Annotated in this window: 49 protein-coding genes, 3 tRNA genes, 2 rRNA genes and 1 pseudogene (1 of these 55 cut by a window edge); 19 read left to right on the top strand and 36 right to left on the bottom strand. The window is 57.6% G+C overall.

What is annotated here, in order from left to right; all coding sequences use genetic code 11:
• Window positions 1-548: the start of an MFS transporter gene (locus tag HMPREF2971_RS00835; protein ID WP_070690617.1), read on the bottom strand. The gene continues 745 nt to the left of window position 1, outside the view; 548 of the gene's 1293 nt are visible here — the first part of the coding sequence; the start codon lies at window positions 546-548; its stop codon lies beyond the left edge, outside the window.
• A gap of 418 nt (window positions 549-966) precedes the next feature.
• Here HMPREF2971_RS00835 and HMPREF2971_RS00830 point away from each other — a divergent pair, with 418 nt between their 5' ends.
• The 3 genes from HMPREF2971_RS00830 (at window position 967) to HMPREF2971_RS00825 (ending at window position 3658) form a co-directional block, all read left to right on the top strand.
• The gene (locus HMPREF2971_RS00830) at window positions 967-1617 is read left to right on the top strand and encodes a peptidoglycan amidohydrolase family protein (protein WP_070542336.1); all 651 of its coding nucleotides are present in this window, start codon (window positions 967-969) and stop codon (window positions 1615-1617) included.
• A 1022-nt stretch (window positions 1618-2639) separates the two neighbouring features.
• Window positions 2640-3239 carry a DUF7340 domain-containing protein gene (locus HMPREF2971_RS09175; RefSeq protein ID WP_141755843.1) on the top strand — a complete coding sequence of 200 codons (600 nt, stop codon included), beginning with the start codon at window positions 2640-2642 and terminating at the stop codon, window positions 3237-3239.
• Between the two features lie 194 nt (window positions 3240-3433).
• Complete coding sequence (locus HMPREF2971_RS00825) at window positions 3434-3658, top strand: hypothetical protein (protein WP_005504194.1); 225 nt, start codon at window positions 3434-3436, stop codon at window positions 3656-3658.
• A gap of 310 nt (window positions 3659-3968) precedes the next feature.
• On the opposite strand, the gene HMPREF2971_RS00820 is transcribed toward HMPREF2971_RS00825, so the two are convergent.
• The 5 genes from HMPREF2971_RS00820 to HMPREF2971_RS00800 form a co-directional block, all read right to left on the bottom strand.
• On the bottom strand, window positions 3969-5177 hold the full coding sequence (locus tag HMPREF2971_RS00820) for a hypothetical protein (RefSeq protein WP_239669187.1): 1209 nt from the start codon (window positions 5175-5177) through the stop codon (window positions 3969-3971).
• 152 nt (window positions 5178-5329) lie between these two features.
• Window positions 5330-6205, bottom strand: a complete 876-nt coding sequence (locus HMPREF2971_RS00815; RefSeq protein WP_049352287.1) for a glycosyltransferase family 2 protein — start codon at window positions 6203-6205, stop codon at window positions 5330-5332.
• A 54-nt stretch (window positions 6206-6259) separates the two neighbouring features.
• Window positions 6260-6643 (bottom strand): DUF2304 domain-containing protein, encoded by a 384-nt coding sequence (locus tag HMPREF2971_RS00810; RefSeq protein ID WP_049345954.1) that lies wholly within the window; start codon window positions 6641-6643, stop codon window positions 6260-6262.
• A gap of 2 nt (window positions 6644-6645) precedes the next feature.
• Window positions 6646-7389 (bottom strand): glycosyltransferase family 2 protein, encoded by a 744-nt coding sequence (locus tag HMPREF2971_RS00805; RefSeq protein ID WP_049345957.1) that lies wholly within the window; start codon window positions 7387-7389, stop codon window positions 6646-6648.
• A 196-nt stretch (window positions 7390-7585) separates the two neighbouring features.
• Complete coding sequence (locus HMPREF2971_RS00800; protein ID WP_049345958.1) at window positions 7586-9586, bottom strand: DUF6541 family protein; 2001 nt, start codon at window positions 9584-9586, stop codon at window positions 7586-7588.
• A gap of 395 nt (window positions 9587-9981) precedes the next feature.
• Between HMPREF2971_RS00800 and HMPREF2971_RS00795 the strand changes: the two genes are divergently transcribed.
• The 3 genes from HMPREF2971_RS00795 to HMPREF2971_RS00785 all read left to right on the top strand — a co-directional run bounded on the left by HMPREF2971_RS00795 (window position 9982) and on the right by HMPREF2971_RS00785 (window position 13368).
• Window positions 9982-10524 carry a flavin reductase family protein gene (locus HMPREF2971_RS00795; protein ID WP_070507457.1) on the top strand — a complete coding sequence of 181 codons (543 nt, stop codon included), beginning with the start codon at window positions 9982-9984 and terminating at the stop codon, window positions 10522-10524.
• Between the two features lie 112 nt (window positions 10525-10636).
• Window positions 10637-11866 carry an acetylornithine deacetylase gene (argE, locus tag HMPREF2971_RS00790; protein ID WP_070690615.1) on the top strand — a complete coding sequence of 410 codons (1230 nt, stop codon included), beginning with the start codon at window positions 10637-10639 and terminating at the stop codon, window positions 11864-11866.
• A 494-nt stretch (window positions 11867-12360) separates the two neighbouring features.
• Complete coding sequence (locus tag HMPREF2971_RS00785) at window positions 12361-13368, top strand: MIP/aquaporin family protein (protein WP_012902667.1); 1008 nt, start codon at window positions 12361-12363, stop codon at window positions 13366-13368.
• A gap of 174 nt (window positions 13369-13542) precedes the next feature.
• Here HMPREF2971_RS00785 and HMPREF2971_RS09170 read toward each other — a convergent pair whose 3' ends face one another.
• The 8 genes from HMPREF2971_RS09170 to HMPREF2971_RS00745 all read right to left on the bottom strand — a co-directional run bounded on the left by HMPREF2971_RS09170 (window position 13543) and on the right by HMPREF2971_RS00745 (window position 22521).
• Window positions 13543-14088: an ArsR family transcriptional regulator gene (locus HMPREF2971_RS09170; RefSeq protein WP_161800089.1), complete on the bottom strand. Its 546-nt coding sequence runs from the start codon at window positions 14086-14088 to the stop codon at window positions 13543-13545.
• 113 nt (window positions 14089-14201) lie between these two features.
• Window positions 14202-14843 carry a VanZ family protein gene (locus tag HMPREF2971_RS00775; RefSeq protein ID WP_070690613.1) on the bottom strand — a complete coding sequence of 214 codons (642 nt, stop codon included), beginning with the start codon at window positions 14841-14843 and terminating at the stop codon, window positions 14202-14204.
• Window positions 14844-15068: 225 nt separating this feature from the next.
• Window positions 15069-15521, bottom strand: coding sequence for a fluoride efflux transporter FluC (locus HMPREF2971_RS00770; protein ID WP_070690611.1), 453 nt, complete (start codon window positions 15519-15521; stop codon window positions 15069-15071).
• Entirely contained in the window at window positions 15521-15925 is a 405-nt protein-coding gene (locus HMPREF2971_RS00765; protein ID WP_231840273.1) for a fluoride efflux transporter FluC, read from the bottom strand. The genes HMPREF2971_RS00770 and HMPREF2971_RS00765 overlap by 1 nt, the downstream gene beginning before the upstream one ends.
• A gap of 124 nt (window positions 15926-16049) precedes the next feature.
• A complete protein-coding gene (locus tag HMPREF2971_RS00760; protein ID WP_070690609.1) occupies window positions 16050-18863 on the bottom strand; it encodes an MMPL family transporter in 2814 nt (937 codons plus the stop codon).
• 197 nt (window positions 18864-19060) lie between these two features.
• Window positions 19061-19762 carry a TetR/AcrR family transcriptional regulator gene (locus HMPREF2971_RS00755; RefSeq protein WP_070593524.1) on the bottom strand — a complete coding sequence of 234 codons (702 nt, stop codon included), beginning with the start codon at window positions 19760-19762 and terminating at the stop codon, window positions 19061-19063.
• Between the two features lie 266 nt (window positions 19763-20028).
• Window positions 20029-21684 (bottom strand): sensor histidine kinase, encoded by a 1656-nt coding sequence (locus tag HMPREF2971_RS00750; protein WP_246825007.1) that lies wholly within the window; start codon window positions 21682-21684, stop codon window positions 20029-20031.
• Window positions 21685-21777: 93 nt separating this feature from the next.
• Window positions 21778-22521, bottom strand: coding sequence for a response regulator transcription factor (locus HMPREF2971_RS00745; protein ID WP_049345979.1), 744 nt, complete (start codon window positions 22519-22521; stop codon window positions 21778-21780).
• Window positions 22522-22773: 252 nt separating this feature from the next.
• Here HMPREF2971_RS00745 and HMPREF2971_RS00740 point away from each other — a divergent pair, with 252 nt between their 5' ends.
• From HMPREF2971_RS00740 to HMPREF2971_RS00715, 6 genes and pseudogenes are all read left to right on the top strand, one after another.
• Window positions 22774-23643, top strand: a complete 870-nt coding sequence (locus HMPREF2971_RS00740) for a PRD domain-containing protein (RefSeq protein WP_070690607.1) — start codon at window positions 22774-22776, stop codon at window positions 23641-23643.
• Window positions 23644-24419: 776 nt separating this feature from the next.
• Window positions 24420-25400, top strand: coding sequence for a mannose/fructose/sorbose PTS transporter subunit IIA (locus HMPREF2971_RS00735; protein WP_049326832.1), 981 nt, complete (start codon window positions 24420-24422; stop codon window positions 25398-25400).
• Window positions 25397-26262 (top strand): annotated as a pseudogene (locus HMPREF2971_RS00730) (PTS mannose/fructose/sorbose transporter subunit IIC). Before HMPREF2971_RS00735 ends, HMPREF2971_RS00730 begins: the two are co-directional and overlap by 4 nt.
• An 11-nt stretch (window positions 26263-26273) precedes the next feature.
• On the top strand, window positions 26274-27128 hold the full coding sequence (locus HMPREF2971_RS00725) for a PTS system mannose/fructose/sorbose family transporter subunit IID (protein WP_012902656.1): 855 nt from the start codon (window positions 26274-26276) through the stop codon (window positions 27126-27128).
• Window positions 27129-27300: 172 nt separating this feature from the next.
• Complete coding sequence (locus HMPREF2971_RS00720; RefSeq protein ID WP_049352261.1) at window positions 27301-28074, top strand: HAD-IIB family hydrolase; 774 nt, start codon at window positions 27301-27303, stop codon at window positions 28072-28074.
• 135 nt (window positions 28075-28209) lie between these two features.
• The gene (locus tag HMPREF2971_RS00715) at window positions 28210-28734 is read left to right on the top strand and encodes a hypothetical protein (protein ID WP_172855766.1); all 525 of its coding nucleotides are present in this window, start codon (window positions 28210-28212) and stop codon (window positions 28732-28734) included.
• 174 nt (window positions 28735-28908) lie between these two features.
• Here the strand turns inward: HMPREF2971_RS00715 and HMPREF2971_RS00710 are convergent, their stop codons facing one another.
• From HMPREF2971_RS00710 to HMPREF2971_RS00695, 4 genes are all read right to left on the bottom strand, one after another.
• The gene (locus tag HMPREF2971_RS00710) at window positions 28909-29256 is read right to left on the bottom strand and encodes a hypothetical protein (RefSeq protein ID WP_049360190.1); all 348 of its coding nucleotides are present in this window, start codon (window positions 29254-29256) and stop codon (window positions 28909-28911) included.
• Between the two features lie 11 nt (window positions 29257-29267).
• A complete protein-coding gene (locus HMPREF2971_RS00705) occupies window positions 29268-29795 on the bottom strand; it encodes a hypothetical protein (RefSeq protein WP_044149980.1) in 528 nt (175 codons plus the stop codon).
• 193 nt (window positions 29796-29988) lie between these two features.
• Entirely contained in the window at window positions 29989-31731 is a 1743-nt protein-coding gene (locus HMPREF2971_RS00700) for a cation:proton antiporter (RefSeq protein ID WP_070690604.1), read from the bottom strand.
• A 248-nt stretch (window positions 31732-31979) separates the two neighbouring features.
• Window positions 31980-32930: a biotin synthase gene (locus HMPREF2971_RS00695; protein ID WP_070690601.1), complete on the bottom strand. Its 951-nt coding sequence runs from the start codon at window positions 32928-32930 to the stop codon at window positions 31980-31982.
• A 292-nt stretch (window positions 32931-33222) separates the two neighbouring features.
• On the opposite strand from HMPREF2971_RS00695, the gene HMPREF2971_RS00690 reads away from it, so the two are divergent.
• The 5 genes from HMPREF2971_RS00690 (at window position 33223) to HMPREF2971_RS00670 (ending at window position 37805) form a co-directional block, all read left to right on the top strand.
• A complete protein-coding gene (locus HMPREF2971_RS00690) occupies window positions 33223-33825 on the top strand; it encodes a TetR/AcrR family transcriptional regulator (RefSeq protein WP_012902649.1) in 603 nt (200 codons plus the stop codon).
• A 308-nt stretch (window positions 33826-34133) separates the two neighbouring features.
• Complete coding sequence (locus HMPREF2971_RS00685; protein WP_070690598.1) at window positions 34134-35531, top strand: galactokinase; 1398 nt, start codon at window positions 34134-34136, stop codon at window positions 35529-35531.
• A gap of 435 nt (window positions 35532-35966) precedes the next feature.
• Window positions 35967-36131, top strand: coding sequence for a hypothetical protein (locus HMPREF2971_RS00680; RefSeq protein ID WP_005504128.1), 165 nt, complete (start codon window positions 35967-35969; stop codon window positions 36129-36131).
• Window positions 36132-36664: 533 nt separating this feature from the next.
• A complete protein-coding gene (locus HMPREF2971_RS00675; protein WP_060824126.1) occupies window positions 36665-36985 on the top strand; it encodes a glutaredoxin domain-containing protein in 321 nt (106 codons plus the stop codon).
• A 1-nt stretch (window position 36986) separates the two neighbouring features.
• Complete coding sequence (locus HMPREF2971_RS00670) at window positions 36987-37805, top strand: shikimate 5-dehydrogenase (protein WP_049326840.1); 819 nt, start codon at window positions 36987-36989, stop codon at window positions 37803-37805.
• Between the two features lie 336 nt (window positions 37806-38141).
• Here HMPREF2971_RS00670 and HMPREF2971_RS00665 read toward each other — a convergent pair whose 3' ends face one another.
• Both HMPREF2971_RS00665 and HMPREF2971_RS00660 read right to left on the bottom strand, forming a co-directional pair.
• Window positions 38142-38978 carry a rhomboid family intramembrane serine protease gene (locus tag HMPREF2971_RS00665; RefSeq protein ID WP_070690595.1) on the bottom strand — a complete coding sequence of 279 codons (837 nt, stop codon included), beginning with the start codon at window positions 38976-38978 and terminating at the stop codon, window positions 38142-38144.
• 171 nt (window positions 38979-39149) lie between these two features.
• Window positions 39150-39677 (bottom strand): peptidylprolyl isomerase, encoded by a 528-nt coding sequence (locus tag HMPREF2971_RS00660; RefSeq protein WP_005508008.1) that lies wholly within the window; start codon window positions 39675-39677, stop codon window positions 39150-39152.
• Between the two features lie 173 nt (window positions 39678-39850).
• On the opposite strand from HMPREF2971_RS00660, the gene HMPREF2971_RS00655 reads away from it, so the two are divergent.
• Window positions 39851-40186 carry a hypothetical protein gene (locus HMPREF2971_RS00655; protein ID WP_049345994.1) on the top strand — a complete coding sequence of 112 codons (336 nt, stop codon included), beginning with the start codon at window positions 39851-39853 and terminating at the stop codon, window positions 40184-40186.
• A gap of 251 nt (window positions 40187-40437) precedes the next feature.
• Here HMPREF2971_RS00655 and rrf (HMPREF2971_RS00650) read toward each other — a convergent pair.
• The 16 genes from rrf (HMPREF2971_RS00650) to dnaA all read right to left on the bottom strand — a co-directional run bounded on the left by rrf (HMPREF2971_RS00650) (window position 40438) and on the right by dnaA (window position 56920).
• Window positions 40438-40554: ribosomal RNA gene (rrf, locus tag HMPREF2971_RS00650) — 5S ribosomal RNA — on the bottom strand.
• Between the two features lie 3 nt (window positions 40555-40557).
• Window positions 40558-40630 (bottom strand) — tRNA-Ala (locus HMPREF2971_RS00645).
• A gap of 91 nt (window positions 40631-40721) precedes the next feature.
• Complete coding sequence (locus tag HMPREF2971_RS00640) at window positions 40722-41921, bottom strand: acetamidase (protein ID WP_246825006.1); 1200 nt, start codon at window positions 41919-41921, stop codon at window positions 40722-40724.
• Window positions 41922-42128: 207 nt separating this feature from the next.
• Window positions 42129-42581, bottom strand: coding sequence for a DUF3349 domain-containing protein (locus HMPREF2971_RS00635; protein WP_049345093.1), 453 nt, complete (start codon window positions 42579-42581; stop codon window positions 42129-42131).
• 50 nt (window positions 42582-42631) lie between these two features.
• Window positions 42632-42925 (bottom strand): hypothetical protein, encoded by a 294-nt coding sequence (locus tag HMPREF2971_RS00630; protein ID WP_044149971.1) that lies wholly within the window; start codon window positions 42923-42925, stop codon window positions 42632-42634.
• A 14-nt stretch (window positions 42926-42939) separates the two neighbouring features.
• Window positions 42940-44166 (bottom strand): inorganic phosphate transporter, encoded by a 1227-nt coding sequence (locus tag HMPREF2971_RS00625; RefSeq protein ID WP_049354138.1) that lies wholly within the window; start codon window positions 44164-44166, stop codon window positions 42940-42942.
• A 590-nt stretch (window positions 44167-44756) separates the two neighbouring features.
• Window positions 44757-44873, bottom strand: a 5S ribosomal RNA gene (rrf, locus tag HMPREF2971_RS00620).
• 3 nt (window positions 44874-44876) lie between these two features.
• Window positions 44877-44949, bottom strand: a tRNA-Ala gene (locus HMPREF2971_RS00615).
• 144 nt (window positions 44950-45093) lie between these two features.
• Window positions 45094-45167 (bottom strand) — tRNA-Ile (locus HMPREF2971_RS00610).
• A 198-nt stretch (window positions 45168-45365) separates the two neighbouring features.
• Window positions 45366-45962: a DUF3566 domain-containing protein gene (locus tag HMPREF2971_RS00605; protein WP_012902635.1), complete on the bottom strand. Its 597-nt coding sequence runs from the start codon at window positions 45960-45962 to the stop codon at window positions 45366-45368.
• Window positions 45962-48592, bottom strand: a complete 2631-nt coding sequence (gene gyrA, locus HMPREF2971_RS00600) for a DNA gyrase subunit A (RefSeq protein ID WP_070690591.1) — start codon at window positions 48590-48592, stop codon at window positions 45962-45964. The genes HMPREF2971_RS00605 and gyrA overlap by 1 nt, the downstream gene beginning before the upstream one ends.
• 79 nt (window positions 48593-48671) lie before the next feature.
• Entirely contained in the window at window positions 48672-50708 is a 2037-nt protein-coding gene (gene gyrB, locus HMPREF2971_RS00595) for a DNA topoisomerase (ATP-hydrolyzing) subunit B (RefSeq protein ID WP_070690584.1), read from the bottom strand.
• Between the two features lie 414 nt (window positions 50709-51122).
• Window positions 51123-51818: a DciA family protein gene (locus HMPREF2971_RS00590; RefSeq protein WP_005504102.1), complete on the bottom strand. Its 696-nt coding sequence runs from the start codon at window positions 51816-51818 to the stop codon at window positions 51123-51125.
• Window positions 51811-53052 (bottom strand): DNA replication/repair protein RecF, encoded by a 1242-nt coding sequence (gene recF, locus HMPREF2971_RS00585; protein WP_070690582.1) that lies wholly within the window; start codon window positions 53050-53052, stop codon window positions 51811-51813. Before recF ends, HMPREF2971_RS00590 begins: the two co-directional genes overlap by 8 nt.
• Window positions 53053-53293: 241 nt before the next feature.
• A complete protein-coding gene (gene dnaN / locus HMPREF2971_RS00580) occupies window positions 53294-54418 on the bottom strand; it encodes a DNA polymerase III subunit beta (RefSeq protein ID WP_070542277.1) in 1125 nt (374 codons plus the stop codon).
• Window positions 54419-55219: 801 nt separating this feature from the next.
• Window positions 55220-56920, bottom strand: coding sequence for a chromosomal replication initiator protein DnaA (gene dnaA / locus HMPREF2971_RS00575; RefSeq protein ID WP_049341944.1), 1701 nt, complete (start codon window positions 56918-56920; stop codon window positions 55220-55222).
• A 569-nt stretch (window positions 56921-57489) separates the two neighbouring features.
• On the opposite strand from dnaA, the gene rpmH reads away from it, so the two are divergent.
• A complete protein-coding gene (gene rpmH, locus HMPREF2971_RS00570; protein WP_005504094.1) occupies window positions 57490-57627 on the top strand; it encodes a 50S ribosomal protein L34 in 138 nt (45 codons plus the stop codon).
• Window positions 57628-57671: the final 44 nt, after the last annotated feature.

The raw sequence follows: 57671 nt of genomic DNA, 5'->3' as shown, positions 1-57671 counted from the left end.
TGCTCGTCCGGCAGGGCGGCGAAGGGAATGAACACGGCGGTTGCCAGCAGTGAGCCGAACTGGGTGCCCTGCAGGGTCCAGCTGGTGGTGAAGGCGCGCTGGTGTTCGTTGGCGTGCTCCAGGGAGATGGAGATGGAGCTTGCCTGCTCGCCGGCGGCGGAGAGGCCCTGAAGCATACGGCAGGCTACTAGCAGGGTGGGGGCGAGGATACCCGCCTCGCTGTAGGTTGGCAGGCAGCCAATGGCGAAGGTGGCAAAGCCCATCAGGAAGAGCGTGAGCATGAGGACGAATCGGCGGCCGTAGCGGTCGCCGAGGGGTCCAACGATCATGGCGCCGAAGGGTCGCACAACGTAGGCGACGCCCACAACCACCATGGACTTGAGGATGCCGATGGCGGGGGTGTCTTCGGGGAAGAAAATGCGGTTGAGCACGATTGCGGCGGCGGTGCCGTAGACGGCGAAGTCGTAGTATTCGAGGGCGGAGCCTATCCAGCTGGCGAGGGCGGCTCGTCGTGGTGATCGGGCGGGCGCGTCGGTGCGTCGGCTCATAGGTGGCTCCTTCGGTGGTGTACCCGTTGGGAGGGGCGGGGCCGCGGTGTGGGTGGCCCGCGCGGTCTGTCAATGTGCCCTTCCAGTGTAGGGAGCGCACCGCCTGTTTTCCATAGGGTTACCTAAGTTCCCAAGGTTTGAAGTAGTAATAGCGGACGGACACCTCCAGCACCAACCCCAGTCAGTTCATAAGCGATAAAGAAATTTGTAATTTCAAAAATGCGCGACAGGACTTTCGCACCCAACCCACGTAAAGTGAATATCACCTCGGCAGGAGTGTGCCTACCGAGCAGTCACGCCGACCAAGATAAAGCTGGTCGGCGTTTTTAGTGTCCAATTCATTTGCGGTAGCCCCGCACTATGGACTTCCCGGGAGGTTCATAGTGCGGGGCTACTGCCTTTCCGAAAGGATTTTATTATGTCCAAGATTGATCAGGCGATTGCATGGATGGAGCAGCGTAAGGGCAAGGTGACCTATTCGATGAATTATCGAACTGGCCCGCATTCTTATGACTGCTCATCTGCGGTTTACTTTGCACTGCGAGATGCTGGCCTGCTCCCGCAGAATATTGCTATTGGTAATACCGAAACGCTCTTCCACGATTTGGAGAGTAACGGCTGGACTCAGGTTCGACCGGATGCATCGGGTAATTACCCGGCACGACGTGGTGACGTGTTTATCTGGGGTCGCCGTGGATACACCAACGGTGCAGCTGGTCACACCGGCATTTTCTATGATGACCACGACACGATTATCCATTGCAACGCTGGCCATAATGGTATTTCTATTAATCCGCACGACACCATTTGGTCGTACAACGGTGGTCCGGCAATTACGATTTATCGTCCCCCGGCAGAAGTGAACGAAGAAGAGGTTATCTACCGCGCGGCTAAGAATGCGATGAATGCAATTTTTGATGAGCCTTTTGTTCGCCAGGGCGACCTCGCTAAGGCTCGCTATGGCAATGCCACTGTCGGCTTGCGCGGTGTCATCCATTGGTTTGATACTTCTATGATCCGCCTGGAGACCAGTCTGAAGGAGCTGGAGAGTGCAATCCGAGCTCTCTAATGCATAGAGCCTCATAGATATATAACTATCAAAACTTGTTTTGGGTAGGGTCTATGGGCCCTACCCAAAACAAGTTAAATTATCATATATAACACACTCAAGTATCAGCATATTTTCACTTAGTGAATCATTTGAGTAAAAATAAACTTCTATGAGTTGAATTTCAATTAAATACAAAAAATATTTATTAAATGTTACCCCCCCCCGATGAATATTAAAGGCTGATTTACGTCTTTTATAAACATCGGATTAATCTTCTGCTAGGTTTTGATTCCAAGGAGGACTCATGAAGTACCCATCCCGGCTATGCAAAGGATGCCACGAGCCGACAGACACATATCGCACTGGTTGCCGCACATGCCAAGCGCGGCATAGGGCGATACGCCTCCACAAGAATCCCCGCATATCATCAGGGCAACCTATTTGTCCTAGATGTTGGAGAACCGCTGGCATCTCTCTTCCAGCCTGTAGTATCCACCCTGAAAATTACGGACAACGCATCGCAATAGAGAATCAGTGGAATCCCATCTATTCCATCTGCCGTGCATGTATCCACGCGCCAGAAGGTACCGTTCCTCTTGATTCACCGCGGGTCTATCTTCCTGTCAACCCTCGAGCTCGACGAACTTCAAAGCAGCGAATTTACCCTTCGCGAGCAAATCCGGTTCTTTTTCTTCCGCTTTCTCATTGCACGCGTTGCGAGAAACCAATAGATCAGGATTCTCGACATTCCGGGCACCCCTTATGCCGCAAGCACTACCGGCAAATGAAGCGACAGAATGCGCACCAGGATACTGAAGCTCCAATCGGCAAGAAGAACGGACAGGATGAATGGGCCGTTCATGATACTGGTTTAGCATCATTCCTACACGCACGGAGAAAGCGTCTGTCCCGTGCTTCAACTTCGCTGCCAAGAAGCAGAAGCAGGGCAACTCTTTGTAGAGCCAACACTATGGTTCACACACCTTCCGCACTGTAGCGGATATCAATAATTCACTCATTTAGCAGAGAGGCTACATCATATGGCTACCATTTCGTCTGGCGAGCAACTGCAGCAGCATCTAATCGCTCTAACTGTGGGCACGCCAGTGAAGGATGCAGACCGTCAATGTCTGCACCGCGCAAAGTTCCGTATTCCACGCCACCAGGCGTTATTGGACGAGTTGGCAGATTATGTCGCCGGTGGTTCACGTACCGGAGGAGCATCTAGCGCCAGCCGCTTTGGATGTCGCATACCTATTTCTGCTAATGCGTTAGAAGTTCAAGAGTCTATTCGTTCCGTTGTTATGCCCTCATTCCCAGGTGCGCCGCTGAAAAATCAGGTTTCTGCGTGGATTCGCAATCACCTACATCAGGAGCTTCATGATGAGGCGTTAGCAACGACGACCAGTTGGATTCGGGCCATTGTTGCGTTGCGCCATCCCAGTCATGATTTGCAGGGATTTTGTCCTAACTGCGGGGAGCAGGAAGTCATGAAAACAAGCTGCGACGGCTCAACATCAATACGCCGATCTGCACTGTATTACACCGCTGAAAGGGCGTCTTGTCGTTCTTGCTCTGCTGTGTGGGAAGGGTTGGAAGGTATGAAGGCCTTAGCCCTATTACTTCATAGCCAGGACTGATACCGTCCGTATTAAACTTCTGCCTGTGAAAATAGGTAACCGTTCCAGTAGGATTACATCATTTTCCCAGGCAGATAAAGCTACCGCAGGAAGCTGTTATTTCACTGCTGTAGTTCACCCCGTCAGGTTTATCCTGGCGGGGTTTTCTGATAAACCGCAGCTATCATAGCTGCCCAACCGCCAAGGAGATTATCATGGCACCTATTTCTGAAAACACTGCATACCAGGCAGCTCATCGAGCTCTGACTGATGTGTATGATGCGCCTTTTGTGCGTGAAGGCGACCCTGCCGTACAGCGCTTCGGTCAGGCAAAAGTCAGCACTCGAGCTATCGTGGAATGGTTCGATGAGAATATGCTACGTCTTCACAAGCAAATTGCGGATTTGGAGAACCTCGTGAAGTCGAAGCGTCGTGCTTAGGCATCGTCCGGGGTGGCGTAAGCAACTCTATGCAGTGATTCCAGCAGCCACTGCTGTTCTACAAACCTACGGCATTCTATCGCAGGAGCAGGCTAGTGTGTGGGCTGGTCTCGCGATAGCCCTTTGGGGGTTGTGGATGGCATGGGTGAATACTGACCACAGTAGATGCCCTCCTACGCGACGGATGAAGCATCCAGCCGATTCACCACAGCATAAGGTTACTTTGTATAACCCGGAGACCTAGAGGTTCTTCACTCTACTAGAAATGAGGGGTTGAGCATAACTATTTGTTTGCTCAACCCCTCATCATTTATTTATCAATATTCTCCATCTCAGCGTTGCCGCTACTCGACACAGAACGCGCACGCCACACCATCGCAACCACATGTACTAGCAGGCCAAGCGTCGGCCCCGCATACAGGGCAAGAAGAGTGCGAGTCAGAAGAGGCAACGGCGACACCGCCACCACACAAGCAACCGCAGCCGCCAGCACCCAACCGGCCACATACGAACGGTGCATATTCAATGCAATCACCAGCGACCCTGACAGCACCAGAAGCGCCAGGAAAGCAGAAGCAAACACCAGAAGTGCAAGCACCGGAGAAGTCACCACCTGAGCGTATGCTTCAACCTCTGAAGGCTTCGGCGGATAAAGCAGACCAAACAGCCACGGCCCCAGCACGTAAGCCGCCGCAGCGCCCACAAGACCCACACCCAACAGTGCACCAGCAGGCTTCGCAAAAGCACGCAACGGATGATTCTGTTGCTTCAAGAAAGCAGACACCGCCACGCCCTGAAAAGCCTGCAAAGGAATCATAATCGGCGAGCGCGTAATCGAAATCGCCAGAATCAGAACCGCCAAAATAACCTGTTGTAGCGGGTCGTTTGAATCGATGCTAACGTTCAGCAGAAGCGGCAAGCCCATCATAAGAACCGCATTAGCAGTCGACGACCCCATCGACAGCGTGTAGTTATACAGCAGACGGCCCGAGGAAACATCCGCACGAGAGCTAAAAACTCGCCGAGCTTCTGGAAGCAGAAGCACCATCAGCAGCCACAGAAGTACCGGAGAAACCGCTGCGGCTTCAAGACCGATGAGATGTGCAGAGACCAGACCGACCGCACAGATAGCTACGATACGCCAAATAGCGTCGAACCCCGACACACTCGCGAAGAGGTACCAGCTTTCCTGGCCAGCAGACGCACCATAGAGAGTCATGTGCATGGCGTAGAGGGCCACACCGGCACTCAGGAGCAGCACACCGCTAAACCCACTCAAAGGAATCTGGGCAGGAGCCCACAGAGGGCTCGTCGCTAAGGTCAACCCGCCCACAACAAGACCCACTAGAGCACCCACGGGTGCAATACGTGCACCAGTTTTACCGTCGCGGCGTGCAGTACCCACAGCGCGGGTAGCTTCCTGCTGGATACCTACCACCACACCGTAGAGGGCAAAAAGAAGCGACCAGAAGAGAAGGAACTCCGTCAGGCTTTCGCCCTCCAGAAACCGTTTCACCACAACGGTAATTCCTAGAGAAGATAGTGCAGCTAAACCGGACGATCCCAAAATTGCCATCGAATGACCACGAGTCATTTTCTTCGGCTGGGACTCTGCCGATGATTCCACGCTATCTCCGTTCTCTACTGGTCGCACCTATAGAATTGAAGTCTTTACTTTACGACGTGCTCGGCAAGGTTCTTAACACCCTGCCACTTCTTCGCCAGAGCCGCCTTCGGTAGCAGAGTCAGCGCGTGAGCACGCGAAGAGAAGCGAATACGAGCCACGCGGGCAGCCTTCGTCCAACCCAGGGCAGTCATCTCTTCAACCATGGTGTTGTAGTAGCGGCGCTCCTCCTCAAAGCGGGTACCCTCAAGGGCGCGCCAAGACGAGTCAGAACCACCGTGACGGCGGTACATGAACGCAATCTGCGGGTCGTAGTACAGGGAGCCGCCGCGCATCGTAATGTCGAGAATCAGCGCCATGTCCTGGATAACGTTCAGGCCCTCACGGAAGCCGGTGCCCACAATAGCGTCCTTACGCCAGCCCAAGGACGGGAAGTAGAACCACGCGCCGCGCAGCAGGGAGGTAGCCAGCTCCTCACCCTGCAGAACAGCCTCACCCTTGGGGCGGTAGAACGCCTTAGTCTGCTCCACCAGAGTGTTCGACAGGCCGTTGTTCTCATCAATCACGACCACGCCGGGCTGGAAAATGGACGCCTCGGGGTGCTTAGCCGCTGCATCCACGAGCCACTGCACGTAGTTGGGGAGCATGACGTCGTCAGCACCCATGACGGTGACCAGTTCGTTCTCCACGAAGGTCAGGCACTTGCGGTAGTTCGCGTTCGCACCCAGGTTGGTTTCATTACGCATGTAGGTGATGCGCTCGTCCTTCAGCGACTCGAACCAGCCAGGAATCGAGTCGTCCGGGTAGCCATCATCGACAACAATCAGGCGCCAGTCCGGGTTGGTCTGACCGACCACAGACAGTACAGCCTGCTTCATCATGGCGACGTCGCCGTAGTAGGGGAACAGAATATCAACGGTCATAAGGTATTACTCCAGGTCAAAGGGGTAAAAAATACTAAAAGAAAATTATGGTTCCTACTGCTCGCCCCGTGCAGAGGATTTACGGCCTAAGCCAGATGCACCCTCCGGCTGCTCCTGAAGCGCCTTCAAAATGGCGACTTCCTCAGCCAGGATACGGGTCTTCTCCGACAGGCGCGACAGCTCCAGGGTCAGGTGAATACTGACGCCCATGAGCAAAAGAATCGACAGCAGGAACAACAGGTTCACCGGCAGGGCAACACCCACAAAGTCCGCCACACCGTTTAGCAGACTCGGGAAAGCGCCCAGCACGATAATGACCGCGCCGATAATCAGCCACAGGGCGGCGTACCGCTCCTTCATGCGCTGGTGACGCACCTGCACAATCACAAAGGCACACACCAGTACGGACAGAATGAGGAAAAAAACACTCGCGCTCATGATTACTTCTCCTCGGGGCGGCGGCTCACCGAAATGCCGTAGGCAAACAGTGAACGAACCAGATAGACAGCAGACTTCAGCGGACCGGAGGAGGGGGTACCTCCCTGACGTTCACGCATATTCACCGGCACCTGACGCACCTTCAAGCCATTGTTAATAGCCATGGCGGTGATGTCGATTGTGTCGCCCAAATATTCGGCGGGCAGGTTGCGGCAGTAGAAGTCGATGCCGCGGCGGTTAGCAATCTTAAAGCCGCTGGTCACGTCCGTGAACGGGGTGCCCGCCGAGCGGGTGAACAGGAACGATAGCAGGCCCATCGCCCACTTGCGTGGACCTGACACCTCATAGTCGGCAGCCCCCTCCGCAAAGCGGGAACCAATTACAATATCGTAGTCCTTGATTGCCTCAATCAGCGTGGGGATACTTTCGGGGTGGTGCTGACCATCCGAATCCACCTGCATGGCGTAGTCGTAACCCATGCGCTGCGCGTACTTGTAGCCGGTGCGCATGGCGGCACCCACGCCCATGTTGTAGGGCAGGTCAATCACAAAAGCACCCGCCTCACGAGCCACAGCGGAGGTGTTGTCGGTGGAGCCGTCATTGACCACCACCAGGTCCACGAAGGGCACCGTCTCCTGCAGCTCAGTAATAGTGCCGGGCAGTGCTTCTTCCTCGTTCCAGGCGGGCATAATCACCAGCGTACGAGGATACGTGTGGGGGGTAAGAGGCGATGTGGGAGAACCCATAGGGCAGCTACCCCTCCTAACGAATGTGTCTTACCGTGCGTGTGAAAGCCGGCATGCCCTAGTAGACATACCGACTTTCATCATATCAGTGGTTCCGCAGTATCTCAGATTTAGCGCCAGAATGCAGACCACTGCACGAATTTCTGCAGATGCGTGCACCCCCGTAGGAGCGCTGAGGCACCGTTTAGTTATCGCATTAGTTATCGCACGCGCTAATACGGTACAGAGTCATCGGACCCGAGGAGTACACCGGAGTCAGAACATCCGTATCGATAGCAGCCACGAGGCCGTCGTAGTTTTTCTGGGCGTCCGGGCCGAAGTTCAGCTGGTTCTCCAGGTGAACGTACCAGTGGGCCTTGTACTCGTTCACTTCGCGGCACACCTCCGGGTTTGTACGAGCGTCCTTGAGGTTGTGCATAATCGCCGAGTACTTGGGTGAGGTCTCAAACTCGAAGTGGTATCCCGTCAGGTGACGATCCGCCAGCGCGTAAATATAGGCGCTACCGTCCCAGGGGTTATTCACGATCACATCGTCCTTCGGTACGATCTTCGGGATTTCATTAATGACGTTCATCTCGTCCTGATTCAACACCACAGAGGTCGGGGTCAGGCGGTATTCACGAGAGACCGCCTGGGTCGTCTCCTGCACCGAAGGAACACGCGAAGAAAGACCAGCAACTACCAGTACCAGGATCATCGCGACACCCATGCCGATGGTCGCAACCTTCAAGCGTGCCGGGCGTGGTGCTCGGCGCGCAACCCAGGTAAGCAGACCTTCTACGAAGCCACCCAAGCCGATACCAGCTAGGATCACTGAGGGGAATACCACCAGAGCCGCCAGGCGGAAGTGGTCGGTGTACCAGGGGCCCACCATCAGCAGGCGGAACTCACCGCGCGGCACCGAGGCGGATACAATCCACAGGTAACCAATCAGCCCCCAGCTGGCAATCAGCCACAGGTTACGGCGCTTGTACAGCAGGTACCCCACACCCCACAGAACCAGGAAACCCGCCAAGTAGGAGGGATTAAACTTATCACCCAGCTGATTACCATTCTCCAGGCCCAGGAAGAGGAACTGATAGAGGGCCTCACCCTCGGTCAGAATCGGCGACCAAGTATTACTTGCAAACTCAGCGGGACGTAATACACGCCAGGCCCCTACACAACCAGCCAGGAAAGCCAGTAGCAGGATGGAACCCACCCATTTCTGTCGAGCAATCAACTCATGCGAACGCAGGACCTGCGCCACACCAGCCAGTAGCAGGGGTACAGCAAAGGCTGCGGCAGAAACCACCGCATTCGGATGCACCAGCGCCAGACCCGCAAGACCCACCAGGGAGGCTAAACCCAGCGATAGGGATGCCGAATACTCGCGGCGTACCATCACCTGTACCAGGTACACCATGAGTGCCACAAATGAAGGTAGCAGGGCATAGCCCAGCAGGTTCGGGAAAAGCACACCCCAGCGCAGTAGCAGGCCCGGGAAAGCCGCAAAACCGCAAATCATCGCCGGAATAGCTAGGGCCTGCAGGCGGCGCAGCTTCGGGATGCTCAGGCTCAGCGCCACCAGCGAGCAGGGCCACAAAATGCCGGAAGCCAGTAGCACGGTCACAATGGTGGCGGTCGCAATACTCGTACCCGTGGTGCTATAAATCAGGGACACAAAATCGTGCCAACCCGCCGGGTAAAACGTCGGCTCCTGGTTCGCAGCAGCGACTGCTCCAAGGGTCAGGCTGGAGGCATCGCCGTGCTCCTGAATCCAGCGAATCGCATTCATATGGAAGGAATTATCCAGGCTCTGCGAGAACGCCTCCGGACCATACACCATGTCCTCGGTCATATGCGTCACCAGGAACCCGCCCAGCACCGCACCCATCACGGGCCAGGTCACCGGAACATCGTTACCCGGCCAAGCCGCAGAGGTCAGGGCAGGCCAGCGGCGGCCCACCAGCCACATGAGACCAGCAGCCACAGCCACCATCACGGCAGCGACCGGCACAAAAGAAATCAGGCTCCACGGAATGCCGGTCTTACCCAGCACAATCGCAGAGACAGCCACCAGGGCAAAAGTCAGCAGCGGCGCATAAAAAACACGCAGACGCACAGGAACACGCAACGCCCAGCCCATCGCATAGCCGGGACCAAAAGCCAACACGACCGCAAAAAGTAGCAGCGGAATAGTTGCCAACCAGCTCATTAACCCTCTTCTCCCCACAGTTCACGCACCGAAAAACCCCTCAAATACGGGGCGCGGTGCGCTTTCGCGTACCAAGCAAGGATACCCTAGAGCCCTCTTCACCCCCGCAAAACCCCCAGAAGAGAGAGGGATAGCACCCAAAACCAAGCGTTCCGAGCCTTTCACGGGGTGCCCCGCAGAACACCTCCGGGACGCTCCCAACCGGCGAAGAATATGACGTAATATTTCACGCTCAATGTCACGAAAGGTTCACCTAAGAAACATAGGGCAATAAATAAGGTGTTCACCACCCTTTAGCTTTACCCTGAAACATATCTCCCCTTAACTAAAGGGTCGCCCCGAGCAAACACCACAGGACGAACCCTCAAACGCAGCCGCAGAAGAAAGGGTCGATCATGACCGAAACCATTGCAGCACAGGCACCCCTCGCCGACACCTCCGAGCAGTTCAAGCTCGCCTTCGGCCACCAGCCCGCAGGCGTCGCCATCATCACCGCAACCGACGAAAACGGCGCACCCGCAGGTTTCACCGCCTCCTCGCTGACCTCCGTCGCCGCAGAACCGCCCATCATCGCCTTCTCCCTCAAGGCCAACAGCGGCTCCGCAGCAAAGATCGCGGCGGCGTCCTCCTTCCTCGTGCACATGCTCGACGCTGAGAATGTCACCCTCGCGAAGAACTTCGCAACCCACGACTACCCCCGCTTCGACGACCCCAGCACCTGGGAATTCGTCCACACCGGCGAGCCCCTCGTCCACGGCGTGCGCCGCGTACTGCGCGCAACCCCGCTCAGCCGTGTTGAGGCTGGCCCCGCACTCGTCTTCACCGCGCAGGTTGAAGAGTTCATCCGCAACGACTGCGAAGGCACCCCGCTGGTTTACCACTCGCGTAACTTCCACGCGCTGGGCGACCACTCGAACGTGAACAACTACAGCATCTAACCCCGCGCAGGGGTCACGGGGCGGTATTCGACGACCATGAGGCGACGAATGCCGCCCCGCGGCGTACCCTGAACATGACAGCGCACAGCACCACAACGCAGAAGGAATAGTTATGACGGCTCAGACCACCCAGCCCGCATCCCTCCCCTGGCTCGAAAAGCTCATCGCGATTCCCACCATCTCCGGCCGCTCCAACCTCGAGCTCATCGAACTGCTCGAAACCGAGTTCGCCCGCTACGGCTACAGCGGCGTGCGCACCTACAACGAGGACGGCACCCGCGCCAACCTGTTGGTCACCGTCCCCGCCGCTGACGGCACCACCCGCGGCGGCGTTATCCTCTCCGGTCACACGGACGTTGTACCCGTCGCCGGTCAGGCGTGGGACGCCGCCCCCTTCACCCTGCGCGTGGAGGGTACCCGCGCCTACGGTCGCGGCGTGTGCGACATGAAGGGCTTCCTCGCCGTGGCGCTTTGGCTGTTGCCGCGCGTTGCGGAGGCGAAGCTGCGCACTCCCCTACACTTCGCGTTCTCCTACGATGAGGAAATCGGTTGCATTGGTGCACCCTCCCTTATCGAGGAGTTCGTGGCGCGCGACCTCGCCCCCGACTACGCGATTGTTGGTGAGCCCTCCAGCATGCGCATTATCGACGCGCACAAGGGCGCACACCGCGGCCGCGTCACCTTCACCGGCGTGGCCAAGCACGGTTCCCTTGCCACCCACGGCGTGAATGCGGTTGCCGCAGCCGGCGAGTTCATCACCTTCTTCACCGATATGGCGGACCAGTGGGAGGAAGAAGGCCCGTTCGACGAGTCGTTCATCATTCCCCACTCCACCGGCAGCGTGAACCTGGCAACCGGCGGCCTGCAGTACAACATCGTCGCTGAGCAGGCGGTCGTAGAGTACGATGTGCGTACCCTACCGCAGGTGACCACCGAATCCTTCGTGGAGCGCATTGACCGCGAGCTTTCCGAGGTCATCCTGCCCGACCTGCAGGCGCGCGCCGCACGTGCCGAAAAGCTGACCGGCGCGGAGCCCGGTAGCCTCACCTCCCGCGTGGGTGTGAAGCACGAACTGCTCGCAGCCGTGCCGGGCCTGGGTACCGAGGACGACGCACCCATCGTGCACCTCGCCCACGAGTGGCTGGGCACCAATGACGCACCACAGAAGGTCACCTACGGCACCGAGGCGGGCCAGTTCCAGCGCGCCGGCGTGCAGAGCATCATTTGCGGTCCCGGCGATATTGCCCAGGCGCACTCCCCGAACGAGTGGATTGAGCTGGAGCAGCTGAGCGAATGCGAGCGCTTCTTCGAGGCGATTCTCGACTGGGCGAGCGCCAAGTAGTAGCCGTGTAGCGGCGTAACAGCCAGTCCACCGCGGTTCGCAAGAGCCGCCGTTAGAGCCGCATAAAAATTACAGAAACTGCCCGGGTACCCCGTGAGGTGCCCGGGCATTCTGTGCTGATGACAGGTGGTGCAGGCGGGTGCTGATGGCGGGGGTGAGTGTTGGTTTGATCGCGGGTTTATTCGTGAGTTTCTCCATGGGTTCAACCGCGAGTTTATGGAATGAGTCCAAGGTGTGGACTATGACCGATTTTCCCCTCATTCGCCACATTTATTTTTAAACGAAAAACCCGAAAAACCGCTTATGTCTAAGGGTGAAATAACACAAAAGTATTGCCCTTCTAGGGCATTCAGGGTTCCATAGATGCCAAAGGTTTAAACACGCCACTCGGGCGGCATAACCCCACACAGAACCACACCTCCCTCACGCTCGGCACTGCGCACCTGACCGAATCCAGGTTTACCACCCGCAGTTCACTACCTGAAGGACACCCCGTGTACACCATCAGCCCCTACCTCGCCGAATTCCTCGGCACGCTCATCATGTGCACCATCGGCTGCGGCGTCATCGCCAACGTCGAACTTCGCCGATCCAAAGGCCACGGCGACAACTTCTTCACCATCGCCTTCGGCTGGGGTTTCGCCGTCACCTTCGGCGTCTACGCCTCCCACGCCTATTCCGGCGGCCACCTCAACCCCGCCGTGTCCATTGGCCTGGCAGCGTTCGGCGAGTTCTCCTGGGAGAAGGTCCCCGGCTACATCATCGCCCAGGTACTCGGCGCAATGGTCGGCGCCGGACTGGTCTACCTCAACTACCTGCCGCACTGGAAAGCAACCGCCGACAAGAAGATTAAGCTCGGCGTTTTCGGCACCGTCCCCGCTATTCACAACTATTTCACCAACGCCCTCTCCGAAATGATCGGCACGTTCATGCTGGTCTTCTCGGCACTGTACACCGGTGTGAACTTCAAGCCGTCCATCAGCGGCGGTGTGGAACTCTCTCTCAACCTCAACGACGTGCTCAAGCCCCTCGCCTTCGGCTTCATGGTCACCGTACTCGTGATCGGTCTGGGCGGTCAGACCGGCTACGCTCTGAACCCCGCCCGTGACTTCGGTCCGCGCCTCATGCACGCCCTGCTGCCCATCCACGATAAGGGCTCCTCGCGCTGGTTCTACGCGTGGGTTCCGATCTGCGGCCCGATTGCCGGCGGTTTCATGGGTGGCGCATTCTTCAAGCTCTACTACGAGGGTCAGGTCAGCCCGTGGCTGTTCGTCTCTAGCGCCCTGGCGATTGTGGTTCTGCTCTTCGCGTGGTGGGCTAATAGCCACCTGTACCGTGCACCCAGCTCCGAGGTTATCCCCGAGTTTGAGGATACCCACGCTACCGCGGCGGCACGCGCGGCAACCTACACGCCGACCGGCTCCATGCCGATTCTGCTCCCCGAAGAGGTGAAGGGCAACCGTAGCACCCGCGTCGTGAACCGGCTGACCGAGGACGAGTAGTCTTCCCACCCGAGAACTTCCCTGTCTAGGGTTTCATCTAAAAACGGCGAACCCCTCATTTTCATAACCTGCACAATATCGGTCAGGTTATGAAAATGAGGGGTTCGTTGCGTCTACCTCACGGAAGAAGCTTCGGAGGTGATGATGAGAAGTGCACCTTAAAAAGGTCCCAGCTTAGGCTTCAGCGTGGACATCATTCACCTCCAGCTGCCCAAAGAGAACCTCCATAGGACGCGACCGCACAGTCTGCACGAAGCCATCCTGCGAATTCCAAGCCTCAGGAGATAGCCGCTTCACGTTTACCTCATAGCCAAGCTTCTGCTCAGCATCATCGATAGCCTCATACAGCTTCTGCCGTGAAGGGGAGCCCACAACCAGCACATCAATATCATTCGGCACGTGCCCCGCCACCCCAGAACGACGGCTAGCCCACGAACCATAAATAGCGGCACCCTCAATATTGGAAACGCCCTGCAATGTATCCCGGAGCACCGGAACGGGGCCATACGTTACCAGAATCAACTGACGCATCGCCTGGCCCACCGGATTATCAACCTTGGCTTGCACCATACGGGTCCTACCAACATTCTGGACAGTCACCAAACCGGACTGTTCTAGACGATTCACCTCTCGGGAAACAGTCGGCAACGATGCACGTGTCGCATCAGCAATCTGTGACACCGTGTATTGCTGCTCAGGGTGAGAGAACAGCAATGCCATCACTTCACCCTGCAGGTCGCTACGCAAGATGGGAAGGAGGCTAGGAGCAGACGTTTTCATAACATGAATTATATCAATCATGTTATGAAAACGTCTGCTAATTTGGAGGGGTACTAGGCCGCGGCGGTAGCCATTGCCAGCGCCCGGTCATGCTTAGCCGCACGGCGCTTCTGAATCGCGCGCATCACCCAGATACAGACCGCACCGAGAACCGCACCGGCAGTGTTATTCACAATGTCATCCACATCGAAAGTGCGGTAGGTGAAGCCCGCCAGACCCCAGTTACCGGTCAACTGGCTCAACTCAATGAAGCTCGACAGCGCGAAGCCACTCAGCGCCGTGGCGCGCAGACCCCAGCGCAGGCAGCCCGCAGTAAAGAAGCCCAGGGGGATGAACATGGCGACGTTGAAAAAGAGCTGCGCATACACGGTGGTGAAGAAGCGGCGCAGACCCATGCCGGCAGTCAGATCCCACGCCTGCTGCCAGCTCCAGCCCACATAGAAGCGCGGGTAGTAGAGTTCGGGGTTCGTGACGCTATTGGAAGAGCCAATCGGGGTCAGCGTCAGAGAAAGAATAGAAGCAAGGAACAGCGCAAAGGATGCGGTCAGCAGGTACTGGCGGATGCTGTGCGCTCGACCGGTCTTCTTGGCGCGCAGGCGCATACCAATGAAGCCAATGATGGAGAGTGCGACTGTGAGTGCCGCAATCTCGATGACGAAGGTGCCAATCATGTGTTTATTGAGCAGTTCCTGCATGCCGTGTGTTCCTTGGGTCGTGAGAGTGAGTTATATGAACCCCACCTGCATATATGCCTGTTCTAACATATATTCTTGGTGGTATATAGCGGGTTACAGTTCATGCCCGCCGCATATCGTTCACCACCAGTGTAAAAGACCGCTCTATGGCTCACCCTAGGCGAAACTGTGAAAAAGCTGTACATGCACCCAAACACGCCATGAGAACCACCACAGCCGGTGCCGTCAGTACAGAACATCCGGCGGGAACACCGGCGCAATATACCGACCAAATAGCAACACAAACAGCAACGCACCCGCCAGAGCTGCCACCATCGCACCCACAACCTGCCCCAGCCACAGCATCAGAAACTTCACCATCTTGCCCTCAGAACGGGCGGTCAGCGCCTCCACCATGGCGGTCGAAAACGTCGTAAACCCACCCAGCAGACCGGTCGTAATCACTGTGCACCAGAACGCCACCTGATCCGTGGCGTTATAGTGCACCCCCAGCGCGCGAGGATTAGACACCGGCATAATCAGCAGGCCGTACAGGAACGAGCCCACCAGGTTAATCACGAACACCGGGCTAATAATCGACGACTCCGTACGCAGGCGAGGCGACATCGCCTTATCCAAGAAGAAACGGGTCATCGCACCCAAACCGCCGCACAGGAAAACCATCAGAGCAAAAAACATTAGCGGCCCTCCTCAACATCACGGGCGGGCACCAAGCGAGACGCCACAAAACGACCCGTCAGCATGCCCGCCGCGGCGGCAACCAAACCACCCACCAGCAGCACCGCCACAGCCAGCATCATGTACGTGTAGTTGATGGTGTACGGCAGAAAAATCGTCTGCGCCAAAACCGCCGCAATCGACGAATATGTCGTATAGCCACCCATCATGCCGGCACCAAAGAGCAGACGGAACGAATGAATCCGCTCCTCACCGTCACGGCGCGCGTAGGCGTTCCACACCATCGTTAGCAGGCCCAGCGTAAACGAACCCAGCAGGTTCGCCACCAGCACGCCACCGGGAGTGTACACGCGGCACAGCGCCCCCGTGCCGCCGCCCAAAAAGACAAGAAAAGGGGCAGGCACACGGTTCAGAACGGCTCCTATCCGCTGTCGGATACTCGCGCGGTTCCTCATCACCGTGCACCTGCCCTTTCGTCTCGTATTAGTCTTCAGAGTGCGCCGTAGCGCACAAACGCACACTAATACTTTACTCTGACCCGAGCTTGCTACCCGAGTCGGTAGCGGCAGACTCGCGCTCATGCTGAATCTTCTCGCTCATCTTCTCACTCAGCGCGGCGCCCTCAACATCCATATTCGGAGTGAGGCGATCCAGCCACTTCGGCATCCACCACGCCCTATCCCCCAGCAGAGCCATAATCGCCGGGGTCAGCGTCATGCGCACAATGAACGCATCCACGAGCACACCGAACGCCAAACCAAAGCCCATCGGGCGGATCATCGTCGAATCAGCAAAGATGAAGCCACCAAACACCGAAATCATGATGATCGCGGCAGCCACCACCACACGCACCGCATGGTTGTAACCGCTCACAATGGCGGTCGCTGCATCCTTGCCGTGCACGTACGCTTCACGCATGCCAGTCACCAGGAACATCTGGTAATCCATGGCAAGACCAAAAAGAATACCGATGAGCAGGGTCGGCAAGAACGACAACACCGGACCCGGGTGATCAACGCCAAAGAGGGAACTCATGAAGCCCAACTGGTAAATCGACACCACGGCACCGAAGCTCGCCAGCACCGAGAAGAGGAAGCCCACTGAGGCAACCAGCGGAACCATAATCGAACGGAACACCAGGATCAGCACCAGGAAGGACAGACCCATCACCACGCCCAGGTACAGGGGCAGCTTCTGCGCGAGCACCTCGGAGACGTCAATATTGCCGCTGGTCTGACCCGCAATACCGAGAGACACCTCAGAGCCCTGAACCGGAACGGTCACGGCTCGCAGCTCGTGGACAAGCTCTTCAGTCTCCACGGAGCTTGCACTGTGGGCAGGAATCACCTGGAAAATCATGAGGGTACGATCATCAGTCATACCGCCGGGAACCACAGCCTGCACGTTCGCGCCGCCGCGTTCCTTGACTGCAGAGGCGATATCAATCTGCGCCTGCTGAGCCTGCTCCTCACTCATGTTCGCGGGGGTGTGCGCGACCGCGACCAGCGGGGCGCTCATACCCTCACCGAACTTGTCCTTGACCAGCGCGTACGACTTGTACGCGGCGCTATCGGAGGGGTAGTTCGAGGCGTCCGGCAGGCCCAGGCGCATCTGAGACATGGGGGCGGCAACCGCCAGCAGCGCCAGCGTACCGGCCACCAGAGTCAGTAGCGGACGCGCCAACACGAGGCGCAACCAACCGTTCGGCTTCTCGGTGCGTTCGGCATCCTGCACGCGGCGTTCCGCAATCTTCTGCGGGGTATCGATGGAAGCCCACAGCTTCTTAGACATAATCTTGGTACCCGCCAGGGACAGCACCGCCGGGGTAAGAGTCACCGCGATCAGGGCGGCAACAACCACGCAGAACGCGGCGGCATTACCCATCACACCCAGGAAGGGAATACCGGTCACGTTCAGCGCCACAAGCGCAATAATCACGGTGCTCGCCGCAAAAATCACGGCGTTACCGCTCGTGCCATTCGCCAGAGCAATCGCCTGGACCTTCGGCATGCCGTCCAGCAGGTTCGTTCGGTAGCGGTTCAGAATGAACAGCGAATAGTCGATACCGACTGCCAGGCCGAGCATCAGGCCCAGGGTGTAGGCGGTGGAGCTCATCTCCACGACGGAGGACAGGGAGAGCGTACCGAGCACACCCACCACCACGCCCACCAGAGACATCAGAATCGGCAGGCCGGCAGCCACGAGGGTGCCGAGCATGACCATGAGCACGATGAAGGCGATGACCATACCCGCAACCTCACCGGTGTGCGAGCCACCACCAATCGCGGATTCACTCAGGTTCGCGTCGAACTGTACGGTCGCCCCGTGCAAGTTCGCCGACTCAATGTCGGACATGACCTTCTGCAATTCGGCGGACGGCACCTCGTAAATCTTCTTCTTAAACGAGACAGTCGCAATCGCCGTGGACTGATCCTCAGAGACCATACGGTAGCCGGAGGTGAAGTCGTAGAGCTTCTGCTGACGCTCCAGCTGCTCACGCTGTGCCGGCAGGTCACTCTCGGTCTTCTGCAGCTGGTTGCGCTGCTCGTCCAGCTTCTTCTTGCCCTCAGCGAGCTCGTCCTTCTTGGAGGCAATTTCTGCGCGACCCGCGTCAACCTGCTTCTGGCTCTCGGTCAGGGTATCGCGCTGCTGATTGAGCGCGTTCTGCTGTTCGGTCAGCTGCGTCTGCTGGGCGTTGAGCTGCTTCATCATGGCGGCGGGTGAGCCTGCCGCCTCCGCCTGGGCGTAGCCGTCCTTCAGCTGTGCCTGCGCGTCGTCCAGCTGCTTCTGCGCGTCGTCCAGCTGCTTTCGACCTGCGGTAATCTGTTCCTGCGAGTCGTCGAGCTTCTTCTCATTGTCGGCAATCTGCTTCATGCCGTCCTCAAGCTGCGAGGTGGCGGCATTCAGCTGCTTTTTGCCGCCCTCGATCTGGGAGGGGGCGGCGTCAATCTTGGCGTGCGCCTCGTCGAGCTGGGTTTTCGCTTCTGCAAGCTTGGAGGTGGTGGTGAACGGGTCGGTGACCGCATCCACGGAGGGCACCTCGCTGGGCAGTGCGCTCAGTGCGGCGGAGAATGCCTGCTTCTGCTCTTCGGTGAGGGCGGTGCCGTCACCGGTGGTGAGAATGATCTGGCCGGAGCCGCGGTTGGCGCTGGGGAAGCGCTGTGCGAGCTCGTCGGAGAGCTGCTGGGTCTGCGTTCCGGGCATGGTGAAGGTGTTACTGAGCTTGCCGTGGAACGCGGTGTAGGCACCCGCTACACCGGCGACGATGAGTACCCAGGTGAGGATGACAGCCCATGCGCGGCGGGCGGCGGCTTCACCGATGCGGTAGAGCCATGTAGCCATGATTCAGTCCTTTGAAGTTGAGTGAGTGAAGAGTTTGGGTGTTGGGTGCGCGTGGTGTTTGCCCTGCCGTTTTACCCAATAGTTTTGCCCTACACTACGAACGCTACTGCCTGTTTTTGGGCAAAAAACACCCCGCCCCGGGCACCTGCAGATGAGGTGCCCGAAGCGAGAGTGTTTGAGCGTTAACGCTATGGGGCTTAGCTTGCGAATTCGCCCTGGACCAGACGACCCAGGTAGTCGAGTGCTTCGAGTACGCACTGGCGCATTGCTTCAATGGCGAGTGCTTCGGGGTGGGTGCCTTCAGGGGCTTCCGCTGCGACCTTGGCGGTCATTTCTTCAGCGCGGGTGAGGTAGTAGTAGACGCCTTCACCGATGGTTTCGGAGAGGTTGGAGGCGAAGACTGCCACGCGCAGGTAGGGCAGGTCGGGGTACGCCTCGAGGTACTGCTCAAGGAAGATGTCGTAGGTGCGCTCGAGGATGACGTGCGAATATTCTTCGAACTTCGCGGGGCTGTCCATTTCGAGGGCGTAGAGCAGGTGTGCGAAGGGTGCGATGTACTCTTCGAGGGTGTTGCTCATGAAGACCTTGCGGGCGATGGAAAGCATTTCGGCTTCCATGCTTGCGTTTTCACCGGAGATGGTGAAGTCACATTCTTCGAAGATGCGGTTGAAGTACTGGTTCATGCGGGTGACCAGTACGTCGTCTACGGAGGCGAAGTGGTTGAAGATGGTGCGGCGGGAGACGCCTGCGCGTTCTGCGAGTGCTTCTGCGTTGAGGGCGCCGTAGCCGCCCTCGAGGATGAGGGATTCTGCTGCCTCAACGATTGCGATGCGGTTCTCTGCCTTGCGGGCGGAACGCTTGTCCGTGATGTTTGCGGGGGATTCAACAAGATTAGCCATGCTTTTTACAATACGCGCAATGTTTCACCGGGAGTAACTATTTGGGGGGTTAGATTCACCACATATTTGCACTCAGGGTAATAAACTTGAAGTGCAGATTTAATGTTTACTCAACAAGCAATTTAGCGTTTTAGCACGTCAGGGCGCTATAACACCCCCAAAACGCACACCAAAGGGACGGGGAGTGCACAACACACCCCACTCCCTCGAGCACTCACCCGACTACCCGCTCAGCGAGCCGCTCAGCAAGCCACCGAGCAGGCGCATTAGGCGCGCGCCGCCTCCAAAGGCAGACGCACCGTAAAGACCGTATGCCCCGGCTGGCTCTGCACCTGAATCGAACCTCCGTGCGCCTGCACAATCGCCTGCACAATCGCCAGACCCAGACCAGTGGTTCCATCCGAACCGGAACGTGCCTTATCCGCGCGGGTGAAGCGGTCAAAAATCTTCGGCAAGAACTCGGGTGCAATACCCGGACCGTTATCGGTCACGGTCACCACGGCTTCACGGCGTGCAGCATCCACGGCCAGACCCGCAGTCACGCGCGTACCTTCATCGGTGTGCTTGCGGGCATTCGAGAGCAGGTTCAAGATCACGCGCTGAATCTGGGAGCGGTCGGCAACAACCTCAACCGGCTCGTCGGGCAGGTTCAGGTGCCATTCGTGGGTGCGCGCGGCAGCCTGCATGTCGGAGGTACATTCAAGCACCAGTTCGGTCAGATCGACGAGCTCAAATTTGGGTTCACGGCCTTCATCCAGGCGAGCGAGGGTCAGCAGATCCTCCACGAGGCGGGACATACGTTCGGTCTGCGAATCGATACGCGCCAGGGAGGACTGGCCGGATTCACTGAGCGGCTCGGTCCAGCGGAGCATGTCGGAGTACCCCTTAATGGCGGCAAGGGGCGTGCGTAGCTCGTGGGAGGCGTCCGCAATAAAGGCGCGAATCTGATGTTCGGTGCGTTCGCGCACCTCGAGGGCTGAGTTCACGTTATCGAGCAGCTGATTGAGGGCGTAGCCTACGGCACCGACTTCAGTGCGCGGGTCGGAATCTTTCGGATCCACGCGCACCGCCGAGGAGATGGTGTGCTCTTCCAGGTCCAGGTGCGCCACATCGGTTGCCACCGCGGAGACTCGCTCCAGGGGCTTCATGGTGCCACGAATAATGTAGGAGCCCGCCACGCCGGCGCCGACCATCACGGCAATGGAACCGAGGGCTACCACAATCACGAAGATGGTGAGGGTCTGCTGTACATTGGCGAGCGGAATACCAACCACCTGGGCGTCAGCGCTGCTATTAGCCTTCGGGGTGATTTTGATGAGGTACAGGCCGGATTCCAGTTTGACCTCTCGGACTTCTTCTTTGGTGGCGTTCAGCGCCATGGTTCCGAGGGTTACCTGGTCGTTGGCGGAGAGGGTTTGTACGGTGCCGTCCTTACCGAGCTTGCTGGCGACTTCCACAGCACCTTCGGACTCGACACAGGTAATGATGGTTCCGGACGCCTGACCGGGTGCGAAAAGGGAGCTACTCTTCTGCAGGTCGCTGCAGTCCACTTCTTCTCGCTTGCCGTCTCGAGAAGTTGGCTGCACTACACGGTGGCTGGTTTCTTTGAGGTCGCTTTGTGCCTGCTGGTAGAGGGAGTTCTGCAGGGTCACGTAGGTGGACAGGCCAATAATGAGGCAGGCGATGCCGAGGGCTGCCACGAGGATTGCGATAAGACGTGAACGAAGGTGGGGTACGTACCCGAGTTCTTCCGGGGATGCTTCGGGATTCCTCATGCTCTTCCAGGCGGCGCGTAGGCGCACGAAGAAGTTCCCCGGCGAGCGCGTGGCGCCGTCTCGTGCGGGGGTACCTGCACGCAGGGGGCGGGTTGCTTCGTTATCCGGGGAGGCGGTTTCACCTGGTGAGTAGGAGCCCACGAGCATCCTTTCTTTCTATATTCGAAATACGGAATATAACTGATATGGCGCGGTATAACCGGGTGTTATACCGCGCCATATGAAGAGCAGAGAATAAAACTATACGGCGGGACGCAGCACGTAACCGGCACCGCGCACGGTGTGAATCATCGGTTCGCGACCCACGTCAATCTTCTTACGCAGATAGGAGATGTACAGCTCCACAATATTTGCCTGACCGCCAAAATCGTAGTTCCAGACGTTATCAAGAATCTGACTCTTGGAGACCACGCGCTTCGCGTTCTCCATGAGGTAGCGCAGCAGGTCGAACTGGGTTGCGGTGAGGTTGATCTGCTCGCCGCCGCGGGTCACCTCGCGGGTGTCCTGGTTCAGTACCAGGTCGCCAACGACCAACTCAGCATCGTCAATGGCGGCAACACCGGAGCGCTGCACCAGGCGGTGCAAACGAATCATGACCTCTTCCATAGAGAAGGGCTTAGTCACGTAGTCATCAGCGCCTGCGGCAAGGCCCTCGATACGGTTATCAACCGAATCCTTAGCGGTCAGAAAGAGGCAGGGAACCTCGGGGTAGAACTTACGGATACGGGAGAGCAGCTCCAGGCCGTCAAAGCCGGGCATCATAATATCCAGCACGAGCACGTCGGGGCGCCAATCGCGGGCAATCGCGAGTGCGGAGGGACCGTCACCTGCGGACTGCACATCCCAGCCGATCATTTTCAGACCCATGCTGACGAGTTCCTTGAGCATCTCCTCATCGTCAACGACGAGGGCGCGGATGGGGCTACCGTCCGGGTGTTCGAGGGCGGGAAGGTTCTTTGCGATTTCGGTTGCTTTGCTGCTCATGTGATTAAGAGTATCGCGATTTAGGGTTCACGGCGGGGCGGGGGCCGGGTTTCAGCCGCAAACTTATGGAATGCTTGCCCGCGTCACAGCTGGGGCACAGCTTTACCCCGCATTTGCGCGTCAACCCTTCATGACAGCTTCAAACTTTCGGTAGAATTTGTACTAGCTTAGGTAACGCTCAATCACCTTTGCGTATCTTTTGAATTTGCCGTTTCTGTTCCGGCGACCAACACCCGTGAAGGAGGAGGACACATGCGCATTAGCCGTATTTATAACAATAATGTTGTCCTCACGGTGGATCATTACGGCAAGGAGTCCGTGATGATTGGTCGCGGCATTGCTTTTGGTAAGCGTAAGGGTCAGCTGATTGACCCGTCTGCGGTGGAGCAGACGTTTGTGCCGGAGCAGGGCATGTCGGGTGAGCGTTTGAGTATGACTCTGTCTGAGATTCCGGCGGAGATTCTGTCGATTGCCACGCTTTTGGAGTCGAAGGTGCGCGCCGAGGGTGCGCTGGAGCTGTCGAACTCGTTTATTCTTCCGCTGGCTGATCACCTGCACTATGCGGTGGTTCGTGCGCGTGACGGGGTGCGGGTGCAGTATCCGCTCGCCCCGGAGGTGACTGTTCTCTACCCACGCGAGGTGGAGTACGGCCGCGCAGTGTTGGCGATGGTTCGCGAGCGCCTGCAGGTTGAGCTGGACCCAAACGAGGCTATCCCCCTCGCGTTGCACCTGGTCAATGCACAATTTGCGACGGCAGACATGTCTCAGGCATTCCGCATGACTGAGGTTTTCGCGCAGGTTTTTGAAATTATTGAGGCAAGCTACGAGCGCAAGCTCGACCCGGATTCCATGAGTGCGGCACGTTTTGTGACGCACCTGCGGTACCTGTTTGTGCGGGCGAGCCGCGCCTCCGCAAATCGTGCGGAGGATGTTGATGAGGTGTCGCAGCCGAGTTTGTTGGCTGCTCTTCGTGCGGATGCACCGCGCGCCTACGCGTGTGCACAGAAGGTTTTGTTGGTGCTGCAGATGCAGTTGAAGCAGACCCTGACTCGTGATGAGTTGACGTATTTGACGATTCATATTGCGCGCCTGGCGCGGGATATGTGGGGCATTAACGCGTAGCGCATGTTCGATAGAAAGCGACCGGGAGGGTTCTCGGTCGCTTTTTCTATGCCCCCGGATTTTCTATGCCCTGAAATATATACCCCGGAATCTATGCCCTGGAACCTATATCTCGAATTCTATACTTCGGAATCCCGGCGAGGGGTTCGGGTGGGGAATCTGGGACTGAGGGTTTTAGAGAGGTGCTACCGGGCGGAACGTGGCCGTTAAAGGTGGGTTGCTATTTATATATACAACCTGTCACTAAAATGTCGTTTTCCCGGGTGTTCTTTCGCGCGTTAGCGCGTCGATTTAAATTTTGAAATGACGGTTTATAGCGGCGTATTCCAGAAATACCATTCTGTGGACAAACCTCAGACAAATGTGGGTTTTTCATAAATCCCACATCTTTTGATCAATGCATTCATTTTTTGCTCGGTATTTTCTTTGTAAATCATTTTCTCGCACTCGTGCGCTCCACATATTCCACGTCAAACACCTCGCCAGTCCATCAGCAAGACGCCAATACTCCCGAATTTTCGCGAGAGTAACGCTAACCCCTTCGCGCAGACAAGCATTTTTCGGTGTTCTGTTTAAATTTTTTACACCCTGGCAATAAATACGTGTTTTGACATCAAAAACCCATATTCCAACACTTGAAAAAATGTCACAAGAACCTAAAGTGTGCATGCTCAGAAAAAACCCACAAAACACAAAAACAACGTGTTACTATCTGAGAATTATGAGGCTCCTCACGGGGCCACTACACACCATGTCACGAACACGAGAGGACCACTATGGTCACTATCATTGTGGCGGCACACGGCGAGTCGGCTCCGGCTCTGCTGAAGACCGCCGGCATGATCCTCGGTAACTTCGAAAACGTCCACCCGGTCACGTTCCTGCCGGGTCAGGGCCCCGAAGATCTCGTCGAAGAGTACACCCGCATCGTTGAGGCGTCTGAAGCAGAAGAAACCCTGCTGCTGGTCGATCTCTTCGGCGGTAGCCCCTACAACGCCGGTGCGCAGTTCGCAGCCACCCGCGAGGGCGTCGACGTCGTCTCCGGTGTCAACGTACCGATGCTTATTGAGGTCATCTCCGGCGCAGGCCGTAAGAACGCAACCCTCAAGTCCCTGGTCGCTAAGGCGCACAAGGCTGGCACTAAGGGTATTCGCTCCTTCCAGGAGGCGAACCAGCCCGCGGCCGCCAAGCCCGCCGAGGCGAAGCCCGCAGAGACCAAGGCGGTCGAGGTTCCGGCTGCTCAGCAGGTTCCCGGCGGCACCATGGACGCTATCTTCACCCGCATCGACTCCCGTCTGATTCACGGTCAGGTGGCAGGCACCTGGGTTCCGCACATCGCACCGCAGACCTTCATCGCGGCATCCGATAATGCGGCACACGATCAGCTGCGCAAGTCCCTGCTGCTGCAGGTCGCGCCGACCAGCGTGAAGACCAACGTCCTGGACATCGCTAAGGCTGGCCGCGTGTACAACAACCCCAAGTACACCGGCATGAAGACCATGTTCGTCGTGGAATCCCCCGTTGACGTGGTGCGACTGCTCGACGAAGGCGTCAAGATCAACGAAGTGAACGTTGGTGGCGTCACCTTCAAGACCGGCATGGTTCAGCTTTCGGACGCAGTGTACGCCTCCGAGGAACACCTGGAAGCCTACCGCGAACTCATTAAGCGCGGTGTGAAGCTGACGGTGCAGCAGCTGCCCAACCACTCCCCGGTTGATTTGGAAAAGATCCTCAAGCAGAAAGGCCTGGACGCATGAGCGCCCTGACGTTTATTCTCGTTGTTCTCGTGGCGTTCATTGCGGGCGTCGCATCCGTGGTGGACGAGCGTCAGTTCCACCGCCCCTGGTCGCTTGCACCCTGATGGGTTTTGCGCTGGGTGACCCGACTACCGGCATTATGCTCGGTGGCGCACTGGAGCTCATCGCCCTGGGCTGGATGAACGTCGGTGCGGCGATGGCTCCCGACTCAGCTCTGGCGTCCACCATCTCCGCTGTTGTTGTGATTCAGGGTCACCAGGACATCACCACCGGTATTGCTATTGCTGTGCCGCTGGCGGCAGCAGGTCAGGTTCTGACCATTTTCGTTCGTACCATTACGGTGTTCTTCCAGCATCAGGCGGATAATTTCGCAAAGACGGCTAACTTCCGCGGTATTGAGTTGATGCACATTAGCGGTATGGCTCTGCAGGGTCTGCGCGTGGCTATCCCGACCGCTATTGTGGCGCTGATTAGCTCCGACGAGCTGACCCGCCTGCTGGGCATGATTCCGGAACAGGTGACCATCGGTCTGCGTATTGCCGGTGGCATGATTACCGTGGTCGGTTTCGCAATGGTCATCAACATGATGCGTTCGAAGGCCCTCATGCCCTTCTTCTTCCTCGGCTTCATCGCCGCCGCCGCTATCCCGGCAACCCAGTCGATTGTGCCGCTACCCGGCGGAAGCTCAAAGGACGTCCTCGTGGCACTGTCCACCCCGGCACAGTTCAACCTGGTTGCTATCGGCCTGGTCGGCGCCTGCCTGGGCCTGCTGTACACGCAGCTGAACCCGCTCTTCCATAAGAGTGAGGCACCCGCCGTAGCACCGGCCGCCGCCAATGACCTCGACAACGAGCTCGAATAAGGAGCATCACCATGACTGAAAACAAGAACGTCGAGCTCGTTGAAGTTCCCGAGCTCACCCAGCGCGATAAGGTCGACACCTACATCCGCTCCACCTTCCTGCTCGGTTCGTTCAACTTCGAACGCATGCAGTCCATCGGTTTCGCGGTTTCCATGATTCCGGCCATTAAGCGCTTCTACACCAAGAAAGAAGACCAGGCGGAGGCGCTGACCCGCCACCTGGAGTTCTTCAACACCCAGCCGTGGGTTGCATCCTCGATTATGGGCGTGACCGCTGCGATGGAGCGTGAGAAGGCAGCCGGTAAGGACATTGACGAAGCCGCCATCACCAACGTTAAGGTGGGCCTGATGGGCCCACTGGCCGGCGTGGGCGACCCGATTTTCTGGGGTACCGCACGTATCGTGCTGGCGGCTCTGGGCGCATCCCTGGCGGTGACCGGCAATATTCTGGGCCCGCTGCTGTTCTTCTTCGGCATGACCGCAATTCGTTGGGCAACCCGCTGGTACGGCTTCAAGTACGGCTACGAGAAGGGCACCCAGATTGTGACCGAGGCGGGCGGCAACACCCTGCAGAAGATTACTCAGGGCGCCTCCGTGATGGGCCTGTTCGTGATGGGTGCTCTGGTGTACCGCTGGACGAGCGTGAACATTCCGTTGCCACTGACTAGCTACACAAACCAGGCGGGCGAGACGGTAAATGTGACCGTCCAGTCCGTGCTGAACGATCTGCTGCCGGGCCTGGCCTCGCTGGGTCTGTGCTTCCTGTGCATGTGGCTTCTGAAGAAGAAGATTAACGCCATCTGGTTGATTTTCGCCCTCTTTGGCGTGGGCATCCTCGGTTCCTACCTGGGATTCCTGGCTCTCTAAAAATATGAGGAATGAGCCCTTTCACCCTTCAGTGAAGGCGTGAGATTCAGGGGCTATATCTCAAGTGATGGGGGTGCGGTCGGTACACTTAAAAGTACCGGCGGCACCCCCGTTTTTTATGGGTTGCGGCGCACAATTCGCGGCAATGCAGCCCTCCCGCGAAGGAGTTTCTATGACCAAATTGATGGCTTTCGATCTTGACGGCACGATCCTGTTTAACCGTGCCGTGGAGCCTGCCACTGAGCAGGCGATTGCCCGCTGGCAGGCGGAGGGTAACCTGGCGGTCTCGTGCACGGGCAAGAGCATTTTTGCCACGCAACTGGCGTTGAACCCGACCGCCATCCGTTTTGATTACCACGTGCTGTACACGGGTGCGGTGATTACTGACCGGCAGTACCGGGTGATTTACCATCAGCCTCTTCCGGTGAGTGTTGTGCAAGCGTGCTACGAGCATTTCAGCACCGTGGACGGCGTGGCTCTGTTCGCGACGACTCTGGATAACGATTACAGCCTCTGCGACCGGGTGGGCTCCTCGACGAATATCCTGCCGGAGTTCACTCCCCTGCCGGCTGACGACCTGCAGAACCACGAGTACGTGGGTGTGCCCCTGTGGATTCCGGATGCTCAGGTTCGCGAGGCGGCGTACACCTGGATTCTGGAGCGTTTTGGTGATTCGGTGGACTGCCACAAGAACCAGGATTTCCTGGATATTGTGCCGCCCGCCTGCACAAAGGGCACCGGTCTGCAGCATCTGGTGGAGTACCTGCAGTCGGAGCATCCGGGTAGCTCCTATGAGGTGCACACGATTGGAGATTCGTGGAACGATATCGACATGCACCGCTACGCTGACCGTTCGGCGTCGTTCTGCTACTCCCCCGATGAGGTTAAGGCTGTCACCACCGATTGTGTGGATAAGGCGTACGAGTTTATTGAGGCTTCCCTGTAGAAGCTGCCGAGGTGGCGTTTAGGTGCGGCGAGCGCTAATCCTGCCACCCGCTTCCGCGTACTCGCCGTCTACTCCCCCGTTTCACGTGAAACACCCGCTTTCCCGTTACTCCCCGTGTACCCCCGTGAGGTTTCTATGTGCCCTTCCGCTTCTCAGCCCCGTAAGAACCAGCCCGGCAAGGATCAGTTTCCCAAGAGCCAGTCCCAGAAGAGCCAGCAACCGGAGCCTGCCCAGTCTTACGACCCGTCCAGCTTCTCTGACACCTTCCGCGCTATGGCGCGTGAATCACTCGTGAAGAACCAGAAGAACCGCCCGGACTCCCCCATCGTCTCGATTTCCCCGGTGCTGATTGTTTTGGGCGCCATTGCGGCGGCACTGTACGGGCTGTGGCAGAGCTGGGCGTGCCTCATTCCGCTGGTGCTGATTCTGGTGCTCATGTGGGTGCGGTACACGATGCAGCGTCAGGCTCTCAACGATTTCGCCGAGCTGGAGGCGGCACGCACCGCATGGAAAAAGACCCGCAACCGCCAGTACCTGGAGCTGATGGCGGCGCAGTCGACGCGCATCCTGGATGAGAATAAGGCGCTGACCAAGCAGGCTCGCGCGCACGTGCAAGAGTACGCGGATTTCGCGGCACAGAAGCTGGGCACTCAGCGCTAAAGACCCCGCTGCGCTCGCTCGCCCCTCCCAAAAAGTATTCGACGAGCGTTAGTCGAGGTGAGTGTTCAGGCACCCAAAAGACCGTAACCACTCCCCTGTACGGGGGGCGGTTACGGTCTTTTATTTACGTCAGATACCCTCTGCGGGGGTCTTTTACGTCTTAGGGGTTACACCCTAGTTGGTCTTCTGTGCGGGTGCTTCAGCAGGCTCTTCTGCGGCTTCCTCGACGGACTCCGCAGATCCTTCGTCTGCGCTGTCAGTAGCCGGAGCCTCGTCCAATCGCTGCACCACAGCGGGGCGGTCATCAAAGCCGCGGCGGGTGCCTCGGGCAGCCTTCGCCTCCATGGTGTACAGCTGCTCGCGGTTCGTCAGCACCACCAGGGTCATGGCATTCAGGCAGACACCCACAATGCACAGAATCCAGCCGATCAGCATGAACCGACCACCGGAAAGCACCGCACCGGAAAGCATCAGGGCGATAGAGGCGAGGTACGCCGGGGAGAGCAAAAACTTCGTATTCACTACCGACCTACCTAGCGCGCATTGGAGCGGGGCTTGGTGGCGCGACCCGAACGGGGGCGCGAGGGCAGAACGCTCATGCGGCCGGATGCACGCTCAACAATCGGCTGGGATTCGGTGGGCTCTTCCTCACGAACCTCGGTAGCCTCTGCAGTTTCAGCGTGCTCGGTCGCCTCAACAGCCTCAGCGGCTTCAACGGGAGCCACTTCATGCTCAGCCTCTGCGGTTGCTTCCGCTGACTGCTCAGCAGCTTCGTGCTCAGCAGCTTCACGCTCTTCACGGCGGTGCTCTGCGCGCTCGCGGATACGGTTCTCCACGGAGGATTCGAAACCGTCCAGGTTGGTCACCAGTGCGGGGGTCGGGTCACCCTTCGCCTTACCCACGGACAGCACAAAGGCGAGGACATTCAGACCCAGCGCGAGGATGAGAAGGATCCAGCCCAGCCAGATGAGCCAGGGACTAGAGGATCCGACCATGAGCGCGCCGCAAAAAATTACGCCGAGGGAGGTCAGGTACGCAGGCGAGAGAGTCTTGAAATCCATGTCTACTTTCAATGTGTTCGTGAGTTTGAGAGAGCTAACGTACGTTCACTACGTTTCCTGTCTCATTTTAGGTGATACTTGAGGCTTAATCTGCTTCTGCCCCTGTCTATCGCCTGTGAGCTAAAGACCAGATGGCTTATCTCGGTGGCGTAGGCAGGGGCAGAAACGTAGTGTTCGCGCACGGGCGTACCGGCTAGGACTTGGGGGTTACCTCGTTGGTGACCAGGGGCGAGGCGGGCGCGTTTTCCACCACGGGGATTGCGCGGGTGCTCAGGGTGCCCTGGTGCTTCTTCCAGAGGTTGTAGCGTTCCATGGCGACCGCGCCGGCGGTCATGGCGGGCAGAATGAACATGCCGGAGGAGCGGATGCTTTCAGCCTGCGCCAGGATGTCCAGCTTACGCACCACGCGGGTCACGTCGTGGGAGTCGTAGCGGTCCTGCGCCGCAATGACCTCATTCTGCGCGGCGACGAGGGCGGCGTCGCGCAGGCGCACGAAGTCGTTCCTCTTGTCCTTAAGTTTCTCCATGTACTGCTTGTATTCTTCGGGCAGTGCCTCACTAATTTCGTCTCGGCGGGTAATGGCGGAGCACATTTCCTTCACGCGAGCGTAGGTTTCCGGGTCGGTGGTTGCCTTCGCTTCAGCCTGTAGCGCTTCAAGGGCGGCGTCCTGCGCAATTTGGAGCAGCTCGGGTACGGCGGTTTCTTCTTCATGGTTAGCCCGCACGCCAAGGACCTTCACGAGCATGGGCAGGGTCAGGCCAGGCAGCACGAGGGTGAAGAAGAGCACGGAGAGCATCATGACGATGGCGTCCTGGCGGACCTGTTCGGTGCCGTTGACCACGGGGATGGACAGGGCAAGAATCAGGGTCACGAGGCCTCGCATGCCGGACCAGGTCATGACGATAACTTCGGCGAAGCTTTCGGGGGCACCCTCGTGGATGGGGTTCTTGCGCCCTGCGAGCCAGACGATGGTGAACCAAATGAGGCGCACCAGGATGGCAACCAGTGCGACCATGGCGCCGTTGCCGAAGAGACCGGCGATACGAGAGGGATCGGCGGTGGCGATGATGCTACTTGCCTGCAGGCCGATGAGGCCGAAGGCGACACCGGTCATGAGCAGCTCAATGATCTGCCAGAAGGAGGTGGAGGAGAGGCGTTCTTCCGCTTCGAGCGCCGCCATGTACTTGGTGCTGGTGAACTGGATAGCGCCGATGACCACGGCAATAACGCCGGAGGCGTGCACGCTTTCAGCAGCTAGGTAGGCACCGAAGGGAATCACGAGGGTCACGGCGTTGCTGGTGACCACGTCGTGGGCGCGCTGGCGCACGTAGCCGCCGAGCCAGCCGAAGATGTAACCAATAATGACCGCGAGAATCGAGCCGAGCACGAAGTCCTTGGCAACGGAGAGCGGGTCAATATGGTGGCCGCTAGTCATGGAGTGGATTGCGGCGTGGAAGAGCACGATTGCGATAGCGTCGTTGAAGCTACCTTCGGTCTGCAGGGTGCCGATGAGTCGACGGGGGATGCCGACGGGCTCGGCGACCGCCTCCACGGCAACGGGGTCGGGCGGGGACACAGCTGCACCCACAGCGAGGGCGACGGCGATGGTCATGCCGGGGACCCACCATATGGTTGCGCCGGCAATCGCCAGGGCAGAGACGGTGGTGAGTAGGACCGAGTAGAGGAGTACGGATTTCCAGCGGCGACGCAGAGTACCCCAGGAGAATTTAACGCCGATGGCCCACAGTAGCGGCGGAAGGAAGATCGGCAGGATGATGTCGCTGTCGATGGTGAGGTCCGGTCGGTTGGGAATGAAGAGCGCGGCGGCACCGAGCAGGGTCATCATGACCGGCCAGGGCAGGTTGAGTCGGTCACCGACGCTGACCATGAATACGGTCGCAAGCAGGATGATGACAATAACGGAGAGGTAAAGCATTGGTCCGGTGTTGTTCCTTTCGCGCGGCTAGGATTAGTCGGCTACGTCTTTCTACTCTACCGGAGGGGTTCATTCCGTTTTTCGGATATGGGGGTTCTGTAGCGTTTATTCTGGAATTGTTTACCTCTGAGCCTAATACCCTTTACGGAATATAGAGTTTCCCCTGAATATCCTTACTTTTCAGCAGGTTATTCAGGGGAAAATTCTATATTTGGAATATAAAGCTTGGGGCAAGAACCCCTAGCAGGTTACTTGGATCCGCAACCGCCAGCACCGCAGCCACAGCCACCAGCGGGGGCTTCTTCGACGACCGGCTCGGGCTCGTCGTGGCCGCCGCAGCATCCACCCTTTTCTTCCTTCGGCTCATCGTGGCCACCGCAGCAGCCACCGCCGCCGTGAGAGTGACCGTGAGGCTCAGCGGGAGCTTCAGCGGAGGAACCGCATCCGCCCGAGCCGCAGCCACAACCACCAGCGGAAGGTGCCGGCTCCTCGTGGCTACCGCAGCCACCCGAACCGCAACCGCATCCGCCGCCGTCAACCGAGCCACAGGCGGAGCCGCGTGCGTCGCGGTGACCCATGAGGTCCACGCCGAGGTCGGAGAGGTAGCGCAGGTAGCCTGCGAGGGCGTCACGTCCAGCGGTACCGGAAATGACGATGCCGCCGTGGCGCAGAGCCTTGAGCACCTCGTTGACCATGGGCCACTGCTCAATGTCGTCGGTAATGGTGATGGCGCTGACCACGTGCATTGCGAGGGAGGTCAGCGAGCGCAGGGACTGCTCGTAGCCTTCGGGCAGGTGAATGACCTTGGCAGGTGCCGCCAGGCGCAGGATGGACAGCACGCGCATCAGCATCATGGGTACTGCATTTTCGGGCAGCAGTACGGTCACGCCGATGGCGGAGGATTCAGCAATACGTTCGATGGTTGCCGCGAGCTCTTCGGAGTCGATGTCGCGGGAGATGTCCAGCACGTCGTAGGAATCTACGGCGATGGAGCGGGTGCCGAGTGCATCGGCGAGTGCTTCATCTTCGGTGTGGATTGCAATCATGTTGCGGAATTCGTTGCGGCGCACGACGGAGGCTGCCTCAATGAGAGCGAAGTCCTGGCCTTCACCGTCCACGAGGAGGGTGTGGATTTCTTCGCGGTTGAGGCCTTCGCCTGCGGTGGCGCGCTCGATTAGTTCAGAAAATGCATTGCTCATACCGAATATTAAACACCTGATTTTGGGGTGGGCGCCCGCGAGGTTTGCCTGTCTTGGCGGTTTTGGGCGGTTTAAGACATGAATTTATGCCGAGAGCGTGGGCGGCAGCTCAGTTCTGCGTGTTTTGGGGTGTTTTTGGTGTTAAAACTGCTCGTGAAACGCGAAACGTTCGCTCCGGGTGAGTGAGAATCAACATTGCTTTTTGGGTTTGTGCCGCGTATTTGTGGGGTTTTTGTTTGCCGCGGGGTGCATCTTGCTCACGTTACAGATTTGAACACCCTAAAATGAAAGGGTGGTACTTTCCCGTGAAAAGATTCTAGATACCGCCTACGAGGTCTTGGCGACCTACGGTTTGGCGGACCTTTCCATGCGCCGACTCGCTCAGGAGCTTCACGTGGCTCCCGGCGCCCTGTACTACCACGTGAAGAATAAGCAGCAGCTTCTGATTCTGTTGGCGGATTACATTCTGGCTCGTGCCCCGAAGTCGATGTCTGAGGAGGCTGAGCCGAATCCGGAGGCTATTCGCGCTTCGATGATTCGCCGCGGCGATACGCTGTTTTCCTTGCTCTACCCGATTCGTGAGTGCCCTGAGGTGGTGCGTTTGAGCTTGACGCTGCACCCGCGTGAGTTGAAGCCGGTGGTGGCGATGGCTCATGAGTTCCAGGCTCTTGGTTTGGGTCATGCGGAGGCTCTTCGTCGTGCTCGTTTGTTGACTCATATTGCGTTGAGCCTGGTGGAGGAGTATCAGACTCTGCCGCTGATTTCTCCGCAGGAGGCTGTGGCGAGTGGCGATGTTCCTCTGATTGAGAATGCGTTTAACCGTTACCGTCAGGATCTGCTCTCTGCGATTGATTCGATGATGGTGGTGCAGGAGCCCTATACGCAGGATGCGTAATCACCTTCTTTTGGTTTATTAGTTATGTATGGTGCCCCGTGCCCCCTTTGTGGGGTGCGGGGCTTTTGCGTATCGGGAGTTTGCGTATTCGTAGGCTACGCGCCTTCTTGTGTGCCTCTCCCCTGCCGTGCACTGAAATTTGTGCGGATTGAAACTGGTGCGGTTTGGCGGCTGAGTCGATGTTCGTTGGTGCTCTGCTTTAGTCTAGAGGTGACACGTGCTTGCGCTGATGCCCGTTGGGTGTCGGGTACAGGTGGGGTGTCGTTTACGTCCTAGCGCCCCTTTCGGGGCTTGATCAGAGGTGTTCCATGTCGATGACCGCTACCGCCCAGTGGGCGGCTCTTCCGGACCATAGCGCGGAGATTGCGCGTGTGCGTGAGGAGTTTATTACCGCATACGGTTATGAGCCTGATGGTGTGTGGTCGGCGCCTGGGCGCCTAAATCTTTTGGGCGAGTACATTGATTTTTTGGGCGGCTCGTGTCTGCCGATGCCGCTTCCGTACCGCACCTATGTGGCGGGTGCGTTGCGTCGCGATGGCGTGCTGCGTGCTTCGTCGTTGCAGATGCCCGGCGATGAACGCACGGTTGTGATTCGCGATATTCAGCCGGGGCATTTGAAGGGCTGGTTCACCTATGTGGCGGGTGTTGCGTGGGCGATGAACCAGGAGGGTGGCAGGGATATTATGCTGCCCGATGAGTTTGGTGCTGACCTGCTGATTAATTCTCGTGTTCCGGTGGGTGGCGGTTTGTCGTCTTCGGCGGCTTTGGAGTGTTCGACGGCGTTGGCGTTGTTGGAGCTCTCGTGTCCGGTGCGTGAGGAGTGCCCGCAGGCGGATGCTACCCCGGCTGATAGTGATGCTTTGCGTGCGCGTCTGGCTCAGGTGTGTATTACGGCTGAGAATAAGGTGGCTGGCGCGCATACGGGTGGCCTGGATCAGACGGCGTCGTTGCGTTCGTATCCGGAGCAGGCTCTGGTGATTGATTTCCGTGATTTTTCGATTGAGCCGGTTGCGGTGGATATTGCCCAGCATGGCCTGAGTTTTTTGGTGATCGATACGAACACTCCGCATGAGCTGACGGATGGCGGTTTTGCGGCTCGTCGTGCGGCGTCTGAGACGTGCGCTGACGCTTTGGGTCTGCGTTTTTTGCGTGATGCCCTACCGGAGGATTTGTCGTGTGCGGGTATGGATGCGCGTGCGGCAAAGGCGTGGCGTGCTGACTTGGTGGATTCTTCGGTGAATCGTGCCTTGGATGCTCTGGAGGATGCGGGTCGTCCGTGTTCGTTCCCGCGTGGTTGGGTGCGTCATGCGTTCCACGATATGACTCTGGTGGGTCGTGCGAGCTATTTGCTGCAACATGCTGATGAGCTGGGCTTTGCGGCGTTTGAGGAGGCGGGCCGCATTTTCACGGAGTCGTTTGTATCGATGCGTGATGAGTTGCGTGTTTCTCGCCCTGAGATTGATGATGCGGTGCAGGTGTGCCTGGATCGGGGCGCGTTGGGTGCCCGTATTGTGGGTGGTGGTTTTGGTGGCGCGGTGATGGCGCTGATTCCGACCTCTCAGCTGGAGGCTGCCGCGGATGCGGTGGCGACTGCGTATGCTGTGCGCGGCTATGCGGCGCCTCGTTTTTTGCCGATGGTTGCTGGTTTTGCGGCGTCTCATGATTGGGCTGCGGGCGCTGCTCCTACGGATATTCCGGTGTTGTAGGGTTGGGCGCTGAGGTCTGTCATAAATCGGCGGGGTGTCATAGGGGTGTTTTTTCAGGGGTTTGAACAATATTCTTAGCTGGAAGTTTCCTGCGAGTTTCTGCAATTTTCCTCCGGTTATCCCCCGTAATAACGCGCTGATAAGCCATAATTTTTTGGTCGTTGGTCAAAAGTGGCGCCACGTTTTCTGAGGGTGGTTTTTCTTGCCCTCGCGGGTATGTACACTTATCGACGGACGCAATCCGTGAGCTGTAAAGTTTTGATGCCTATAGTCCGGCATATGGATGGCATCTACACTGGGTTCGACCGTCACATACAAGCCCAGCTTGCAGGTTTCGTCCACCAAAGCATCACACTCCAGTTTTCTGCCCGCTCCGGGCAGGCCCCTCACCAAGAGTGAGGCTTTAGAGCGCGAAAGCGCAGAAAGGAGGCCCCCGTGGGCTTCGATATCAAGGGTACCGTTGAGCAGGGCCTCGACAAGGCTCAGGAAGTCATCAACGAGAAGGCTGGCAAGGAGGTCGTCACCGACGAGCACGTTGCCAAGGTTGAAGAGGTCGTGACCGAGAACGTCTCCAAGCTGACCGAGAAGTTCGGCAAGTAAGGCGATAGCCTCCTTTGGATTGGCGCCCTGCCTCGCTTCCTCGTGGGGTAGGGCGCCATTTCCCTGGGTTTGCATTACAGGCTTTCACTCAACGGCTTTCACTCAACATCTCTCTCAAATAATGGGGCGTTCTGCCCCGCCTGGGTTCTTTCATTCACCGACTCACTCGGCATATTGCTCAGCTTCGGTTACCGCATGGTAGCCTGTTTTCACTCTTCTTTTACTCTTACTCAGCACAAGTACTCGCGCTTTCTCGCGAACTGTATACGCCCCGCATCATTGGTCCGGCAACCTTGGTGTGGGGCGTATGCCGTTAATGCGCAGGGTGAAGGCTTCTTGAGCGCAGGGTGAAGGCTTCTGCGGGAGTGCTGCACGGGTTGTGGGAGTGCGGCGCGGGCGTTCGCCCTATGAGGACCTCTCCCCCGCCCCTGCACGCTCAGCTATGCTTGATATGTCAACTTATTGAGCTTGCGCCCTCAGGCAGGTTTCAGCGCCTCCTGAAGACCGCGGAGCACCCCGTCTATGGAGGAACTATGTTTGAACGTCAGCAGTCCGATCAGCAGAAGGCACGCGAGGTCATGAAGGATGGCGGCGTCGTCATTTATTGGCGCCCCGGCTGCCCCTACTGCGAGGCTCTGGATTCTAAGCTGGGCGAGCTGGGCGACCACGCTACCTGGGTGAACATTTGGGAGGATCCGCAGGCTGAGGCGCACGTGAAGTCCCTCAACGACGGCAACGCGACCGTCCCCACCGTGGACACCGGCGACACCCACTTTGTGGTCGCTGACCTGGTGAGCCGAAACAAGGTGAAGAAGCTGATTGAGAACACTCTCGACGCTGGCGGCGAGGCTTAAGATGGCTCGCCCGGCGCTGAACCGCGATACGACGGTCTGCATTTCCCTGTCTGGTCGCCCGTCGAATCACGGTATTAAGTTCCACAATTACCTGTACGAGAAGCACGGTCTGGATTACCTGTACAAGGCGATGACCACCACCGATATTGAGGGTGCTATCGCCGGCGTGCGTGCTCTGGGTATTCGTGGCTGCTCGGTGTCTATGCCGTTTAAGCAGGCTGTTATCCCGCTGATGGACGATATGGACCACTCGGCTGCGGTTATTGGCGCAGTGAACACGATTGTGAACACTGACGGCTTCTTGAAGGCGTACAACACGGATGTGATTGCGGTGGCTTCCCTGCTGCGTTCGCATAACGTGGATCCCTCTCTGCCGTTCCTGCTGCGCGGTTCGGGTGGTATGGCGGCTGCGGTGGCTGGTGCGTTCTTCGACGCGGGCTTCTCGCAGGGCATGATTATTGCCCGCAATGAGGAGACCGGCCGCGCGCTGGCCGAGCGTTACGAGTACGCGTGGGCGCCGGAGGTGGGTAACCTGCGTGCACCAATTCTGGTGAACGTGACCCCGATTGGCATGGCCGGCGGTGAGGAGAGCGAGGAGCTGTCCTACCCCGAAGAGGCTATTGCCGAGGCGCAGGTTGTTTTCGACGTGGTGGCAATGCCCGTTGAGACTCCGCTGATTCGTGCGGCTCGTGCGGCCGGCAAGGAAGTTATTCACGGTGGTGAGGTGATTGCTCTGCAGGCTGCTGAGCAGTTCCGCCTGTACACCGGCGTGGAGCTGACCCCCGAGGAGGTTGAGGAGGCGGAGGCTCAGGCGAACTAGGTTCGCGCCCGCTGCTTCTTCGCCCCGTGAGGGGCTCGATACGCAAAAGTGCCCGGAAGGTTTATCCTTCCGGGCACATTTTGTTGGTGCGTAGCACCGGAATTTTTTGTAATTACACACACCCTGGTATTTAAGGTTTTCCACATCTGTGGAGAAATCTGGGGAAAACTCTTACACCCGTGTAATTCACTCTGTGTAATTCGGTCATTCTAGCCTGTATCCACAGGTTTTTAACATGTACTCACACTCGTGGAATTACACGAATGTAGTTATACACAATGTGGAAAACTGCTGTGGATAACCCGACTCCGAGGCGGATTTCCGCGGGTTTCAGGCTCAATAGCGGCCCTTGAACCGCCGCTGCAGGCCCTGTTGCGGCGGCTCCGAAGATTCAGATGACTCGGGCTTCTTCACGAACGGAATAATCAGCAGGGTCGCGAGCGCGCCACTGACAAGACCGCCAAAGTGTCCCGCGTGGGAAATATTCGGGTGGAAGAGGCTCTGCACAACATCAATACCCATGAGCAGAATAAAGAGGCGTGCGGTGTCCTTCTGCTTCCTGATGATTAGCAGGGTCAAGAAAGAGCCCATGAGGCCGAATAGACCACCGGAGGCACCCACCACGCTGGTGTCAGATGCCAGCACGTACACGCCGAGGGCGCCGAAGACGATAGAGCCCAGGTACACGAGGAGGAACTTCCACCGCCCCATCATGCGTTCGAGGGACACGCCGTAGATGAAGAGGTTAATCATGTTCCACACCAGGTGCATCGGGTCGTTCTGCATGTGCAGAAAACCGTAGCTGATGATGCGGTAGTACTCGCCATGCTGGACGTAGGGCCACCAGATGTTGCCGTGCCTAACCACCCATTCATTGGGAATGATCTGCTGCAGACCGTACATCGCGACGTTAATCAGAATGAGCGTGTACGTAATGTGCCAGTGGCGCGCCAGGAATGAGCCCTGTGCTTTCGAACCTTGCGCCTTCGAGCTGCCGCCCGTGAGGTCGCGGTAGCAGTCGGGGCAGACCATGCCCACATCCAGCGCTACCTGGCATTCGCCGCAGACGGTGCGGTTGCAGCGCTTGCACTGGGCGTAGCTAACGCGGTTGGGGTGGTTGACGCAGACGGTTGGGGTCTGCCCGTAGCCTGCGTAGTTGGGAAAGTTCTCCACTGAACCTCCAGGGGTTGTGTACCGGATCAACCGGGGTGGTGTGCGGGGGATGGCGCGCGCGGGCATATAAGCGCAGGGACCCACCGGAAGAATCCTGGCGGGCCCCTGAACTATACGTGTTTTCTCAACACCTTCAGCAGAATGCTCGTATGAGCCTTCCGATGGGGTTTATTAGAGCTTTTCGATGTCGATCGAGGAGATGACAACGTCCTTGACCGGGCGGTCCTGGAAGCCGGTCTCAACGCCCTCAATAGCGTCAACAACCTTCTTGGATGCCTCGTCGGTAACCTCACCGAAGATGGTGTGGCGGCCGTTCAGCCAAGGGGTCTCAACGGTGGTGATGAAGAACTGAGAACCGTTGGTGCCGGGGCCTGCGTTAGCCATTGCCAGCAGGTAGGGCTTGGAGAAGGAGAGTTCGGGGTGAATCTCGTCCTTGAACTGGTAGCCGGGGCCACCAACGCCCATGCCCAGGGGGTCACCACCCTGAATCATGAAGTCCTTGATGATGCGGTGGAACACGACGTCCTTGTACAGGGGGGTGTTCATGATTTCACCGGTGCGGGGGTGCTTCCACTGACGGGAGCCGTCAGCGAGGCCGATGAAGTTTTCAACAGTCAGCGGTGCGTGGTTGCCGAAGAGCTCGACGACAATGTCACCGTAGTTAGTGTGGATAGTTGCCTTAGCAGTTGCATTAGTCATGGCTCTATTGTGGCACGGGGTGGCGCTCATTCGCCATCTAACATGTTTTTTCGCCCCGGGCGCACCGTTGGGCGGGCTTTTTGGGCGGGAATTGAATATCCTGAGAGGTGAACACTACGCGCGCGGCGGCGTTTTCTGCCTGCTGGCGCATTTCAACCGATGGAGGTCACCCCATGTTCTGCTGCAAGAAGCGTAAGGCACGCAAGGCTGCTAAGGCTCAGGCTGTTGTCTCTTCCCTGGCTGCTGTTGAGTCCGCGCTGGAAGGCAAGACCGCTGAGATGTTCGCTGAGAAGCTGACCGGCAACAAGAAGGCGCTGAAGAAGGCTCGTAAGGCTACCGCGAAGACCGTTCGCGCCGCTGAGAAGGAACTGGCTCGTATTGAGCGTAACGGCGGCAAGCGCCCCCGTAAGGGCCTGGCGTTCCTGGGTCTGCTGGTTGCTCTGGGTGTTGCAGGCGCAGCAGCTTACAACGCAGCTCGTCCCGTAGAGGACCCCTGGAAGAACGCATAAGCGTTCCCTGTATCTTTTTCTCTAAGGCTTTCTGAGGCGCCGCTGGCGGCGTGAGGGAGTGCTTTATGAAAGATAGCCGCCCGCTAGAGTTTCTGCTCTGGCGGGCGGCTATTGTTTTGGGTTTTTCTTGGTTTTGGAGGGGGGAGGTGGCTGTAGCTAGAGCGCTAACCTTCCCCGGGTATCCCCTTGATATTTCCCGGATACACAAAGAACCCCATGTCTTTCGACATGGGGTTCTCGGTTCAAAAATAAACCGGCGATGACCTACTCTCCCACACCCACAAAAGTGCAGTACCATCGGCGCGAAGAGTCTTAGCTTCTGGGTTCGGAATGGAACCAGGCGTTTCCCTCTTGCTATAATCACCGGAAAGTGGAGGCGAGGGGACTCGAACCCCTAACCCTCTGCTTGCAAAGCAGATGCGCTACCAATTGCGCCACGCCCCCGCGGTGCCCTACTAGTCTATAACACCTTTTGCGGCTTCACCAAATCCCCAGGCACATTTTTTTAGTTAGACCCATCACATTACTGAGGGGTTTAGGTAATAACCTCACCCGGCACCGTCGCCTCACGCTTCGTCAGAGCCTGCAGCGGACCGCTCACTTCCTGCAGATACTTACGAACCGCGGTGCGTTGCGCCTCCTTCGCGGACTCCTCCTTCGACTCGGGAGCCGTGAAACCCAATTTGAACCCATCCCACTGGCTCGCCGACGGATATTTCTCGCGAGCATTCCACACCAGCGAGAACGACGCCAAAGTATTCAGTTCCTTCTTCGTGGCGGCCTTCGACAACACATCAGCGACCGTTGCCACACGCGAAGACTCGGCAACACTCACCGAAATCTTCGACTGCGCGCCCGAGGGCAGGCTCAGCGCCTTCTCCGGAGCCAACTGAATATTCAGGTGAACCTGCTGCACCCGCTCGTTCTTCAAATCCAGCTCAGCCAGAGTACGGAAGCGCTTCAGCAGGGACTCATAGTTCTCATCAATCACAACGGCGTTCAGACGCAGCTCATCGGCCAACAGGCCCACCTGCGCATAGCTCGCGGTGGTACCCAACGCCGCATTAGCGGTCAGCACCTTCAGCCACTGCTCTTCCTTCAGGGTTGCCGATTCATTCACGCGCAGCGGGCTCACCGGCGCATCCGTAGCGGTATTAGCGATGTTCTGCGGGTCATTCGCCGAGTCCACACCTCCGTAGGTGACGCTCAGCCGATGCAAAGAGCCATAAACGGACAGATTCGTCAGCGCTGTAGCAGCCGCTGCCAAGTCGGCCTGCGCCGCCTGCGTGAGGGAGAAAGAACCCACCAGGCGCAGATCCTGTTCACTACGCCCCTTACCCACATAGATACGCCCCAGCGACTCAATCTTCAGGTAGCGGGTATCAATATTCTCGCGAACCAGACGCTCACGACGCGCCAGCAGCTTCTCATTTGAAACCACCACCGCCGCGTCCTCACCCAGCACACCGGTGGCGGCGATCTGCGGCATTGCGGCAAGCACCCCGGCGGCGGCAACCACGCCGCCGGTCAGAAGCAGGGAACGGCGGGGCACCACGAGGCGGCGCACCTGCCCGGCAATAGCCTCTTTAGCGGCATCTACGCGGGTAGAGGGGGTCTTAGTCACAGAGTCCTCAGCGGCAACGGATGCTGCCTCAGAAGAGCCCTGAGAGGCTCCCCGGGTAGAAGTATCGGGAATGTGAGAGTTCTCGGGTTCCAAAGAAGGGGAAGAAGACACAGAATCTCCAGGATGCAGGGCGAGCGCAAAGCCCACCAACGGTTTGAGGGGAGTGAAGTCCCTCTAGAATACCGCCCGCACCTATGCGCATGCCGACAACCCGCTGCGCATCCATCGCAAGGGCATAAAGAAAACCTATGGGGTGGACTCAGTCCACCCCATAGGTCACAAGCTTCATGAGAGCTCTGAACTCTCAGCGCAGATTATTTAAGCTTCCTCAGCCGAAGTAGCATTCGGAGCCGGGATATTAGCCGACTCAGCAGCAAGCTCCGCAATGCGAATCTCGCCGGTCGTCGGATCCTCATACGCAACGTACTCGGTGCCGCCTGCGGTGGGCTCCGCATCCTCGTTCACGTGGTTCTCCGCAATCAGGAAGCCGTGTGCACCAAGAATCTTAGCGACGCGGTCAATATCCTGAGGAGTCGGAGTATGGTCCACCACGCGGCGAATGTACTCATTAATGCGCTGGTCACTCACATACGCCTCACCACGGGCAGCGCGAGACTGCATGAGCTGACGAACAACTTCCTGCAGCTGCTCATCGGTCAGACGCATCTTCAAAATAGCCATCACTGCCGCGCGGTCCTGCACCGGAACATCCTTGGGATACCCGACGCTCAGCCAGTCGATTACTCGAGAGATCATGCTCTTATCAGGCATCGAGCCCCTCCTTCGAAGCAGTCATCATATGCAATTTAGTGTTCACGGGATTAGTGGCCTCCACCGGTTACGCCGAAGATATTCCAGCCGAAAGTGTGGTCGATAAAGTCCTTAGCGACCCAGAGAATACCGATGATTACGATTGCTACGATAATAGCAAAAATGCAGAACGCAGCAATCTTCGCCGCCGTTCCCGGAGGCTCAATTTCAACGAGCTTGCCGTCCGCGGTGTACTCGGTACGACCAGCCAGCATACGCAGACCCAGCGCATAGAGCGCCGGAAGGCCCGCGCCAAAGAACAAACCGGCAATCAGCACCGGAATAACCTTGTTCACAATGTCCATCAGATATTCCACGACTACGAACCTGCCTTCTCAGTAGCAAGGGTCTGATCTGCGGATGCGTCAGCGCTGGTGACTGCAGCGCCTTCCTTTTCATCCCAGTCGCCAGTCACGTTCGAAGCGTCAATGTTGTCCTTCTGGGAATGACGCCACATCAGGAAGCAGAAGATCACCAGCAGAGCGAACACGGTCATTTCGCCAACAAACTGGGTGCCGGTCAGAGCATTCAGGCCGTGACCAATCAACCAGGTCAGAGCACCCACAATCGCGGCAGCCGGCAGGGTAATCAGCCAAGCAACCACCATGCGGCCAGCAACAGACCAGCGAACCTCAGCACCCTTACGTCCCAGACCACTACCCAGAATCGAACCGGACGCCACGTGAGTGGTCGACAGAGCCATACCGAAGTGGGAAGAGGTCAGAATAATCGCAGCAGATGCACCGTCAGCGGCAACGCCCTGCGGGGTATCCACCTCAACGATGCCCTTACCGAGGGTGCGGATAATACGCCAGCCACCCAGGTAAGTACCCAGAGCAATAGCGATAGCACAGGAAGCCTTCACCCACAGGGGGATCGCATCATCGTTGCTCAGGGTGCCCGAAGCAACCAGAGCCAGGAAGATCACGCCCATGGTCTTCTGCGCATCGTTAGTGCCGTGCGCCAGAGACATCAGGGATGCGGTCGCGACCTGTCCCTTACGGAAGCCGCCGTGCTTACGGTCGTCAGCCACCGGAGCAGCGATACGGTAGACCAGCCAGGTGCCGGTTGCCGCCACAATAGCCGCAATGACGGGGGAGAGGACCGCGGGAACAATAATCTTGGACAGAACGCCCATCCACTGCACGCCGTCAAAGCCGATCGCGACAATAGCCGAACCAATCAGGCCACCAAACAGAGCGTGCGATGAGGAGGAGGGAAGACCCAGAAGCCAGGTCAAAACATTCCAGAGGATGCCGCCAACCAGGCCGGTAAAGACGATAAGCATCAGCGCCGGGCCGTCTGTTGTTACATCGATACGATCCAGGTTCACGATGCCGCTACCAACCGAGCGTGCCACCTCAACAGAGAGGAACGCGCCGACGAGGTTCAGGGACGCAGACAGCGCCACGGCGGTCTTAGGCTTCAGCGCACCGGTGGCGATGGAGGTTGCCATCGCGTTGCCGGTGTCGTGGAAGCCATTCGTAAAGTCGAAGGCGAGCGCGGTCAGCACCACGATCACGAGAATAATGAGTTCTGTAGTCACAAGAAAATTATCTGTCGGTTTTCGCGAAATCTAAAGTATTCCGAATTAACACGAAATAACAGATAAACCCACGGCATTGAGCGGATTTTTATGAGGGTTTTACTATAGAGCCCATATTTCAGGGGAAACTCTCCCGATATTCCGCGGAAAAAAGGGTGCACCTATCGGAATGCTTAAGTTGGTTTATGTGGCTTATGCGAGAGTGCGGGGGAGAGGGGTGATTATATCCATCAAGAGGCTAAAGTGTGTTCACCAAGTGTTCACTTTCAGGAACCTCCCAGCTTTCTTTTTGTGACACACCTTTATTATTCAGACCTCATTTAGGTCACCGAGCTACCCACACGGGACACCCCTGTGGGTTTTACGGCGCGGGGCTTTCTGCGGAGCACATTCTCCACAGTAGGGGTTTCCTACAGCCGTGCACATTCGAATATCACGAAGAATTGAATCTATACCCGCGGCGCACGCAGCACATCAACTTCGCGAGGTATTCGCATCTATTCCCCCGCATCACATCAGCAGATACAACAACTTCGGCGAATACAACAAAAAACCCCGCATCTTTCGATACGGGGTCTTTCTCAAAAATAAACCGGCGATGACCTACTCTCCCACACCCACAAAAGTGCAGTACCATCGGCGCGAAGAGTCTTAGCTTCTGGGTTCGGAATGGAACCAGGCGTTTCCCTCTTGCTATAATCACCGGAAAGTGGAGGCGAGGGGACTCGAACCCCTAACCCTCTGCTTGCAAAGCAGATGCGCTACCAATTGCGCCACGCCCCCGTCTCAGCGGAAACCACTGTTTAGTTATTTTTCCAAGCCTTCACGACCTCATTGCTCTGGTACTTTTTCAGAACCATCACAGTAACACACGAAAGAACAGCAAGAATCAATAATTTCTTCATTATTGCCTTTCATAGTGTGGAGTGGGCGTACCAAGAATCGAACTTGGGACCTCTTCGTTATCAGCGAAGCGCTCTAACCGTCTGAGCTATACGCCCTCCTTCTGCGGAATTTCTTCCGTAGAACGAGATATAACTATACAGGTGTTTGAAGGTAACACCAAATCGAAAAAGCATGTTCTGTATCACACTTTAATATTGGGGGTTCCCGAGCATACAGAGCGGGGCATGCAGAACGGGCGGCACCGCCTCCACCAGAGACAGAACCGCCCGCACACAAAGCTCAAAAGCTACAAACTAGGACTCATCACTCAGAGTCAAGGTCACGCCACCAACCAGCTTCGCAGCCAGGTTGTACAGAATCGCGCCAATCATACCCAGCAGAGTAAAGACCACAGTGTTGACCACAGCAAAAATAGTAGTCACCAAAGCAACCTGACCCAGCGAAATCATCTGCGAAATATCCACAGTGGTCGAACCGGTACCCAGCGAGCTAATCAGCTGGTTCACACCGGTAAACGCACCAGAAGCCTGCAGGAACAGCCAGAGAATCACCGAAGCCACGACGGTCACGATACCCAGGGCAATAGACAGCAGGAAGATCAGCTTAGCAACCGACCACGTATCAACCTTCTGAACCACCAGACGCGCACGACGAATCTTCGAACGCGGCGCCGGACGCACCAGCTGACGGCGCGAACCGGTCGGACGCTTAGCGTTTACAGGGCGCTTGCCGACAGGACGCTTAGCGGTACCGCCAGGACGAGCCTGGCCCGAACGCGCCTGAGCCGGGCGACGCGCGCCAGCCTTAGCCGCACCCGAAGACTTAGATGCACCAGCCGACGCCGAACGCTGTGCCGACGCAGGAGAGGAGCTCGCGGGAGTGCTGCTCATTAGTTACCTCCAGTAGCGGTGAGATCGGCAGCCGCCGCTTCACCCTCGTTGTCCGTACCGGGCGCCTCAGAAGACTCCGAAGCCTCGGTGTTCTCAGTGGTTTCATCGTCGCTATCATCCAGCTGACGATCCTGGTTGCGTGCAACACCAATAATAGAATCGCCCTTACCGGGCTTTGCAAAGATAACACCCATAGTATCGCGTCCCTTCGCAGGAACCTCATTCACGTTAGAACGAACGACCTTGCCGCTGGCCATAACCACCAGCACCTCGTCCTCTTCGTCCACAATGAGGCCACCCACCAGGGCGCCACGATCCTCAACTAGCTTAGCAACCTTAATGCCGAAGCCGTTACGGCCCTGCACGCGGTACTCATCCACGCTCGTACGCTTCGCGTAACCACCCTCAGTGACCACGAAGACGAAGGAACCCTCAGTAACCACATTCGCAGAAATCAGCTCGTCGCCCTCACGGAACTTCATACCGGTCACACCGGAGGTCGAACGACCCATCGGGCGCAACGACGCATCATCAGCGTGGAAGCGTAGCGACATACCGTTACGCGACACCAGCAGAATATCGTCCTTATCCGAAACGGTGAACGCCGAAACAACCTCATCGCCCTCACGCAGGTTAATCGCAATCAGGCCGGCAGTACGGTTCGTATCGTAATCGCTCAGGCGGCTCTTCTTCACCATGCCGCCGCGAGTAGCAAGCACCAGGTACTCAGCATCCTCATAGCTCTTCAGCTCCATCACCTGAGCAATATGCTCACCGCCCTGGAACTCCAGCAGGTTCGCAATGTGCTGACCCTTCGCGTCACGACCGGCTTCCTGCAGCTCGTAACCCTTCGCACGGTACACGCGACCCAGGTTCGTGAAGAACAGAATCCAGCTGTGCGTAGTCGTCACAAAGAAGTGCTCCACCACGTCATCACCGCGCAGCGAGGCACCCTTAATGCCCTTACCGCCGCGGTGCTGGCTACGGTACTGATCACTGCGGGTGCGCTTAATGTAGCCGCCGCGAGTAATCGTAACCACGACCTCTTCCTCAGGGATGAGGTCTTCCATAGACATGTCGCCGTTGTAGCCGTACATAATCTGGGTGCGACGCTCATCGCCGTAGCGGTTCACAATCTCGCCCAGCTCCTCAGAGATAATCTCGCGCTGGCGAGTCTCCGAAGCAATAATCGCGTTGTACTCAGCGATCATGCGCATCAGCTCATCGTGACGATCCTGAATCTTCTGACGCTCCAAAGCAGCCAAACGACGCAGCTGCATGTTCAGAATTGCCTGAGCCTGAGCCTCATCAATCTGCAAGAACTCCATCAGGCCGCTACGCGCCTCATCAGCGGTGGGGGAGCGGCGAATCAGGGCAATAACCTCATCCAGAGCATCCAGAGCCTTCAGCAGGCCACGCAGGATGTGCGCCTCTTCCTCCGCCTGACGCAGACGGTAACGGGTACGACGAACGATAACGTCCATCTGGTGATCCACCCAGTGACGCACAAACGCGTCCAGGGACAGGGTACGCGGCACACCATCAACAATGGCGAGCATATTCGCGGAGAAGTTCTCCTGCAGCTGGGTGTGCTTGTACAGGTTGTTCAACACAACCTTCGGGGAAGCATCACGCTTGAGCACAATCACCAGACGCTGACCGGTACGACCCGAAGTCTCATCGCGAAGATCCGCGATACCGGTGACCTTACCGTCCTTGATGAGCTCAGCAATCTTAATCGCCAGGTTATCCGGGTTCGCCTGATACGGCAGCTCAGTGACCACCAGGCAGGTACGACCGTGGATTTCTTCCACGTTGACCACCGCGCGCATGGTGATGGAGCCACGACCGGTGCGGTACGCATCCTCAATGCCCTTGGTGCCCAGAATCTGTGCGCCGGTGGGGAAGTCGGGGCCCTTAATGCGCGCCATCAGAGCGTTCAGCAGCTCATCATTGGTGGCGTGCGGGTTCTTCAGGAACCACTCCACACCCTCAGCAACCTCACGCAGGTTATGCGGCGGAATATTGGTCGCCATACCCACAGCAATACCCGAAGAACCGTTGACCAGCAGGTTCGGGATGCGCGCGGGCAGAACGGTAGGCTCCAGGGACTTGCCGTCGTAGTTGGGCTGGAAATCAACGGTGTCTTCGTTGATGTCACGCACCATCTCAAGGGCGATGGGAGCCATCTTGGTCTCGGTGTATCGAGGCGCTGCGGCACCGTCGTTACCGGGGGAGCCGAAGTTACCCTGACCCAGAGCCAGCGGGTAACGCATAATCCAGCTCTGAATCAGACGCACCAGAGTGTCGTAGATAGCCCTATCGCCGTGGGGGTGGAACTGACCCATTACGTCGCCAACCACGCGGGCACACTTATTGAAGGATCGGTCCGGGCGGTAGCCGCCGTCGTACATCGCGTAGATCACGCGGCGGTGCACGGGCTTGAGGCCGTCACGCACATCCGGCAGGGCGCGGCCAATAATAACCGCCATTGCGTAGTCCAGGTAGGAACGCTGCATTTCGGTCTGCAGGTCCACCTGTTCAATGTGACCGTGGTGGTCTACATTTTCAGCGCCACCGTTGCTAACTACATCAACCTCAGTGGATTTATTCTGCTGTTCTTCGCTCATTACTTTCTCATTCCTCAATGACTCGCTCGGCTATATAGCTCATTTGGCATATTCCATACGGGGCATATGCCGTTTCGGGCTAGATATCGAGGAATCGAATGTCCTTTGCGTTCTGCTGGATAAACTCACGGCGAGCTTCAACGTCCTCGCCCATCAGAACAGAGAAGATCTGGTCAGCCGCCGCTGCGTCTTCCATCTTCACCTGCAGCAGGGTGCGGCGAGCCGGATCCATGGTGGTATCCCACAGCTCGGTGTAGTCCATCTCACCCAGACCCTTGTAACGCTGAATGCCGTTATCCTTGGGCAGGCGCAGGTTCTTCGCCGCACCACGAGCCAGAGCCTCATCACGCTCAGCGTCCGAGTACACATAATCGTGTGGAGCGTTCGACCACTTGATGCGGTACAGCGGCGGCTGAGCCAGGTACACGTAACCCGCCTCAATCAGCGGACGCATAAAGCGGAAGAGCAGAGTCAGCAGCAGGGTCGTAATGTGCTGGCCGTCGACGTCCGCATCCGCCATCAGAACAATCTTGTGGTAGCGTGCCTTCTCAATATCAAAGTCATCACCAATGCCGGTACCGAAAGCGGTAATCATCGCCTGAATTTCAGCGTTGGACAGGGCGCGGTCCAGGCGAGCGCGCTCAACGTTCAGGATCTTACCGCGCAGCGGCAGAATAGCCTGAGTGTTCGGGTCGCGACCCTGAACAGCCGAACCACCCGCAGAGTCACCCTCCACCAGGTAAATCTCAGAGATCGACGGGTCCTTCGAGGAGCAGTCCTTGAGCTTACCGGGCATGGAGCTAGTCTCCAGCAGGCCCTTACGGCGGGTCGTCTCGCGTGCCTTACGGGCTGCAATACGCGCCTGAGCGGCGGTGATTGCGCGGCGCACGATGTCCTTCGCCACCGCGGGGTTACGACCGAACCAGTCGCCGAGGTGATCGTTCACCTCACGCTGGGTGAAGGACTTAGCCTCCGAATTACCCAGCTTGGTCTTGGTCTGACCCTCGAACTGCGGCTCAGAAATCTTAATCGAAATCACCGCAGTCAGGCCCTCACGCACGTCTTCACCGGTGAGGTTATCGTCCTTATCGCGCAACAGCTTGTTCTCACGCGCGTAACGGTTCACCAGCGAGGTCAGAGCGGCACGGAAACCCTCTTCGTGAGTACCGCCCTCGTGGGTGTTAATCGTGTTCGCGTACGAGTAGACGGACTCCTTGTAGGCGCCAGTCCACTGCATCGCCACTTCCAGGCTCATGTTGCGCTCAGTGTCTTCGGCTTCAAAGGAGACAATCTCCTCGTTCACGATGGTCTTCGCGCCTGCGTTGAGGAAGTGTACGTAGTCGAACAGGCCGTTGTCGTAACGGTAGGTGACAGTCGTGAAACCCTCAGCGTTCGCGTGCACGCGGTTGAGGATGTTTTCCTTCTTCTCACTCTCTTCAGCAACCTCGTCACCGACGAACTTCTCGCGCTCATCGGTCAGGGTGATGGTCAGGCCCTTGTTCAGGAATGCCATCTGCTGGAAACGGGCGCGCAGAGTCTCAAAGTCGAACTCGACGGTCTCGAAAATCTCCGGGTCCGGGTAGAAAGTCTGAATGGTACCGGTCTTATCGGACGGTTCACCCTTACGCAGGGGGCCGTCCGGCACACCGCCATTAGAGAAAGAAATGTGCCATGCGTAGCCCTGGCGGTGCACCTCGGTAATCACGCGGGTGGACAGCGCGTTCACCACGGAGATACCCACACCGTGCAGACCACCAGAAACAGAGTAGCCGCCGCCGCCAAACTTACCGCCAGCGTGCAGCACGGTCATAACGACCTCAACGGTGGACTTGTGCTCGGTGGGGTGCTCATCCACGGGAATACCGCGGCCGTCATCCTCTACGCGAACACCGCCGTCAGCCTGGATGGTCACGTCAATTTTGGAGGCGTAGCCGGCGAGCGCTTCGTCGACCGAGTTATCTACGACCTCGTAGACCAGGTGGTGCAGACCGCGCTCAGTGGTCGAGCCAATGTACATGCCGGGGCGCTTGCGAACCGCTTCCAGACCTTCCAGCACGGTAATATCGGATGCACCGTATTCATGCTGCTGTTCAGATGCATTCTGTTCAGATGCCACGAGGCAGAACTCCTTGAGTAGATGATGCAACCGGCGAAGAAAAGTTACGGGTAGCCAAGAGCGGAGCCTAGAACGCCTCACAGGGGCACAAGAAAGTGCCTGCACAACCCGCGTTGCCGGTGGTGCCCATAGGTGGGCACACTTTACGCATTGTCTCTTTTATTTTACCGAGCAAGAGAGCTTAAAACCATCTACGGGCGTCATTTATTGAGCTTTTTGCAGGCTATTACCCGCTCAAAAGCCCGCAAAGGCGGTTTAGAGTGGTTCAACCCCCTCTTAAGGTAGGGGGTACAGTTCACAGCCTCGTGAGGGTTGCCGGCGCTTCTATAGCTTTCATAGCGTGCAGAAAAAGGCTTATTTTGACCTAACACCGTTCAACCAGAAGGTGCTCGAGGGTCGGGGGCACCCAGAAGGCTACCCGTAGGTGTCGCGCACGCCGCGCATACCGGTGGCACGCCGATAGCCTCGCTGGTTCCAGCGTCCGTTATTCGGGCCCAGTACGCGAACCTGAGCTACGACACCCTCACCCAGTTCGCGGCGGAAAAGCTCGATGAGGTGCCCGTGCATCAGGCGCAACTGAGTCGTCCAGGCGGTAGAGTCGCACTGGACTTCAACAATGGAGTTTTCGAAGCTGATCGGGCGGGTGTGTGCCGCAATTTCAGGACCCACTAGCTCGGCCCAGCGAGCCAGCACGCTAGAGACTGCCACGGGCTCTTTCCAGCCGCGAGAACGAATCAGAGCACTAACAATGCCGCCAAGGGGTTTGGGGTCACGAGAGCTCTCTCCGGGGCCGCTATAGCCACCCATGATGCGGGGGTCCCATCCCTGCGCTCGCCGTGATTTCTTTTTCGAGGCGACACCGGACATGACCGCACCAAAATCGCGCATGATTTTATTCGCAGAGAAGGCGTTCAGAGGTGCCTCGCCGCGTTCTTGAGCCGCCACTCGCATACGGGTCAGTAGGGCGGAGGGGGCGTCCACCTCATCACGGTAGAACTCACCCACGCCGTCAACCTCGCGCGGGTTTTGGGGCTCCGCAAACTGCGGTTCCGCGAATTCATCGAATGTTTCACGTGAAACATGGTTTTGAGGGTGAATGGGGTTACTCATCGCCGTCACCCTCCGCGAGCGCAGAAACGGTCGAATTCGGCTGCCCCGCAGAGTCAGTGACAGGACCAGCGGCAGGCTGCACATACTCGGCGCGCCCCGCCGTCACCGACACCAGGCGGTAGTCGCCCAGCTCCTCCGGAATATCGCTGAGCACCGCGCAGGTAATCAGCACCTGCTCCGCATCGGCAACCATCGCGCCCAGGCGGTGGCGGCGCGCAGAATCAAGCTCCGCAAACACATCATCAAGAATCAGAATCGGCGAAGAACCCACCGAGGAGTCATCCTCAACATGCACAAACCAGGACGCCAACTTCAGCGCCAGAGCAAAAGACCAGCTCTCACCGTGCGAGGCAAAATACTTCACCGGCATACCACCGAGCAGCAGGGTAATATCCTCACGGTGCGGACCCACTAGGGTCACGCCACGCTCAATCTCATCGCGTCGACGCTCCGCAAAACCACGCATCAAAGCCTCCTTGAGGTCCTCAACGCGCATCAGCGCCGCATGCTCGATCGAGCGCTCGCCCATGCTCGAAAAAACAGTCGACTCATAGTTGAAACCGACCTCTTTAGAGCCGTCCGTCAGCCCCGCGTAGGCGCGGCGAAGCTGCGGCAAAAAACGCTGCAACAGACGAAAACGCGCAGAAAGCAGCTGAGCGCCCAGAGTCGACAGCTGCTCATCCCATACCGAGAGCGTGCTCAAAGCGTTCTCGTCCCGCGCGTTACGCTGCATGGATTTCAGCAACGAATTACGCTGCCGCAAAATCCGCTCGTACTCGCTACGGTACCCGGAAACCACCGGACGCAAGGAGCTTGCCAAATCGTCCACAAAACGACGACGACCCGCCGGGTCCCCCTTCACCAATTGAAGATCCTCAGGGGAAAACAGCACCGTGCGGGCAATGCCCAGCGCCTCCCTGGCGCGCACCGGCGCGGCACGATTAATGCGCACCCGGTTACTCTGCCCCGGAGCAATCTCAAACTCGGTCACCGTCTGCTGCGAACCGCGCACCGTACGGGTACGAATATAGGCGCGCGAAGCACCCGCCCGAACCAGCGGCCCGTCATGGCTCACGCGGTGCGAAGAGAGCGACGCTGCATAGTCGATTGCCTCAACAATATTGGTTTTCCCCACACCGTTCGAACCCAGAAACACCGTAACTCCCGCCGAAAGAGGCAGGCTCAGCAGAGCGTAGGTGCGGTAATCCAACAACGAAATATGGTCGATATACACCGGAAGCTCCTTTCACGGGGGTCATACACGGATTCTTAGCTAGCGGTTCTTAGCTCGGGGTTCTTCTCTTAGGGGGGCTTCACGGCACCCGGCTGGAGGGCACGCACCGGACTGGAGGTCACAGCGAGAGGTCACAACACTAGGTTTTTCCGCGCGGATGAGCACAGAAAAACAGCGCAACCCCGCACATACCCACGATGCATAGGGCACCGAAAGACGTACGGGGCGGCAAAGGCTGAAACTAGTTCGACGGTAGGCGGACCGGCATCAGCAGGTAACGGTAGTTGCGGTCATCCTCAGCCAGAGGCTCGTCCTGACCGGAAATCACGGCGGGCTTCGGCGCATCGGTAAAGGAGAAACGAACGAACTCAGTACCGAAAACCTTCAAACCATCCGAGAGGTAGGCGGGGTTGTACGCAACGGTGATGTCATCACCGGACAGGTGCGCCTGCAGAGTCTCGGAAGCCTGAGCCTCATCACCGCGGCCGGCATCAATAGCAACCGAACCCTGAGTGAACTTCAGACGCAGGGGAGTGTTACGCTCCGCCACTAGGGAGATACGGCGAGCAGCCTCGGCCAGGTCGGAGGTGCGAACCACCGCGTGAATCGGGGTCTGCTCGGGGAACAGGGCACGGATGTTGGGGTAGTCGCCGTCCATCAGGACGCTGGTGGTGCGGCGGGTACCCGCTGCGAAGCCGATTAGCTCGCCGGCGGCGGGCAGGGCGATAGACAGTTCGCCGGAACCGGAGAGGGTGCTACCGACCTCGGAGACGGTCTTAGCCTTCAGCAGCACAGCCGCCTGAACATCGGGGTTACGCGGGTTCCATTTAATCTCGCGCATTGCCAGGCGGTAGCGGTCGGTGGCGAGCAGGGTCATGGTGTCGCCATTGATTTCAACGCGGATACCGGTCAGCAGCGGCAGGGTCTCATCCTTGGACACCGCAATCTGAACCTGCTTGACGGCTTCAGCGAATTCGGCGCCGTCCACGGTACCGGAAATTTCGGGAAGCTCGGGAAGCTCGGGGTAGTCCACGACCGGCATGCCAGCCAGCTGGAAGTTAGCGGAACGGCAGTGAAGACGAATCACGGACTCATCTGCAGTGAACTCGACGGGTGCGTTCGGCAGGGAGCGGCAAATTTCTGCCAGGATCTTGCCGGGAACCAGGCACACGCCTTCTGCTTCAACATCGGCTGCAATGACCTGACGGGCGCTGGTCTCGTGATCGAAGCTTGCGATGCTGACCTCACCTGCGGAGGCGGTAATCAGCAGACCGTTGAGTACGGGGGAGGTGGGACGCAGCGGAAGTGAGCGTGCCGTCCAGCCGACTGCTTCGGCAAGGACATCGCGTTCAACGGTGAATTTCATCGAGAAGGCGCCTTTCACGGAATTGGAGAGTCATTTTGGGGCGCACGTAAAGCTTATGGGCGAAAGAGCCGGAAATATCGCGTGCTCTGATGCGCAGTGAATCTTCCGCGCGCGCGTCTATCCATCCTACCGGATTTTGTAATTACACAGAGACTCGAAAGTCGATCCTGCAGCGAAAAATCGGGTGAGATGAGGCATGCAGAGCCGCTGTATTTTTGTAATTACAAAGATAGGCGGAAGGCGTAGCAAACCCAGTCGAAAACAGGTTCGAATTAGGTAATGGTTCGGTGTTGGTTTCTTCTTCAAACCCAACCTTCAAATCCAAACCCAGAGATAGCGTGCAGCTATCGATCCAAATCCGCGAAAATCTACGTTTTCAGTAGGGGCGCACAGAAAAACCTGAACCAGCCCAGTTGGTCGAGCAGAACTACTTGTTATGGGGAGGATTTTTTCTTTAAGTACAGTAGTATTATTAACGCTTGTGGAAACGGTGGAAAACCCCTTCCTTGCCTGCAATGACGCGGAAGTAGCCTGTGGACATTAAGTGGAAGAATCCACTCAGTGCTGAGGATGTATTGTGTATGGATATTTATACATTTCCTCGATTCCACACCTTTTGAATATTCATGCACTTAACGTCCACACGAACGCATGAGTTAAAGCACAGCTTATCCACACCCCGAAAATCCAGTGTTGAGAGTCGCTAAAATCCTTGAATCCAGCGTGAAGCCCCTGCCTCGAAGCCTATAAAACACCTAGTCGAGGCACAAAATAAGCTACGGGACAGGGACAAAAGCACATCTAGCCGGCGGCGCGCTGCTCCTGGCGGATCAAGTTCGTCAGCTCAGTCACCTGATTGAAAATCGTCTGACGCTCCGCCATCTGCGCGCTCACCTTACGCACCGCGTGCATCACCGTCGTATGGTCGCGACCGCCCAAATCGTTACCAATACGCGGCAGAGACATCTCGGTCAGCTCACGCAGAAGATACATCGCCACCTGACGCGCATTCGTGAGCGTACGGGTGCGAGACTTCGACTGCATATCCTCAATGGACACATCAAAATACTTCGCCACCGTCGCCAAAACCAGCGCCGACGTAATCTCCGCACCACCGGTATCAGAGAGCAAATCCTTCAGATAGGTCTCCGCCTCAGCCAGGGTAATGGGCTCCGGCGGCTTCTTCATCGAGGCGGCAGCGCTCGCACGAATCAGAGCACCCTCCAACTCGCGAATATTGGCCGTGACATGGGAAGCAATGTACTCCATGACGTCATCGCGCACCGGCAAAATCTCGTTCTGAGCCTTCTTCCGCAGAATCGCGATACGAGTCTCCAGCTCCGGAGGCTGCACATCCACATTCAGTCCCGAACCGAAACGCGAACGCATACGCTCAGCGAAACCGGTCAGCTGCTTCGGCGGCAAATCAGAGGTAATCACAATCTGCTTCTGGTGGTTGTACAGGGCGTTAAACGTATGGAAGAACTCCTCCATCGTCGCCTCTTTACCCGCCAAAAACTGGATATCGTCAATCAGCAGAACATCAACATTGCGGTAAATCTGCTTGAACGACGAACCCTCATCGTCACGAATCGAGTTAATGAAGTCATTCGTGAACTCCTCAGAATTCACGTAGCGCACCCGCAAATTCGGGTACAGATACTTGGTGTAGTGGCCGATCGCGTGCAGCAGGTGGGTCTTACCCAGACCCGAACCGCCGTAGATGAACAGCGGGTTGTAGACAATGCCGGGCTGCTCCGCCACCGCGAAAGCGCTCGCGTGCGCAAAGCGGTTGGACTGACCGATCACGAAGGTGTCGAAGGTATAGTTTGGGTTCAGGCGGGCAGAGCTGTCCCAAGTCGGCGCGTTTTCCGGGTCTTCATGCGGATGCACCTGCTGGGCCTCCGGTACCGCCGGGGCGTCCGGAACGAAAGTGGGTGCCGGGTACTCGCGAGGCGCACCCGCAACAGGAGCCACCGGAGCAGCCTGCTGCGCGGAGGGGAATCCTGCACGCTCCGCCTCCAAGGCGTGTAGGGAGGGGCGGGTGACTTGCTCATCAGCGGGCACCTCGTAGTGGTCAGGACCCGGATGTGGCTCCGTGTAGTACTCAAAAGCGCGCGAACCGGCGGGTGCCTCAGGATGCGCAGAAGCCGCCGGAACGACAGCAGGTGCGTGCGACTGCTCAGCAGGCACCTCACGCTCACCATGGAAAACGTCCTGATTTGCAGGTTCAACCGGAATCATCGACTCATTCACATCGAAAAGCGCGGTGGTCGACGGGCCAAATGCCTCGTGCAGAGCCGCACGGAACGAAGCGCTAATCTGCTCCTCAAAGACCGCACGGGTGAGCTTATTCGGCACCTCAATGATGAGGCGAGAAGAACCCATCAATCCCTGAGGCTGCGCAAGATTCACGAAACCGCGCTGACGTGCCGTTACCGCCGGATCGGCGGCAAGAATGGAGAGCAGATGCGCCCAGCGCGCCTGAAGGGAGTCGGTCATGGAATTCTTTACTTTCACTCGATGTGAAGCGGTGGTGCAGTAAAGAAATCATGCCGGAAACCACCGCGAGGTCATTAAGATTCTACCCGCTTAATACACAGGGGGAGAAAGTTATCCACAAGAGTTTTCCACACGGTGGAAAACTTGTAATTACAGAGGTGGATAAGCGGTGGATTTAAGTGTATAACAGGTCTTCTTCCCTGATATTTAGCGGAAAACTCCAAAAGCTCAAGGGTGTGGATAACTCGCTGATAGTAGGAGGTATGGGTGGGATATGCACCATGGTGGATACCGTACCGCCGCAAATATCCCCAGGTTTACACCCCAAGATCACGTAGCGTCTCCACAGCCTGTACACCCGCCGCAATCACCGCCTCCACGCCACAAACGAGCCCGGAATCACGCGGAAAAAAGCGTTAAGAACTTGATTTACGCCCTCCACTCTTCTAAAGTTGTGCTGTTGTGTGTGCACCGCCTACTGCGAATAGTCGCGGTACCTCCGTGCACCAAGAAGCGTACGGTTCCGATACCCGTGAGGGCACGAACCGCAAAAATCAAGGAGACAAAGTATGAGCAAGCGTACTTTCCAGCCGAACAACCGCCGTCGCGCTAAGAAGCACGGCTTCCGTCTGCGTATGCGTACCCGTGCAGGCCGCGCGATTCTGTCGAGCCGCCGCGGTAAGGGTCGCGCAAAGCTCTCGGCCTAATCACGGCATATAGTTCGCCCGCCGATGCACACGCATCGGCGGGG

The organism is Rothia sp. HMSC066G07 (assembly GCF_001814485.1).
Taxonomy (GTDB): Bacteria; Actinomycetota; Actinomycetes; order Actinomycetales; family Micrococcaceae; genus Rothia.
Note: the sequence above shows the minus strand (reverse complement) of the source record. Positions and strands in the feature narration are given on the sequence as shown.

Excerpts from the sequence above, each read along its gene's own strand:
- HMPREF2971_RS00830 (WP_070542336.1), top strand. The coding sequence starts at position 967 with ATGTCCAAGATTGATCAGGCGATTGCATGGATGGAGCAGCGTAAGGGC.
- HMPREF2971_RS09175 (WP_141755843.1), top strand. The coding sequence starts at position 2,640 with ATGGCTACCATTTCGTCTGGCGAGCAACTGCAGCAGCATCTAATCGCT.
- HMPREF2971_RS00825 (WP_005504194.1), top strand. The coding sequence starts at position 3,434 with ATGGCACCTATTTCTGAAAACACTGCATACCAGGCAGCTCATCGAGCT.
- HMPREF2971_RS00815 (WP_049352287.1), bottom strand. The coding sequence starts at position 6,205 with ATGACCGTTGATATTCTGTTCCCCTACTACGGCGACGTCGCCATGATG.
- HMPREF2971_RS00810 (WP_049345954.1), bottom strand. The coding sequence starts at position 6,643 with ATGAGCGCGAGTGTTTTTTTCCTCATTCTGTCCGTACTGGTGTGTGCC.
- HMPREF2971_RS00805 (WP_049345957.1), bottom strand. The coding sequence starts at position 7,389 with ATGGGTTCTCCCACATCGCCTCTTACCCCCCACACGTATCCTCGTACG.
- HMPREF2971_RS00800 (WP_049345958.1), bottom strand. The coding sequence starts at position 9,586 with ATGAGCTGGTTGGCAACTATTCCGCTGCTACTTTTTGCGGTCGTGTTG.
- HMPREF2971_RS00795 (WP_070507457.1), top strand. The coding sequence starts at position 9,982 with ATGACCGAAACCATTGCAGCACAGGCACCCCTCGCCGACACCTCCGAG.
- argE (WP_070690615.1), top strand. The coding sequence starts at position 10,637 with ATGACGGCTCAGACCACCCAGCCCGCATCCCTCCCCTGGCTCGAAAAG.
- HMPREF2971_RS09170 (WP_161800089.1), bottom strand. The coding sequence starts at position 14,088 with ATGGCATTGCTGTTCTCTCACCCTGAGCAGCAATACACGGTGTCACAG.
- HMPREF2971_RS00775 (WP_070690613.1), bottom strand. The coding sequence starts at position 14,843 with ATGCAGGAACTGCTCAATAAACACATGATTGGCACCTTCGTCATCGAG.
- HMPREF2971_RS00770 (WP_070690611.1), bottom strand. The coding sequence starts at position 15,521 with ATGTTTTTTGCTCTGATGGTTTTCCTGTGCGGCGGTTTGGGTGCGATG.
- HMPREF2971_RS00760 (WP_070690609.1), bottom strand. The coding sequence starts at position 18,863 with ATGGCTACATGGCTCTACCGCATCGGTGAAGCCGCCGCCCGCCGCGCA.
- HMPREF2971_RS00755 (WP_070593524.1), bottom strand. The coding sequence starts at position 19,762 with ATGGCTAATCTTGTTGAATCCCCCGCAAACATCACGGACAAGCGTTCC.
- HMPREF2971_RS00750 (WP_246825007.1), bottom strand. The coding sequence starts at position 21,684 with ATGCTCGTGGGCTCCTACTCACCAGGTGAAACCGCCTCCCCGGATAAC.
- HMPREF2971_RS00745 (WP_049345979.1), bottom strand. The coding sequence starts at position 22,521 with ATGAGCAGCAAAGCAACCGAAATCGCAAAGAACCTTCCCGCCCTCGAA.
- HMPREF2971_RS00740 (WP_070690607.1), top strand. The coding sequence starts at position 22,774 with ATGCGCATTAGCCGTATTTATAACAATAATGTTGTCCTCACGGTGGAT.
- HMPREF2971_RS00735 (WP_049326832.1), top strand. The coding sequence starts at position 24,420 with ATGGTCACTATCATTGTGGCGGCACACGGCGAGTCGGCTCCGGCTCTG.
- HMPREF2971_RS00725 (WP_012902656.1), top strand. The coding sequence starts at position 26,274 with ATGACTGAAAACAAGAACGTCGAGCTCGTTGAAGTTCCCGAGCTCACC.
- HMPREF2971_RS00720 (WP_049352261.1), top strand. The coding sequence starts at position 27,301 with ATGACCAAATTGATGGCTTTCGATCTTGACGGCACGATCCTGTTTAAC.
- HMPREF2971_RS00715 (WP_172855766.1), top strand. The coding sequence starts at position 28,210 with ATGTGCCCTTCCGCTTCTCAGCCCCGTAAGAACCAGCCCGGCAAGGAT.
- HMPREF2971_RS00705 (WP_044149980.1), bottom strand. The coding sequence starts at position 29,795 with ATGGATTTCAAGACTCTCTCGCCTGCGTACCTGACCTCCCTCGGCGTA.
- HMPREF2971_RS00700 (WP_070690604.1), bottom strand. The coding sequence starts at position 31,731 with ATGCTTTACCTCTCCGTTATTGTCATCATCCTGCTTGCGACCGTATTC.
- HMPREF2971_RS00695 (WP_070690601.1), bottom strand. The coding sequence starts at position 32,930 with ATGAGCAATGCATTTTCTGAACTAATCGAGCGCGCCACCGCAGGCGAA.
- HMPREF2971_RS00685 (WP_070690598.1), top strand. The coding sequence starts at position 34,134 with ATGTCGATGACCGCTACCGCCCAGTGGGCGGCTCTTCCGGACCATAGC.
- HMPREF2971_RS00675 (WP_060824126.1), top strand. The coding sequence starts at position 36,665 with ATGTTTGAACGTCAGCAGTCCGATCAGCAGAAGGCACGCGAGGTCATG.
- HMPREF2971_RS00670 (WP_049326840.1), top strand. The coding sequence starts at position 36,987 with ATGGCTCGCCCGGCGCTGAACCGCGATACGACGGTCTGCATTTCCCTG.
- HMPREF2971_RS00660 (WP_005508008.1), bottom strand. The coding sequence starts at position 39,677 with ATGACTAATGCAACTGCTAAGGCAACTATCCACACTAACTACGGTGAC.
- HMPREF2971_RS00655 (WP_049345994.1), top strand. The coding sequence starts at position 39,851 with ATGTTCTGCTGCAAGAAGCGTAAGGCACGCAAGGCTGCTAAGGCTCAG.
- HMPREF2971_RS00635 (WP_049345093.1), bottom strand. The coding sequence starts at position 42,581 with ATGCCTGATAAGAGCATGATCTCTCGAGTAATCGACTGGCTGAGCGTC.
- HMPREF2971_RS00630 (WP_044149971.1), bottom strand. The coding sequence starts at position 42,925 with ATGGACATTGTGAACAAGGTTATTCCGGTGCTGATTGCCGGTTTGTTC.
- HMPREF2971_RS00605 (WP_012902635.1), bottom strand. The coding sequence starts at position 45,962 with ATGAGCAGCACTCCCGCGAGCTCCTCTCCTGCGTCGGCACAGCGTTCG.
- gyrA (WP_070690591.1), bottom strand. The coding sequence starts at position 48,592 with ATGAGCGAAGAACAGCAGAATAAATCCACTGAGGTTGATGTAGTTAGC.
- HMPREF2971_RS00590 (WP_005504102.1), bottom strand. The coding sequence starts at position 51,818 with ATGAGTAACCCCATTCACCCTCAAAACCATGTTTCACGTGAAACATTC.
- dnaN (WP_070542277.1), bottom strand. The coding sequence starts at position 54,418 with ATGAAATTCACCGTTGAACGCGATGTCCTTGCCGAAGCAGTCGGCTGG.
- dnaA (WP_049341944.1), bottom strand. The coding sequence starts at position 56,920 with ATGACCGACTCCCTTCAGGCGCGCTGGGCGCATCTGCTCTCCATTCTT.
- rpmH (WP_005504094.1), top strand. The coding sequence starts at position 57,490 with ATGAGCAAGCGTACTTTCCAGCCGAACAACCGCCGTCGCGCTAAGAAG.